This window comes from Pseudomonas bharatica (assembly GCF_048586865.1).
GTDB lineage: Bacteria > Pseudomonadota > Gammaproteobacteria > Pseudomonadales > Pseudomonadaceae > Aquipseudomonas > Aquipseudomonas bharatica.
In genome coordinates this window covers 1-57,671 of sequence record NZ_JBMAWR010000032.1, presented here as the reverse complement: position 1 = coordinate 57,671, position 57,671 = coordinate 1, and the positions used below count along the sequence as shown (strand labels likewise).

Annotated in this window: 44 protein-coding genes and 1 pseudogene (1 of these 45 running past the window's edge); 18 read left to right on the top strand and 27 right to left on the bottom strand. The window is 62.8% G+C overall.

What is annotated here, in order from left to right; all coding sequences use genetic code 11:
* The 9 genes from ACKLLE_RS25245 to ppsA form a co-directional block, all read right to left on the bottom strand.
* On the bottom strand, positions 1-920 hold the 5' portion of the coding sequence (locus tag ACKLLE_RS25245; protein WP_064303542.1) for an OmpA family protein. 121 nt of this gene lie to the left of the window's left edge; 920 of the gene's 1,041 nt are visible here — the first part of the coding sequence; the start codon lies at positions 918-920; its stop codon lies beyond the left edge, outside the window.
* Between the two features lie 111 nt (positions 921-1,031).
* The gene (gene sigX / locus ACKLLE_RS25240; RefSeq protein WP_009404511.1) at positions 1,032-1,598 is read right to left on the bottom strand and encodes an RNA polymerase sigma factor SigX; all 567 of its coding nucleotides are present in this window, start codon (positions 1,596-1,598) and stop codon (positions 1,032-1,034) included.
* A gap of 113 nt (positions 1,599-1,711) precedes the next feature.
* A complete protein-coding gene (locus ACKLLE_RS25235; RefSeq protein ID WP_279899155.1) occupies positions 1,712-2,536 on the bottom strand; it encodes a mechanosensitive ion channel family protein in 825 nt (274 codons plus the stop codon).
* A 2-nt stretch (positions 2,537-2,538) separates the two neighbouring features.
* Entirely contained in the window at positions 2,539-2,784 is a 246-nt protein-coding gene (locus ACKLLE_RS25230) for a hypothetical protein (RefSeq protein ID WP_009404506.1), read from the bottom strand.
* A 656-nt stretch (positions 2,785-3,440) separates the two neighbouring features.
* Complete coding sequence (locus tag ACKLLE_RS25225; RefSeq protein WP_420059378.1) at positions 3,441-4,436, bottom strand: zinc transporter ZntB; 996 nt, start codon at positions 4,434-4,436, stop codon at positions 3,441-3,443.
* Positions 4,437-4,463: 27 nt separating this feature from the next.
* Positions 4,464-4,952 carry a ribonuclease E activity regulator RraA gene (gene rraA, locus ACKLLE_RS25220; protein WP_009404503.1) on the bottom strand — a complete coding sequence of 163 codons (489 nt, stop codon included), beginning with the start codon at positions 4,950-4,952 and terminating at the stop codon, positions 4,464-4,466.
* Positions 4,953-5,049: 97 nt separating this feature from the next.
* Positions 5,050-5,349, bottom strand: coding sequence for a Rieske (2Fe-2S) protein (locus ACKLLE_RS25215; protein WP_037061725.1), 300 nt, complete (start codon positions 5,347-5,349; stop codon positions 5,050-5,052).
* 45 nt (positions 5,350-5,394) lie between these two features.
* Positions 5,395-6,393, bottom strand: coding sequence for an alpha/beta fold hydrolase (locus ACKLLE_RS25210; RefSeq protein WP_420059377.1), 999 nt, complete (start codon positions 6,391-6,393; stop codon positions 5,395-5,397).
* 259 nt (positions 6,394-6,652) lie between these two features.
* On the bottom strand, positions 6,653-9,028 hold the full coding sequence (ppsA, locus tag ACKLLE_RS25205; protein WP_009395493.1) for a phosphoenolpyruvate synthase: 2,376 nt from the start codon (positions 9,026-9,028) through the stop codon (positions 6,653-6,655).
* A 188-nt stretch (positions 9,029-9,216) separates the two neighbouring features.
* Here ppsA and ppsR point away from each other — a divergent pair, with 188 nt between their 5' ends.
* From ppsR to ACKLLE_RS25190, 3 genes are all read left to right on the top strand, one after another.
* Positions 9,217-10,035, top strand: a complete 819-nt coding sequence (gene ppsR, locus ACKLLE_RS25200) for a posphoenolpyruvate synthetase regulatory kinase/phosphorylase PpsR (protein WP_009395495.1) — start codon at positions 9,217-9,219, stop codon at positions 10,033-10,035.
* A gap of 76 nt (positions 10,036-10,111) precedes the next feature.
* Complete coding sequence (locus ACKLLE_RS25195; protein ID WP_420059376.1) at positions 10,112-12,091, top strand: ATP-binding protein; 1,980 nt, start codon at positions 10,112-10,114, stop codon at positions 12,089-12,091.
* Positions 12,084-13,268 (top strand): PP_RS20740 family protein, encoded by a 1,185-nt coding sequence (locus ACKLLE_RS25190; RefSeq protein ID WP_420059375.1) that lies wholly within the window; start codon positions 12,084-12,086, stop codon positions 13,266-13,268. Before ACKLLE_RS25195 ends, ACKLLE_RS25190 begins: the two co-directional genes overlap by 8 nt.
* Here the strand turns inward: ACKLLE_RS25190 and ACKLLE_RS25185 are convergent.
* Positions 13,234-14,292, bottom strand: coding sequence for a DNA cytosine methyltransferase (locus ACKLLE_RS25185; protein WP_420059374.1), 1,059 nt, complete (start codon positions 14,290-14,292; stop codon positions 13,234-13,236). The two genes, ACKLLE_RS25190 and ACKLLE_RS25185, sit on opposite strands and share 35 nt — an antisense overlap.
* A gap of 351 nt (positions 14,293-14,643) precedes the next feature.
* On the opposite strand from ACKLLE_RS25185, the gene ACKLLE_RS25180 reads away from it, so the two are divergent.
* Positions 14,644-15,441, top strand: a complete 798-nt coding sequence (locus ACKLLE_RS25180) for an HNH endonuclease (RefSeq protein WP_420059373.1) — start codon at positions 14,644-14,646, stop codon at positions 15,439-15,441.
* 120 nt (positions 15,442-15,561) lie between these two features.
* Here ACKLLE_RS25180 and ACKLLE_RS25175 read toward each other — a convergent pair whose 3' ends face one another.
* From ACKLLE_RS25175 to ACKLLE_RS25165, 3 genes are all read right to left on the bottom strand, one after another.
* On the bottom strand, positions 15,562-15,864 hold the full coding sequence (locus ACKLLE_RS25175; protein WP_420059372.1) for a DUF3077 domain-containing protein: 303 nt from the start codon (positions 15,862-15,864) through the stop codon (positions 15,562-15,564).
* Positions 15,865-16,488: 624 nt separating this feature from the next.
* Positions 16,489-17,112: a hypothetical protein gene (locus ACKLLE_RS25170; RefSeq protein ID WP_420059371.1), complete on the bottom strand. Its 624-nt coding sequence runs from the start codon at positions 17,110-17,112 to the stop codon at positions 16,489-16,491.
* Between the two features lie 417 nt (positions 17,113-17,529).
* Entirely contained in the window at positions 17,530-22,395 is a 4,866-nt protein-coding gene (locus ACKLLE_RS25165; RefSeq protein ID WP_420059370.1) for an NAD-glutamate dehydrogenase, read from the bottom strand.
* Positions 22,396-22,693: 298 nt separating this feature from the next.
* Between ACKLLE_RS25165 and ACKLLE_RS25160 the strand changes: the two genes are divergently transcribed.
* On the top strand, positions 22,694-23,059 hold the full coding sequence (locus ACKLLE_RS25160; protein ID WP_420059369.1) for a hypothetical protein: 366 nt from the start codon (positions 22,694-22,696) through the stop codon (positions 23,057-23,059).
* Here the strand turns inward: ACKLLE_RS25160 and ACKLLE_RS25155 are convergent.
* Positions 23,054-25,345 (bottom strand): RHS repeat-associated core domain-containing protein, encoded by a 2,292-nt coding sequence (locus ACKLLE_RS25155; protein WP_420059368.1) that lies wholly within the window; start codon positions 25,343-25,345, stop codon positions 23,054-23,056. The two genes, ACKLLE_RS25160 and ACKLLE_RS25155, sit on opposite strands and share 6 nt — an antisense overlap.
* Before the next feature lie 665 nt (positions 25,346-26,010).
* Here ACKLLE_RS25155 and ACKLLE_RS25150 point away from each other — a divergent pair.
* The 9 genes from ACKLLE_RS25150 (at position 26,011) to ACKLLE_RS25110 (ending at position 38,454) form a co-directional block, all read left to right on the top strand.
* Positions 26,011-26,970 (top strand): AAA family ATPase, encoded by a 960-nt coding sequence (locus ACKLLE_RS25150; RefSeq protein WP_064303528.1) that lies wholly within the window; start codon positions 26,011-26,013, stop codon positions 26,968-26,970.
* Positions 26,971-26,974: 4 nt separating this feature from the next.
* On the top strand, positions 26,975-27,919 hold the full coding sequence (locus ACKLLE_RS25145) for a DUF58 domain-containing protein (RefSeq protein WP_009403151.1): 945 nt from the start codon (positions 26,975-26,977) through the stop codon (positions 27,917-27,919).
* Entirely contained in the window at positions 27,916-28,410 is a 495-nt protein-coding gene (locus ACKLLE_RS25140) for a DUF4381 domain-containing protein (RefSeq protein ID WP_009403150.1), read from the top strand. Before ACKLLE_RS25145 ends, ACKLLE_RS25140 begins: the two co-directional genes overlap by 4 nt.
* Complete coding sequence (locus ACKLLE_RS25135; protein WP_009403149.1) at positions 28,403-29,491, top strand: vWA domain-containing protein; 1,089 nt, start codon at positions 28,403-28,405, stop codon at positions 29,489-29,491. The genes ACKLLE_RS25140 and ACKLLE_RS25135 overlap by 8 nt, the downstream gene beginning before the upstream one ends.
* Positions 29,488-31,212, top strand: coding sequence for a VWA domain-containing protein (locus ACKLLE_RS25130; protein WP_420059367.1), 1,725 nt, complete (start codon positions 29,488-29,490; stop codon positions 31,210-31,212). The genes ACKLLE_RS25135 and ACKLLE_RS25130 overlap by 4 nt, the downstream gene beginning before the upstream one ends.
* Positions 31,209-32,825: a BatD family protein gene (locus ACKLLE_RS25125; RefSeq protein ID WP_420059366.1), complete on the top strand. Its 1,617-nt coding sequence runs from the start codon at positions 31,209-31,211 to the stop codon at positions 32,823-32,825. Before ACKLLE_RS25130 ends, ACKLLE_RS25125 begins: the two co-directional genes overlap by 4 nt.
* Positions 32,826-32,984: 159 nt before the next feature.
* On the top strand, positions 32,985-34,226 hold the full coding sequence (locus ACKLLE_RS25120; RefSeq protein WP_420059365.1) for an exonuclease SbcCD subunit D C-terminal domain-containing protein: 1,242 nt from the start codon (positions 32,985-32,987) through the stop codon (positions 34,224-34,226).
* On the top strand, positions 34,223-37,870 hold the full coding sequence (locus ACKLLE_RS25115; protein ID WP_420059364.1) for an SbcC/MukB-like Walker B domain-containing protein: 3,648 nt from the start codon (positions 34,223-34,225) through the stop codon (positions 37,868-37,870). Before ACKLLE_RS25120 ends, ACKLLE_RS25115 begins: the two co-directional genes overlap by 4 nt.
* Entirely contained in the window at positions 37,867-38,454 is a 588-nt protein-coding gene (locus ACKLLE_RS25110; RefSeq protein WP_420059363.1) for a glutathione S-transferase, read from the top strand. Before ACKLLE_RS25115 ends, ACKLLE_RS25110 begins: the two co-directional genes overlap by 4 nt.
* Before the next feature lie 111 nt (positions 38,455-38,565).
* Here ACKLLE_RS25110 and ACKLLE_RS25105 read toward each other — a convergent pair whose 3' ends face one another.
* The 11 genes from ACKLLE_RS25105 to ACKLLE_RS25055 form a co-directional block, all read right to left on the bottom strand.
* Positions 38,566-38,745 carry a hypothetical protein gene (locus ACKLLE_RS25105; RefSeq protein WP_009403143.1) on the bottom strand — a complete coding sequence of 60 codons (180 nt, stop codon included), beginning with the start codon at positions 38,743-38,745 and terminating at the stop codon, positions 38,566-38,568.
* A 117-nt stretch (positions 38,746-38,862) separates the two neighbouring features.
* Positions 38,863-39,972, bottom strand: a complete 1,110-nt coding sequence (locus ACKLLE_RS25100) for a lactonase family protein (RefSeq protein ID WP_420059362.1) — start codon at positions 39,970-39,972, stop codon at positions 38,863-38,865.
* A complete protein-coding gene (locus ACKLLE_RS25095; protein WP_064303521.1) occupies positions 39,938-40,231 on the bottom strand; it encodes a DUF5629 family protein in 294 nt (97 codons plus the stop codon). Before ACKLLE_RS25095 ends, ACKLLE_RS25100 begins: the two co-directional genes overlap by 35 nt.
* A gap of 108 nt (positions 40,232-40,339) precedes the next feature.
* On the bottom strand, positions 40,340-42,715 hold the full coding sequence (locus ACKLLE_RS25090) for an efflux RND transporter permease subunit (protein ID WP_420059361.1): 2,376 nt from the start codon (positions 42,713-42,715) through the stop codon (positions 40,340-40,342).
* 20 nt (positions 42,716-42,735) lie between these two features.
* The gene (locus ACKLLE_RS25085; RefSeq protein WP_420059360.1) at positions 42,736-43,785 is read right to left on the bottom strand and encodes a WD40/YVTN/BNR-like repeat-containing protein; all 1,050 of its coding nucleotides are present in this window, start codon (positions 43,783-43,785) and stop codon (positions 42,736-42,738) included.
* Positions 43,786-44,054: 269 nt separating this feature from the next.
* Positions 44,055-46,712, bottom strand: coding sequence for an aminopeptidase N (gene pepN, locus ACKLLE_RS25080; RefSeq protein WP_420059359.1), 2,658 nt, complete (start codon positions 46,710-46,712; stop codon positions 44,055-44,057).
* A 27-nt stretch (positions 46,713-46,739) separates the two neighbouring features.
* On the bottom strand, positions 46,740-47,570 hold the full coding sequence (locus tag ACKLLE_RS25075) for a DUF2797 domain-containing protein (protein WP_420059358.1): 831 nt from the start codon (positions 47,568-47,570) through the stop codon (positions 46,740-46,742).
* A complete protein-coding gene (locus ACKLLE_RS25070) occupies positions 47,567-47,827 on the bottom strand; it encodes a YeaC family protein (RefSeq protein WP_009403136.1) in 261 nt (86 codons plus the stop codon). Before ACKLLE_RS25070 ends, ACKLLE_RS25075 begins: the two co-directional genes overlap by 4 nt.
* Before the next feature lie 13 nt (positions 47,828-47,840).
* Positions 47,841-48,716, bottom strand: a complete 876-nt coding sequence (locus tag ACKLLE_RS25065; RefSeq protein ID WP_420059357.1) for a rhomboid family intramembrane serine protease — start codon at positions 48,714-48,716, stop codon at positions 47,841-47,843.
* Positions 48,713-49,687 carry a metallophosphoesterase gene (locus ACKLLE_RS25060; RefSeq protein ID WP_420059380.1) on the bottom strand — a complete coding sequence of 325 codons (975 nt, stop codon included), beginning with the start codon at positions 49,685-49,687 and terminating at the stop codon, positions 48,713-48,715. The genes ACKLLE_RS25065 and ACKLLE_RS25060 overlap by 4 nt, the downstream gene beginning before the upstream one ends.
* Complete coding sequence (locus ACKLLE_RS25055; protein ID WP_009403133.1) at positions 49,684-50,574, bottom strand: NAD(+) kinase; 891 nt, start codon at positions 50,572-50,574, stop codon at positions 49,684-49,686. Before ACKLLE_RS25055 ends, ACKLLE_RS25060 begins: the two co-directional genes overlap by 4 nt.
* A gap of 116 nt (positions 50,575-50,690) precedes the next feature.
* Between ACKLLE_RS25055 and ACKLLE_RS25050 the strand changes: the two genes are divergently transcribed.
* Both ACKLLE_RS25050 and ACKLLE_RS25045 read left to right on the top strand, forming a co-directional pair.
* Positions 50,691-51,641: a DUF1853 family protein gene (locus ACKLLE_RS25050; protein WP_420059356.1), complete on the top strand. Its 951-nt coding sequence runs from the start codon at positions 50,691-50,693 to the stop codon at positions 51,639-51,641.
* 111 nt (positions 51,642-51,752) lie between these two features.
* A pseudogene (locus ACKLLE_RS25045) lies at positions 51,753-52,301 on the top strand (cytochrome b).
* On the opposite strand, the gene ACKLLE_RS25040 reads toward ACKLLE_RS25045, so the two are convergent.
* Entirely contained in the window at positions 52,298-53,158 is an 861-nt protein-coding gene (locus tag ACKLLE_RS25040) for a 1-aminocyclopropane-1-carboxylate deaminase/D-cysteine desulfhydrase (RefSeq protein ID WP_420059355.1), read from the bottom strand. The pseudogene ACKLLE_RS25045 and the gene ACKLLE_RS25040 overlap by 4 nt on opposite strands.
* 118 nt (positions 53,159-53,276) lie before the next feature.
* Positions 53,277-55,313, bottom strand: coding sequence for an oxidoreductase (locus ACKLLE_RS25035; RefSeq protein WP_420059354.1), 2,037 nt, complete (start codon positions 55,311-55,313; stop codon positions 53,277-53,279).
* Between the two features lie 183 nt (positions 55,314-55,496).
* Here ACKLLE_RS25035 and ACKLLE_RS25030 point away from each other — a divergent pair, with 183 nt between their 5' ends.
* Positions 55,497-56,606 carry a carbon-nitrogen hydrolase family protein gene (locus ACKLLE_RS25030; protein ID WP_420059353.1) on the top strand — a complete coding sequence of 370 codons (1,110 nt, stop codon included), beginning with the start codon at positions 55,497-55,499 and terminating at the stop codon, positions 56,604-56,606.
* Between the two features lie 4 nt (positions 56,607-56,610).
* Complete coding sequence (locus ACKLLE_RS25025) at positions 56,611-57,651, top strand: AraC family transcriptional regulator (protein ID WP_064303511.1); 1,041 nt, start codon at positions 56,611-56,613, stop codon at positions 57,649-57,651.
* Positions 57,652-57,671 lie beyond the last annotated feature (20 nt).

Sequence of the window (57,671 nt, the reverse complement as noted above, 5' to 3'; positions counted from 1 at the left end):
TCAACACCGTACTGCTGGGTCAGAACCTGCTTAACGGCGTTTGCACGACGCTCGGACAGTTTCTGGTTGTAAGCGTCAGGACCGACGGAGTCAGTGTGACCTTCAACGGTGGTGGTGGTTTGTGGGTACTGCTTCATGAAGTCAGCCAGGTTCTTGATGTCGCCGTAGCTGTTTGGCTTCACGACCGACTTGTCGAAGTCGAACTTGACGTCCAGCTCAACGCGAACGACTTCGGCAACAGCCGGGCAGCCATCGGCGTCAACGGTAACGTTGGCCGGGGTGTCAGGGCACTTGTCGACGTTGTCGCAAACGCCGTCGTTGTCGCTGTCGGAGCAGACTTCAGCAACCGGAGCCGGTGCTGGAGCAGGTTGCTTGCCGCCGCTGCCGCCGAAGTTCAGACCAACACCAACGCTCGGGCCCCACTCGGTGTAGCCGCCGTCGATGTTGTAGTTGGCTTCAACGCCGGCACGGGCGAAGAAGTTGTCGGTGATGTACCACTTGGCACCAGCGCCCAGGTTGGCGAAGGTGGAGTGATCACGGCCGTTGCGGGTAGCTTGACCCAGGCTTTCGTGGGCGAAACCGGCCGAAACGTATGGACGGATCGGGCTGCCGACTTGACCAAAGTGGTAGGTAGCGTCCAGCTTGGCTTTGGAACCCTTGATGTCCTTGTTGAAGACTTCGCCACGAGCGTTGTGAGTCTCGTTGTAGCCCAGGTCCAGGGACAGGTCGTCGGTCAGGAAGTAGCCCAGACGCACGCCAGGGTTGGTGCCGTCATTCTTGAAGTTACGCTCACTGTCGTAGTACTGCTTGGTGACGTTGCCTTCAATTTCGACTGCGCCTTGGCCTTGAGCCAGTACGCCGAAGGAAGTGGCGGCGACCAGCGAACCAATGGCCAAGCCCAAGGTGTTTTTCAATTTCATCCGTTAAATCCCCATTTGGTGATTGTTAAGTAGTCCCCACCAATATCCGGGGGACAACTCGTCGGCAAGTTTAGCAGAACTCACCGAACCGTTAGAGAATTTTCCGACAGACTAAGTTTCCATCTGCCCGGAAAATTTCTCGCGAAGCTTGTCCAGCGCGCGCTTGTAACGCATTTTCGTTGCGCTCAAGCCCATGTGCATGATGTCGGCTATTTCCTGGAACTCCAGCTCTGCGACAAATCGCAGCACCAGTATTTCTCGGTCGATGGGGTTCACATGAACCAGCCACCTGTCCAGCCCGCCCTTCTCTTCCGGCTTCGGCGACTTCTCTTCAGAGGCCTCCTCGACCGGGTCCAGGCTCAGGGCATCCATCAACCGGCGCTTGCGTCGCTCCTTGCGGTACTGGGTAATGCACTCGTTGTAAGTGATGCTGTAGAGCCAGGTCTTGAACTTGGACTTGCCCTCGAAGTTCTTCAACCCATAGAGCACCTTCAGCATCACCTCCTGACAGACATCGTCCGCATCGCGATCGTTCCCGAGATAACGTGCACATACGTTAAAAAGGGTGCGCTGATAGCGCCGCATGAGTTCTTCATAGGCGCGGGTGACATGAAAAAGCTCCTCATGCGAACGCGCCACCAACTCCTCATCGGTGAGTTCGCGGGGGTCGTAACGCATGGGCAGCGGTGAGGTTCTATTCAAAACAAATCAGGCCGACAGTCAGGTATTCATCGCCGCCTGCCCGGAGGGGGCAGTTTTGCGGCGGCATACATTAGCAGAGATTTGCCCGGTCAGCGGCTACTGACACGCTGTTCCAGCAGGGTCCGGTTGGACAGCGAGACCAGGTCGCCTTCGTCGGTCAGCACTACCGTCTTCACTGTGCCGATCTCTTCGATCTGCCCTTCGACGTCGCCAATCCGCACGTCCTGCCCTACCTGGTACAGCTCGCGCACATAGATGCCGGCGATGATCTGCCCGGCGATCTCGCGGCTGCCCAGGCCCATGGCCAGCGCAACGGCCAGACCAACGGTAATCAGGCCGATGACGATCACGTGGTTGAGCAGGTCGGTCTTGACCTCGAGCTGGCTGATGGCCACCGAGATGCTGATGATGATCACCAGGCCCTGGGCGATGCGCCCCAGGCCGGCGGCGTATTCCAGGCCGATGCCTTCGGCGGCGCCACGCACCAGGCCGTTGGCCACCTGGGCCAGCAGCAGGCCGGCGAGCAGCACCAGGGCACCGCCGAACACTTTCGGCAGGTACAGGGCGAGCATGTCGAGGGTCGCCGACACCCGCTCCAGGCCCAGGGACTCGGCGGCGGAAACCAGGAATACCAGGAGCACGAACCAATAGACAATCTTGCCGATCAGGGTCGAGATCGGCACCTGGATGCCGACCCGGCCGAGCATCTTGGTCAGGCCGGTACCGCTCATCAGGCGGTCCAGGCCCAGCTTGGCCAGGAGTTTGGACAGCAGGGTATCGAGCAGCTTGGCGACCACGAAGCCAAGCAGCACGACCACCAGGGCGCCAAACAGGTTGGGGATGAAGTTCGCGACTTTGGTCCACAACGCGGTCATTGCGGTGACCAGGCTCTGGGTCCAGAGATCAAGTTCCATATTCAATCGGCCTTATCAGCTTTTTTGGAAGCGGTGCGGCGAACCGGCGCGACATGCGCCGAGCCATTGTTGATGGCGATCATCAGCGCCTGGCCCCAGCGGCCAAGCAGGCTGAACATATCGCCGGCGCCGACCTGGCGGTTGGCGGTTTTCAGCACACGCCCAAGGCAGGCGTCGTCATCGCGCTCCAGGGCGGAGGGCGAAGCCTTGAGCATGTCGCGCAGGGATTGTTCAAACGGATCGTGCATGGGCACCTCGCGTAATGTCTGTCAGAGACGAGGTCGCGTTGTTGCGGGTCACATGAACAATTTGGCCTGAAGCAGGTTTTGCGGCCGCCTCGGACCCTGTGGGAGCGGGTTTACCCGCGATTGCGGTGGTGAGGCCACTGTTGCTATCGCTGGCAAGCCAGCTCCCACAGGTTTCTCTGTCAGCCGCGGGTTTTGTGTTCGACACGGTCACTGTGGGAGCTGGCTTGCCAGCGATTGTGGTGGTGCGGCCACTATCGTAATCGCGGGTGAACCCGCTCCCACAGGTTTCTCGGCCAACCGCGGTTTTTGTGTTCGACACGGTCATTGTGGGAGCTGGCTTGCCAGCGATTGCGGTGGTGCGGCCACTATCGTAATCGCGGGTGAACCCGCTCCCACAGGTTTCTCGGCCAGCCGCGGGTTTTGTGTGCGCCACGGTCATTGTGGGAGCTGGCTTGCCAGCGATTGCGGTGGTGTGGCCACTATCGTAATCGCGGGTGAACCCGCTCCCACAGGTTTCTCGGCCAGCCGCGGGTTTTGTGTTCGACACGGTCACTGTGGGAGCGGGTTTACCCGCGATTGCGGTGGTGGGGCCACTGTTGCTATCGCTGGCAAGCCAGCTCCCACAGGGTTCGCGGTGTGCTTTGATCAGCATGGCGTCAAACCCACCGCAACCGGCGGAACAGCCACCATTGCCCCAGGGCCAGGCCCACCACCAGCAGGCTGGCATAGAGGAAGCCATAGGGACTTTCCGACCCGGGAATCCCGCCAACATTAATGCCCAGCAGCCCGGTGACAAAACTCATCGGCAGGAAAATGCAGGTAATGATGCCGAACCGGTACATGGTCCGGTTCATCCGCTCGTTGAGCCGCCGGTCCTCGCTTTCCAGCACCAGCGCCACCCGCTCGCGGGTCAGTTCCAGCTCTTCGAGGTAGCGGATCAGGCTGTTGTTCAGCTCGTTCCAGTAGTCGGCATCATCCTCGACGAACCACGGGCATTTGTTGCGCGCCAGTTGCGCGTAGATTTCCCGCTGCGGCGCGAGAAAACGGCGCAGGCCCGCGGCGCGGCGGCGCATCTGCTGCAGGGCGCCGTGCTCCGGGGTGTAGCGTTCGTCGGCCTCGAGCTTTTCTTCCTGGTCATCGACCAGTTCCGAGAGGTCGGAAACCACCGCCTGGATCTTGTCGGTGAGCAACTGGGCCAGGCTCAGCAGCAATTCCGACGCGGTACGCGGCCCGCGTCCTTCATCCAGTTGCTGCAACAGCTCGTCGGTGGCCCGTAACGGCCGCAGGCGCAGCGAGATCACCCGCTGCGCTTCGGCGAAGATACGCACCGAGACCATGTCTTCAGGCTCGGCACCAGGATTGAGGTTGATCCCGCGCAGGAACAGGAGCATCTGCGCATCGGGCAGCGGCAGCATGCGCGGGCGGGTGTTTTCTTCCAGCAACAGGTCGCAAGAGAATTCGTTCAGCCCGCTGTCCTGGCGCAGCCAGGTCTGGGTCTGCGGGTGGCCGCGGTCCCAGTGCAGCCAGAGGCTTTCCTCCCGCTGCAGTTCCAGGCCGTCGAGCTGCGTCCGAGCGATGGAACGCGCACCGCCCCTGCCATCGAGCACCAGGGCATGAACCAGCCCCCATTGCGCGTTTTCTTCCTCGAACATCCTTACCCCATCGTCCTGTCTGCGTGATTACTCGGGCATCTTCAGCGGGCTGGGCGAGATGATCACGCCGTTGTTGTCCGCATAGACGTATTGCCCCGGGTGGAAGGTGACGCCGGCGAAGGTCACCGCGACGTTCAGGTCGCCGATGCCACGCTTGTCGGTTTTCATCGGGTGGCTGGCCAGGGCCTGCACGCCGACGTCGGTCTGCGCCAGCACGTCCACGTCGCGCACGCACCCGTAGATCACCAGGCCTTCCCAGCCGTTCTTCGCCGCTTTCTCGGCGAGCATGTCGCCCAGCAGCGCACGGCGCAGCGAACCGCCACCATCGACCACCAGGACCTTGCCCTTGCCATCCAGCTCGACCTGCTCCTTGACCAGCGAGTTGTCTTCGAAGCACTTGATGGTGACGATTTCGCCGCCGAACGAATCGCGACCGCCGAAGTTGCTGAACATCGGCTCCAGCACCTGCACCAGCTCAGGGTAGGCGTCGCACAAATCGGGCGTTACGTAATGCATGGGAAAACTCCTGTCAGTACCAAGATGAATGGATGTCGGAATTCACGATCACTGAAACGGACGAAACCTGGCAATACGGCTTTAGACCAGATCCAGCCTACAGGTCAATGCCGATACGGTCACCTTCATAGGCCAGGCTGATCAGGTTCAGCGCCGCGCAGCCCGGCTGCAAGGCGCGCCCCGAGGCCAGGCTGAAGCTCAGCCCATGACGCGGACACCTCAGCACATCGCCCTCCAGGGTTGCCGCGGCCAGCGGCGCGCCCTGGTGCGGGCAACGGTCTTCGAGCAGCACCGGCCGGTTATCCACCACCAGCAGCAACAAGGCCTGGCCGTTGACGCGGAAGGTCTTGCGATATCCGTCGTGCAGATTGATCAGACGCTCGAGGGCAACGAACATGAAAATAACCCAGAAAATGACCAGTTATCCGAAAAGCGTCACATCTTAGCCGCTAACCACTTCCTGCGAAACTTCCTCCGGCGCCGGACGCTCGACCATCGACAACGGATCGCGCAGCCAGCGCTCCACCAACGGCCAGACCTGCGCCTGCGCCGCCTTGCTCACCAGCATATCCACATGTCCGAAGTTGTCGAATCCGTGGGCCACGCCGAGGGTGACGAAGCGCTTGTCCTCGCTGCCGATCTGCTCGAACAGCTTGCGGCAGGCCCAGACCGGATCCTGGAAGTCCCCTGCCCCGCCCACGGCCAATACCGGCACACGAACCTCGGCCAGGCCGGCCCACCAGTCGCGGTCTTTCTCACCGAAACGCCCGAACAGCCCGAACCAGCGCATGCTCTCGATGGCCAGGCCGATCGGCTCGTCTTCCGGCCCACGCTTGAGCCGCGAGCCGGAAATATGCGGGAAGCGCTTGAGCAGCAGGCGACTGCCCCACTCCACCGGCGGAATCTTCAGCGGCCAATAGGTACGGCTGACCTGGGTGCCGAAGAAGGCGGCGCTGGCGATCAGCGACTCGTCCAGGTAACGCCCGCCCAAGGCTGCCGCCAGGGTGGTGCCGCCGAGGGAATGGCCGAGCCAGTGCGCCGGCTGCCCGGTCTGCTCATGAACGAAGGCGGCGATGGCCGGCAGATCGTAGCCCGCGTAGTCGGCCACGCGATTGCGCGCATAGTCGCGATTGCGCGGCGACAGGCCGTGGCCGCGCATTTCCGGAATCCACACATCGAAACCGGCCCGCGCCAGCATGGCGCCCAGGCCGATGCCCTTCGGCGAAAACCAGAAGCGCCGGTTGGAAAAACTGCCGTGTAGAAGGATCACCGGCACGCCCCGGGCCTGTTCCTGGTCGGCCAGGCCAAGGCGGGTCAGCGCCAGCTCGACACTCGGGTCAGGGCTGTTGCCGGCCTTCAGGCGGTACACGTCCTCGCTCAGGTCGCCGCAACGTTCGGCCCTGAGCAGGGCCACGGGAAATAGGGAACTGCTGCTTTGCATAGGGTTCTTTAAGAGAAAGGGCAAGTTGGGGGTTGCCAGGGGATCGCATTATGGCTGAGAGGTGCCTGGCTTGGGATATTTAGCGCCCTTGAGATCGAGCGCCGCGCGGGCGGCGCTCGATCTTCAGAACGCTGAAGATCCAAAGGCATGCACCCCGCAACCACTGCGGACTACCTGAACCATCCTGAAAACACACCCTGAATAAAAAGCAAAGCGCCGGCATCCCCAAGAGAATGCCGGCGCCGATCCAACTAGCGCATCAAGCCTGAGCCTGACCCTCGGCCAGGAAGAACCAGGTCTCCAGCACGGAGTCCGGGTTCAGGGACACGCTTTCGATGCCCTGCTCCATCAGCCACTTGGCCAGATCCGGGTGGTCCGAAGGGCCCTGGCCGCAGATGCCGATGTACTTGCCGGCCTTGTTGCACGCCTGGATGGCGTTGGCCAGCAGCTTCTTGACCGCCGGGTTACGTTCATCGAACAGGTGGGCGATGATCCCGGAGTCGCGGTCCAGGCCCAGGGTCAGCTGGGTCAGGTCGTTGGAACCGATGGAGAAGCCGTCGAAGTATTCGAGGAACTCGTCCGCCAGGATGGCGTTGGACGGCAGTTCGCACATCATGATCACGCGCAGGCCGTTGACGCCGCGGCCCAGGCCGTTCTCGGCGAGCAGGTCGACCACCTGGCTGGCTTCGCCCAGGGTACGCACGAACGGCACCATGATCTCGACGTTGGTCAGGCCCATCTCGTTGCGCACACGCTTCAGCGCACGGCATTCCAGCTCGAAGCAGTCACGGAACGACTCGCTGATGTAGCGCGACGCACCGCGGAAGCCCAGCATCGGGTTCTCTTCTTCCGGCTCGTACAGCTTGCCGCCGATCAGGTTGGCGTATTCGTTGGACTTGAAGTCCGACAGGCGCACGATGACCTTCTTCGGCCAGAACGCCGCGGCCAGGGTGCTGATGCCCTCGACCAGCTTCTCGACGTAGAAACCCACCGGATCGTTGTAGCCGGCGATGCGCTTGTCGACGCTGTCCTTCAGCTCTTGCGGCAGGCCCGCGTAGTTCAGCAGTGCCTTGGGGTGCACGCCGATCATGCGGTTGATGATGAATTCCAGACGGGCCAGGCCCACACCGGCGTTCGGCAACTGGGCGAAGTCGAAGGCGCGGTCCGGGTTGCCGACGTTCATCATGATCTTGAACGGCAGCTCGGGCATGGCGTCCACCGAGTTCTGACGCACATCGAAGCCCAGCTCGCCTTCGAAGATGAAACCGGTATCGCCTTCGGCGCAGGAAACGGTCACGCCCTGGCCGTCTTTCAGCACCTGGGTGGCGTTGCCGCAACCGACCACCGCCGGAATACCCAGCTCACGGGCGATGATCGCCGCGTGGCAGGTACGGCCGCCGCGGTTGGTAACGATGGCGCTGGCGCGCTTCATCACCGGTTCCCAGTCCGGGTCGGTCATGTCGGAAACCAGCACGTCGCCCGGCTGGACCTTGTCCATTTCCGATACGTCGTGGATCACACGGACTTTACCAGCGCCGATGCGCTGGCCAATGGCACGGCCTTCGACCAGCACGGTGCCCTTCTCTTTCAGCAGGTAGCGCTCCATCACATTGGCGCTAGCGCGGCTCTTCACGGTTTCAGGACGGGCCTGGACGATGTACAGCTTGCCGTCGTCGCCATCCTTCGCCCACTCGATGTCCATCGGACGCTGGTAGTGCTTCTCGATGATCATCGCTTGCTTGGCCAACTCGGCCACTTCGGCGTCGGTCAGGCAGAAACGCGCGCGGTCGGCGCGGTCCACATCGACCACCTTGACCGAACGACCGGCCTTGGCTTCGTCGCCGTAGACCATCTTGATCGCCTTGCTGCCCAGGTTGCGGCGCAGGATGGCCGGGCGGCCGGCTTCGAGGGTGTTTTTGTGGACGTAGAACTCGTCCGGGTTGACCGCGCCTTGCACCACGGTCTCACCCAGGCCGTAGGCACCGGTAATGAAGACTACGTCGCGGAAGCCCGATTCGGTATCCAGGGTGAACATCACGCCGGCCGTTCCGGTTTCCGAACGCACCATGCGCTGCACACCGGCAGACAGGGCCACCAGCTTATGGTCGAAACCCTGGTGCACGCGGTAGGAAATGGCGCGGTCGTTGAAGAGGGAAGCGAACACTTCCTTGGCCGCGCGGATCACGTTGTCCACGCCACGGATATTAAGGAAGGTTTCCTGCTGGCCGGCGAAGGACGCATCGGGCAGGTCTTCGGCGGTGGCGGAAGAGCGCACGGCCACGGCCATGTTCTCGTTGCCGTTGGCCATGGCGGCGAAGGCGGTACGGATTTCAGCGTCCAGGCGCGCCGGGAACTCGGCTTCCATCACCCACTGGCGGATCTGCGCACCGGTCTTGGCCAGGGCGTTCACATCATCCACATCCAGCGCATCGAGTGCGGCATGGATCTTGTCGTTCAGGCCGCTCTGCTCGAGGAAGTCACGGTACGCCTGAGCCGTAGTGGCAAAGCCGCCCGGTACCGAAACACCGGCACCTGCGAGGTTACTGATCATCTCGCCCAGGGATGCGTTCTTGCCCCCCACATGCTCCACATCATGGACGCCGAGCTTATCGAGGGAAACTACGTACTCTACCAAGGTGATCTCTCCACTAACTGTATTGGAAAAGCTCAGGACGCCGGCGAATCCCCGCTGGGGCTGGCCGGGCGCTTGTGGCCTGGACCTGGAAAATAAGTGAGAATGCCGACGATGTCGTTACGATGGCGTTCGGCAAACCGAACCTATCATATCCAAGAATCGTCACCAGCTTAAGGCCCATGGCGCAAATGAAACGATCCGCCTTCTTCATTTCCGACGGCACCGGCATCACCGCGGAGACCCTCGGGCAAAGTCTTCTAGCCCAATTCGAGAACATTCCGTTCAACAAGTTCACCCGCCCGTACATCGACAGCGTCGACAAGGCCCGGGTGATGGTCCAGCAGATCAACGCCGCGGCCGAGCGTGACGGCGTACGCCCGATCATCTTCGACACCATCGTCAACCAGGACATCCGCGAGGTGCTCGCCACCTCCAACGGCTTCATGATCGACATCTTCTCCACCTTCCTCGCCCCGCTGGAACAGGAGCTCACCGCCCACTCGTCGTATTCCGTAGGCAAATCCCACTCGATCGGCGGGAATTCCAACTACATGGAACGGATCGAGGCGGTGAACTTCGCGCTGGACAACGACGACGGCGCGCGCACGCACTACTACGACAAGGCGGACCTGATCCTGGTGGGGGTGTCGCGGTGCGGGAAGACGCCGACTTGTCTGTACATGGCTATGCAGTTTGGGATTCGGGCGGCGAACTATCCCCTCACAGAGGACGATATGGAGCGGCTGCAACTGCCGGCGGCGTTGAAGAATCATCAGCACAAGCTGTTTGGCCTGACTATCGATCCGGACCGGTTGACGGCTATTCGGCATGAGCGGAAGCCTAATAGTCGGTATGCGAGCTTTGCGCAGTGCGAGTTCGAGGTAAGGGAGGTGGAGAATCTGTTCAGGCGGGAGAATATTCCGCATATCAACTCCACGCATTTTTCGGTGGAGGAGATTTCGGCGAAGATTTTGGTGGAGAAAGGGGTGGAGCGGCGGTTTAAGTAGCAATATTTATTGGCGAGCGAAGGAATCTAGCAAAAACTACGCAGCTCAAGTAGGTAATTTAAATGGATGTTACCAAATGATCGATACAGATGATGCAACACTACTAGCGAAACAGATTAACGAGCTAAAGGAACGAGGAGGCGATCTCCCTTCTCAGCTCACAGTTGACGACCGCGTCCTAGCGAGAATCACCGACGGAATCTACCGACGCCCATCCGCAGCACTTCGCGAGCTAATTTTTAATGCTTATGATGCAGACGCCACGGAGGTTGTAATTGATACCGGAGCCCCGAGATTTGAATATATATCAGTCCGTGACAATGGCCGAGGCATGGATGAACATACACTAGCCAACTTATTCAAACATATCGGCGGCAGCTCAAAGCGAACTCACAAAGGCATTGAACTGGGCACCGTCCATAGTGAAGACCCAGACCTTACCCCAATGGGCCGTAAGCTTATTGGAAAAATAGGGATAGGCATGTTCGCGGTCACCCACCTAACTACCCACTTCAGGGTTATTACAAAAAGAAAAGGACAAAGCCATAGACTAATTGCTGAAGTCTGGATGAAGACTTGGACAGAAGAAAACCTACGCAATGCGCCGGAAGATGATGGTGAGTTTGTAACCGGTGACGTTGTGTTCTCTGTTGAGCCGGCCTCCGATCCTGACACTCACGGCACCGAAATTGTACTTTTAGAAATTCGGGAACAGACTAGAAACAATCTAAAATCATCGGATTTCTGGGAAAACCATCTTGAAACGACTCAAGCCACCGATCCTCTCGACCAGAAATCAGAGCGTTTACCCCCGCAGTTTCATATAGGTTATGTGAGGAAAAATGAAATCGAGTATACGATCCCCCCAAAGATGCCATGGGCAGATAGCGACGACGACACTCAGCGTTTTCGCGAACTCTACAGAAAAGTTGTAGAGGGAACGGGGACCACAACTAAAAACCCAGATATAGAAGAGTACCTGGACACCTACCTGGGAATGATTTGGCTCTTGAGCTTGTCCGCACCACTCGAATACCTAGACGAAAACCCTTTATTATTTCGCGGCTCTAAAACCATAGACTTTTATCAATTACAAAACAAAGCTAGAAGCCAAGCTCAGCCTTTGATCATCAGCAAAGATGAAACAATCTCAGAAGCAATGAATCTGGAATCAAACTCTCCGGATCCATGCGGCGGGTTCTCCGTTTTCGTCGACGGAATTGCATTAAAGAGACCAGTATTACTACCTGATGCATTACTCGGCAATCGAAAGAAAGTAAGAGCCGAAAACCCAATGATGTTCGTGGGAAAGGTCCAAACTTCATTAGGGACCATACCTGCAGATCGAGGCGGCGGCGGCCTCGAATTCGAAGCATATTTTTACTGGAACTCGCTCATAGTCCCCAAGCAAAACAGGGGAATATTGATCAGGATAAATAACGCCAGCGGCGTACTTTATGATGATCGCTTTATGGACTATCAAATATCCGAACTTAATAGGCTTTCCCAAATAACAGCGGAAATCTTCATCATTAAGGGACTTGACCCTGCCCTAAACATAGACCGCGAGTCGTTCAACGTAAGCCACCCCCACTACCAATACTTAACAAAGTGGGTACACGCTGCCTTAAGGCAAGTAACCAACAAGCTAAAAGATGTAGGAAAAAAATCTCGCGACGAAGAAAAAAGCAACGTTCGCGCCACAGTTCTAACGGCAATTGAAAGCCATTTGAATGACGTCTGGGAAAAAAAGGCTGACGCACTCACTAGCAAGCCAGACATAATCATTATTTCCGATCCAAAAGACGGACAAACAGATTTCACTGAGAAGACTGCCCATCAAGATTCCGAGCTTGTATTTAAACTCGACAAACAGCGACTAGAAGTTCTATCGAGACCACCTACACAGCCACCACTAACTACTATTGAACAGGCCAAAGCAGTTATGGTCGTGCTCTCAGCGTACAACTTATTGGATGAAATATCCTACATAAAACAACAAGATTTATTTACAGATATTATCAACGCATTGTCTCCGGAGCTTGACAATGACTGAAATCACACAGGATGTCGCGACTGATGATGACTTTGCTGAGTCGGTGGTCCCACCAGCCGCCCCACCACCAGGCCAGAGAGCCGTCGCGATCGTAAAACAAATTCGGCCCTGGCACAAACCTAGAAAACAATTAGTTAGACGCAGCTGGACTCATCACATTCGAGACTTGATGAGAAGACTGCATTTTCCTAAGGGGGCTATTCCCACATTCAGATATCTAACCTTGGCAGGTCCAGACATGTTAGATATCCGCCAACTGGAAGACGCAACCGTAAAATCTGGATACAAGCTAAAATATATTGGCTTCAGTCCAAAAGGGTCTAAGGATGAAGCCGAAATATTATTAGCTCAAAATCAAATACGCAGCTATGAATGGATTGATCGCAATTCCGAAACTCTTTGGCACAGACTAGAGGATATCGCTGCAGGAGAACGCTCGACCGCACTTCGAGCAGTAGAACGTCACGGCCCTTATCACGCGATAAACTTTGATCTATGCCAGAACATCACCCTCCAACGAGGAGGAGCACCAACGATAATAGATGCCTTAATTAAGGTATTTAGAATTCAGTGCCGACACAACAGCGAACCTTGGCTCTTATTTATCACAACTAAAATAGAACAGGGAAATACTCCAGACGAACACGTGGCCAATTTCTTAAAAGCAGTCAACTCTAACATAGCAGCCTCAGCAGAATTCCAAGAGGAATTCAACAAGCTTTGTGAGGCCCATGAAGTCGACAAAGAGATCGCACTTGAAAATCCTAAGAACTTACCGCTAGATGCATTTGTGCGGTTTTTCTGTCTAGGCTTTACAAAATGGCTTATAGGAAATCTTTGCACTGCTAGGCCAGCGATTGCCCTAGAAATGCAAAGCAGTCAAATTTACTCTGTGGAACAAGGGAGTAAAGATATGCTATCCCTGGTCTACAAGTGCTCCCCACAAGTCAGGACAGCGTTCGACCAAGGACCTGAAATAAACCACGAAGAGGTAGAAATAGCAGCAGGCATCACTGCCGCCCAGAAGACTACATCTCTCATTGATATAGACTTAAAGGTGGCAAATGATGCGAACTTGCTAAATGATTTGACGCAGGAGACTCACAACCTGTTGAGATCAGCCAACTATTCACAAGAGCTGATTAGCCAGGTGACAGACAATGCGCATGCTCAATAGCATTACTTAACCTACTCCGCCCCCGCATACCAGGCAGAGTCAACGATATTGACTCTGCCAAGGCCCTTCCCATAGGTGGCGGAACAGCCTCACTCACCTGTGTTATTTGGGAGGATAACGAACCCAAAAGTTCGTAACTATCAGGAAAACCCTGCAAACGCATCGCTTCAAACACACTGAGCCGCCGCTGGCAGTTCGGATGAATATGAACCTCTCTATTACCATATGCAACTGTAATACTAGGTTTTCCGAGTTCTAATGTTTTAAAGCTACGATTAGCTCTTTTTCCAGGAGCCAAGGCACCTGGAGTAGTGAATTTTTTGGATTTTGGCTGCATGCACCAGTGATTAGGATGGTAAGAGATCGCATCCTTTGAAATCCCCCGACGATAGAACGTTGGCTCCGGGAGATCACCTATCGCGTAACCTACCGTAAGCTGAGCAGGCTCAAAGTATTGCTTCGCTAGACCACACCACAACGATTGCGGGTATAGATGCGCATTAATGCCCACCATCAACAAACGTTCGCGACTTTGCGGAACTCCAAAATCAGTCGCGTTTACAATCCGCACCTGAACATTAAATCCAATCCCTTCTAAGTAACTCTTAATTTTTTCAAAATGCTCTTTATGATCTCCCTCATTGAGACCAGGAACATTCTCAAAAGCAAAAAAATGAAGCGGAGCGCGCTCATTTAGCTGCCTTATTATATCCGCATAGATAAATGGCAAGTCGTGCCGAGGATCATTTTCTTTAGGGTTTTTATTGGCTCGACTAAAGCTTTGACAAGGCGGCCCACCAATCACTCCTATAGGAGTGAAAACGCCACCGTGAAAAGCATCAAGCCTATCTAACGTCAAATCCCTAATATCTATGCAGTGTCCATTTTTCGCACCCGCAACTCTATTATGGTTGTACGAAGCAATGCTATCTGGCCGAATATCAAAAGCGAGCCCTACATCATAACCAGCTTCTTCGAAGCCAAGATCGAGCCCGCCGGCGCCACAAAACAAGCTCAGTAACATACAATCCTCAGAGTGCAAGCCATAACAATCAGGCCAATTCAAAATCTGGCACTATACTACATTTCACGACCCCCTGCCACTAAAAGAATTTAAACTTCAAGACCTGCAGAACCAATACAAACCAATCAAGACACAGCCCACCATCGCCGAAATTTGGACCGCCAACAAATATCTTGCCGAAATCCAAAGCTCTGGAAATTCAAGACATTAAAACATGACAACCCTCCCCTCAATTACCCGACAAAATATCTAAAGAGCGACAGCACTTGACTATTGCTTATGCTAAACCATTAGGCTATTTTTGCGATCGTACGAAATTTCCTACGCAGATTAGCGAAAAGGCATACCCTCGTGGCGATCAAAGCAGCATCAAAGGAATCGAAGGTCCAAGCTCTATACGAGCCTATCCAGAGATCTCAATCCAATCCTGCCTGGACTCAAGACGAACTAATCCTAGCCCTTGACCTCTACCTAAAACATCGCTACTCGCTACCCGGAAAATATCATCCGGAAGTAAAGGAACTGTCTCAGCTACTTGGCATGCTTGGTAAAGCACTCGGCCTAAACAAAGGCGGTAGCTTTCGCAATGAGAACGGCGTCTACATGAAACTCGGAAATTTCCGACGCTGGGATCCAGAGTATGTCAAGGATGGTAAGACAGGATTGGCTAAGGGCAATAAAAATGAGAAAGTGGTATGGGATCAATTTGCAGATTCCCCCATCAAACTATCTATCGCGGCTGCTGCAATTCGCGGCGCGGTGGAGACCCATGCCTTGGAGCCCGATGCATTGACTGGTTGGGAAGAAACCGAAATCATGGAAGCAGAAGAAGGAAAAGTGCTAACCCGGCTACATCGGTATAGGGAGCGTAATCGAAGCTTAGTCAATGCAAAAAAGAAGGAAGTATTGCAAAAGCAAGGGCGCCTGCAATGCGAAGTCTGTAGCTTCGATTTCGCCGAGACGTATGGCCCGGCAGGTGAGGGCATTATCGATGTCCATCACATCAAGCCGGTTCATACATTAAAACCTGGAGAAAAAACCAAACTCACTGAGCTTGTTCTCCTTTGTGCAAACTGCCATCGCCTCGTCCACTCCAAGCGTCCATGGCTGAGCATAGAGCAAGTTCGGGATATAAAAAATAACGTATAACTCATACGCTTTACTGCAAGCCTGATCAGTTGCCTAAATTAATGATGGCAACCCAAACTACTGCTACCCCACCGTCAGTAGCACCAGTTGAATAGGCCGCTTACGCGGCCCAACCCCACCTCAATCACCTCCCTCCCGCCTCCCCCCCGCCAACCCACCCAACAACGCCTCCACCAACGCCAACCCAATCTCCAACGAATGATAAGTAGCCCAGGCCAACCCACCCACCGTCCGGTCAACCTGCTCACACACCTGCGTATTCGTCTCGAACGCCGATCTCAGCGTCATGGACAGATGCACCAGCGCATCCTCTATATCCACACCCTCGCAAACCGCGAACAGCGGTTTGTGACTGTCATTACAGGCACTGAACTGCGTGTGCACCGTAGCGAGCCGAGGGGGATCTGGAACAATCTTGTTCATTGTGCAACTCCTTGATTAGTGGAGCCGGCACCGTTCGCTACCAAACGAGTGGGTGGCGGCTGTGCGCAGGTTGGTAGACCGGGAATCAAGGAACCCGGCGCGCCCAGGGGCGCCCCACGCACAGCCCCCATGACAGGCAACGGCAGGCACGTACAGCGCTGACCGTTGAGAGGGATACCGTGCGTCTTGATTTACCCGGGCTACCAAACCCGATCGCTGAAAGGCAGCGACCGACGAAGCGTAGGCACCGTTTCCCAAGAGCGCAACGGCAGAAAAGCCGCCGAAGTATGATTGGGAAATTGCCTACAAGAAAGTCGGAAACGAGGGAAGTTTTGTAGCGCTATGCAACGCCTGTTTCACCTCAAACCCTCAAGACGGCAAAACCACCTGCTCACATAACGCCAATCCCGGCCTGCGTGAAGGGACAAGCAGGTGCTGTCCGCTTTCACCAACAAAAAACTGTCAGTATTCAAGCCTCGATGCTTGAGCTTATTCAGCTTATCGAGTCGATCACGATGCCTGAGCAATTCGTTCTGAATATGGACCAAAAGTCAGCTAACGGGCGGCCAAGCGCGCAGCTTTTGTACGTCCAGCGAACGAAGTGAGCGACAGTTGAGCGACTTCTTATTTTTCTATTCTTGCGTAAAGTTCGTCAACATTCATTGCTTGATACTCCGCTAGAACCAGTTCATGAACGCCCTCACCAATGTTCCTAATTACATCATGTAGCTTCCGACATAGGTAACAAAAGTAAATGCAAAAATCCTCTGACGGCTTACTATGCTTTACGTTGAAATGGTTAACTGCCACAACAGATTTACCTAATGATTCAGGCTGAAGAACTACTACCGTACTCGATTTTTCATATTCATTTTCACCAGCGTGAGCAAAATACTCATTTCTCATACTCAAGATTGAACGATGAAACTCTACTGCTTCTTCACCAACAGCTCTGACGTGCTTCTCTTCAATTTTGATTCTACGCCCTCTGGCAGTAGCAAAACACTTTCCATAAGTAACTATGGCAGACATCCATAGCGAATAGGCGATTTCCGCACTCTCAATATCTTTAATCATGGCCATTAACTCATGAGCATGATTGAGATCATCCATAACTTGCGTCAAGCCCGATAGACGTTTTGCCAAGGCGCTGTCGGCAATAAAATAAGGATACTCCACACCATCTTTTTTCAACTTAAAAACAGGCTTGCTTTTATCACTAGATTGCAAAGCAAAAGGCAATAGCACGAATGACCCCTTAGGTTAAACTGCGGAAAAAAATAACCACAAATAGACACCAACCGATGCATTAACCTCCAGACAGGCGTGCTGTATAGCATTCCTTGCTCCTTCCGCTATTCGTGTCTAGCTTGAGGATTTCGGCGCTTCAATGAGCGTATAAGGAAGTGATACCCCATGGATAGAAAACCTCGTTTGCCCTACCAAACTCGGGAACAAATTCTCCTGCGACACTACTCGATCCGGACGGGGCATGTCTATTACACGTGGCTTATGTCGTACGGCAGGAACAGATCTGCAAAATAGTGGTTTAGCCAATCAATTCAGATCACCCCGGCGCCGCAAAGCCTCCCTACCGACTAATGTTTAAAACCCAAAAAAAGGCCCCGACATCACTGCCGGGGCCTTCTGTTTCACCTCACCAAATCAAGACGGCAAAACCGCCGCCTGCCCACTCAACGCCAGATCCACCAGTTCCCGGTTGGCCACCGCATACATGGCATAGTCAGTCCCGGTCGCCGCACGGAGGTCGTCGAGCATAGCCCGCCACCGCTCCACCATCACCCGATGCTGCTCCATCCACAACGCTACCCGCGCATCCATATCCTCCGGCGCATCCGCCATCTGCAATACGGAGATCGTGATGGCCCGCTGCTGGAGATCGATATCATCCCGGAACGCTTCCCGGGCCAGCGCCTGCCAGTTGTTCTCCACTGGCAGGTTGCTGATCTCCTGCAGATACCAGGTGAGATCCAGCGCGCTGCCTACGGCGAAGAATGCCTTGGCGACCTGAGCCGGATTCTGGCCGGTGACGTCGGAGGCTTCGATGATCGGCAGCAGGGTGTAGAGGTGCGTGGTGCCGGCGACCATCCGGGCCAGCAGTTCCGGTACGCCGGCCTCTACGAAGCCTTGATAGCGGGTTTGCCAGCGTTCGCGGGTCGGGCCTTCGAGGAGTTCGTCGAGCTTGAGGCCCAGTGCGGCAATCTGCGGCCCGAAGTGGGCGACGTCACGGCCCGCGTCCTGTTCGTTGCGACGGCTGCGCAGGAACCAGCGGGTCGCGCGGCGGCCGAGGCGCATGAGTTCGTCCATCAGGGTGAGCTGCACTTCCGCCGGTACCTGGTAGTCCAGCGCTTCGATCTGCCGGAACCAGTGCGGGAGGTGGAAGATGTCGCGCACGATGACGTAGGCGCCTGCGACGTTGGCCGGGCTCATGCCCGTGGATTCCTTGAGCCGCTGGACGAAGGTGATGCCCATGTTGTTGACCAGGTCGTTGGCGATCTGGGTGCTGACGATTTCGCGTTTCAGCCGGTGGCGGCGCATGGCGTCGGCGAATTTGTGCACCAGCGACGGCGGGAAGGCGGTTTCCATGTCGCGGGTGAGGTAGTCGTCATCCGGTACCAGGGATTTGAGCAGCGCTTCCTTGAGGTCGATCTTGCTGTAGGAGATGAGCACCGACAGCTCGGCGCGGCTGAGGCCCTGGTTGGCGGCGATGCGTTCGGCCAGTTGCTCTTCCGAGGGCAGGAATTCGATGGCGCGATCGAGCTTGCCGCGGCTTTCGAGGTCGGCCATGAGGCGCTTGTATTCGGCAATGCGCTCCTTGGCACGCCGCGCGGCCAGGGACAGGGCCTGGGTTTGCTTGTAGTTGTTGCCGAGGACGAGGGTGGAAACCTCTTCGGTCATGCTGCCAAGCAGTTGGTTGCGCTGCTTCTCGGTCATGTCGCCGGCCTGCACCACTTCGTTGAGCAGGATCTTGATGTTGACCTCGTGGTCGGAGCAGTCCACGCCACCGGCGTTGTCGATGAAGTCGGTGTTGGTGGCACCGCCATTGAGGCCGAATTCGACGCGGCCGAGCTGGGTCATGCCGAGGTTGCCGCCCTCGCCCACCACCTTGCAGCGCAGTTCGTTGCCGTTGACGCGCAGGGCGTCGTTGGCCTTGTCGCCGACGTCGGCGTGGCTTTCCTCGCTGGATTTGACGTAGGTGCCGATACCGCCGTTCCAGAGCAGGTCGACCGGGGCCTTGAGCAAGGCGTTGAGCAGTTCGGTCGGGGTGAGTTTGTCGGCTTCGATGGCGAAGCGTTCTTTCATCTGCGGGGTGATGGCGATGCTTTTCGCGCTGCGCGGGAAGATGCCGCCGCCTTCGGACATGATGCTGGTGTCGTAGTCGCTCCAGGCCGAACGCGGCAGGTCGAACAGGCGCTTGCGCTCGGCGAAGCTGGTCGCCGGGTCCGGGTTGGGGTCGATGAAGATGTGCAGGTGGTTGAAGGCCGCGACCAGTTGCAGGGTCTCGGACATGAGCAGGCCGTTGCCGAAGACGTCGCCGGCCATGTCGCCGATGCCGACCACGGTGATGACGTCCTTCTGCACGTTGATGCCGCGCTCGCGGAAGTGACGCTGTACGCCGACCCAGGCGCCACGGGCGGTGATGCCCATTTTCTTGTGGTCGTAGCCGGCCGAGCCGCCGGAGGCGAAGGCGTCGCCGAGCCAGAAGCCGTAGTCGATGGCGATGCCGTTGGCGATGTCGGAGAAGGTGGCGGTGCCTTTGTCTGCGGCGACCACCAGGTACGGGTCGTCGTCGTCATGCCGGACCACGTTGGCCGGCGGCACGACGCCGCCGTCCTTGAGGTTGTCGGTGATGTCGAGCAGGCCGGAGATGAAGATGCGGTAGCAGGCGATGCCCTCGGCGGCGATGTCGTCGCGGCTGCCGCCCAGTGGCAGGCGCCGTGGCAGGAAGCCGCCCTTGGCGCCGACCGGAACGATGACCGAGTTCTTCACCTGCTGGGCTTTGACCAGGCCGAGGACTTCGGTGCGGAAGTCTTCCTCGCGGTCCGACCAGCGCAGGCCGCCGCGGGCGACGTTGCCGAAGCGCAGGTGCACGCCTTCGACACGCGGCGAGTAGACGAAGATTTCGAACTTCGGCACCGGTTTAGGCAGTTCCGGGATCAGCCTGGGGTTGAACTTGAAGCTGAAGTACGACTTGTTCTGGCCGTTGGCGTCCGGCTGGTAGAAGTTGGTGCGCAGGGTGGCCTTGATCAGGTCGAGGTAGCGGCGCAGGATGCGGTCTTCGTTGAGCACCTGGACATCGTCGAGGGCGCTGAGGATCGCCTGTTCCAGGCGCTGTTGCTTGTCTTCGAGGTCTTCGCTGGTGAGCTTGCGCGCCAGGTAGAAGCGGGTTTTGAACAGCCGGGTCAGCTCGCGGGCGATGTCGGTGTGGTTGTTCAGGGTGCTGGCGATGTAGCCGAGGTCGAAGCCCAGGCGGATCTGCTTGAGGTAGCGGGCGTAGGCACGCAGCAGGGCGACGTCGCGCCATGGCAGGCCGGCGGTCAGCACCAGGCGGTTGAAGGCGTCGTTTTCCGCATCGCCGTTGACGATGTGGACGAAGGCGTCCTGCAGGGTGTCGTTGAGCTGCTGGATGTCGAGGTTGAGGCCTTCGCTGTAGGTGAAGGCGAAGTCGTGGATCCAGAACTCGCGGCCATTGGTGTGGCGCAGGCGGTACGGGAACTCGCCGAGCACGCGCAGGCCGAGGTTTTCCAGGATCGGCAGCACGTCGGACAGCGCCAGCGGGGTGTCGGCGTGGTACAGCTTGCAGTGCAGGATGTGCTTACCGGTCTGGGTCAGCGGCTGGTAGAAGCTCATCACCAGCGGCTTTTTCTCCGACAGGTTGAGCAGGTGCTGCATGTCGACCACCGCCGAGTGCGCAGCGAAGCGCTCGCGGTAGCCGGCCGGGAAGCCTTTCGGGAAGTCGGCGAGCACATTGGTGCCCTGGGCTTCGCCGAAGGCTTCGACGGTAAGCGCGGCGTAGTCGTCCTGCCACGAGCGGCAGGCCTGGATCACTTCGTTTTCCAGCTGTTTCGCGTCGATATCGATACGGTTCTTCGGATCTACCCGCAGGATCAACTGCACGCGGGCCAGTACCGATTCGGAGAAGAAGGTCCAGAACTCGCAGTCGCTGGCCTTGAGGCGCTCCATCAGCACCTGCTGGATCTTCTGCCGCACTTCGGTGGAATAGATGTCACGCGGCACATAGGCCAGGCAGTAGCAGAAGCGGCCGTAGGGGTCCTTGCGCAGGAACACGCGGATCTTGTTGCGTTCCTGGATCTGCACGATGGACATCACGGTGCTGAACAGCTCGTCCACCGGGGTCTGGAACAGGTCGTCGCGGGGCAGCACTTCAAGCACCTGGGCCAGTTCCTTGCCCAGGTGGGCCTTGGCGTCGAAGCCGGAACGGCGCTCGACTTCGGCAACCTTGTCGCGAATGTACGGGATCTGGTGGACACTTTCGCCATACACCGAGGAGGTGTAGAGGCCCATGAAGCGGCATTCCTTGATTACCTTGCCGTCCGCGTCGAGCTGGCGGATCGACACGTAGTCCGGGTAGGCCGGGCGGTGCACGCGGCTCGGGTGGGCGGCCTTGGCGAAGGACAGCAGCAGCGGCTCGTTCAGGTAGGCGACGGCGTAGTCTTCGATGCGCAGGTCTTCGGCGGTGAGGCCGGCGCGCAGCAGGCGGGTCAGGCCGAGGAAGGACTGCTCGTCATACACCAGCTGGCCGCCCTGGGCGTCGGCCTTGACCACGAACTCCTCATAGCCGAGGAAGGTGAAGTGGTTGCCCACCAGCCATTCGAGGAAGCTCTTGACCTCGGACTTCTCGCCGGCGACCGCTGGATACGGGGTCTGCTCGACCAGTTCCAGCAGTTGCCGGACCTTGGCCTTCATCGGCTCGAAGTCGGCCACGGCAACGCGCACTTCGGCCAGCACCTGGGTCAGTTCATGGGCCAGTACGGAGAGCTCGGCGTTGTTGGCGCAGCGGTCGATCTCCAGGTACATCAGCGATTCCTGCAGCACGCCCTCGCCCTGGGTGCCCTTGGGCAGGATTTCCAGCAGTTCGCCGTCCTTGCCGCGGCGCACGCTGAGGACGGTGGTCTGCAGGGTGTGGATGCTGTAGCCACGACGGTTCAGTTCGGTGCGCACGGAGTCCACGAGGAACGGCAGGTCATGGTGCAGGACTTCCACGGCGGTGTGGGTCGACTGCCAGCCATGACGCTCGTAATCGGGGTTGTAGACGTTGACCTTGGGCTGGGCATGGTCGAAACGCTCGATGATGCGCCAGGCAGAGAGGGTGCAGCCGACCAGGTCAGACAGGCGCCGCTGGGTGAGTTCGTCCAGAGAGATGATGCCGAAGAATTGCTCGGCGAACAGCGCCACTTGTGGCAGTGCCTGCTCGCTGATGTGCTGCGCCAGGGCGGCTTTCAGTTGGTGCTGGAAGTCGGCTTTGCTGGCTGCGGTGAAAAACGCCATCTGTGGTACTCCGCTTGGGCTTTGTTTTTGAATGAAGCGTCGCGCGTGTCCGCCATATCCCGCATCAACCATAGCCAATGGCGGGCGCGGCGGAGGGAGAAATGAGAAAGAGCGGTGCTGCTGGAACCTGGGTCGTCCGGGACCGTACGGTCATCCTTTGACAACGCAGCTTAACGACAGCCCGCCCGCCACCGCTTCCGACGCTGCGACATATTCGGACAGGCAGGTGCAGCCGGAGATTCATCCCGGGGGCAAACGCTGGCACACTTGCGTTTCATTTCCTTGATCGAGCTGCACCATGCAACTGACTTCCGCGCTGATCTTCGGCAACGCTTGCGATGACGAAGAAGACAACCTCGCTACCCTCGGCAGCAACAACACCGATGGGCGCCTGCTCATCCTTAGCCGCTACCCCGATGAAGACGAGGTCGGCCTGATGATCGAGGATGAAAGCGAAGCGTTGCGGGATATCAAGGTGACCCTCAGCGCCGCCCGCCTGCTGATCGAGACGGCGCCGGGGGCGACCGAGCTGTTCGGTGGGGATGATGTGCTGGAGATCGATATCGCGAGCGCGCTGGGGGATGATCTGGAGGAGATCGAGGCGGTGTTGAAGGTGCTTCTCAAGGGGGTCGGGACCCTGGTCGTCCAGCACTCAGCCTCATAGCCAGGTCTCACTGCGTTTCCTGTAGTGGACCCGCACGCCTGCGGCGATAGGGAAGTCGCGCCACTCATCTGCCCCTTGCCGGGAGTCGCTACGCGCCTGCTGACCAGCTTGAGTCGAGTGACCATCGCCATTGCCTGAGCGAACGAGGCGACCGGCTTCCGGCATGGCGTTGGCGACATGGACAGTAATGTACATCTGCGGCTTGAAGATGCCTGGCTGGAAATCCACCGTGACCGCGGCAGGCTCCAGCTTCATGGCCTGCATCAAATGCCGGGTAGTCTTGCCATTGGGGGTTTCGTCGAAAAACACCCGTTTCAGCTCTCCGGACTCACTTTCCAGGCCGGCAAGCGCATCCCTTGCCTCGAGGTTGACGACGTTGCTACGCACGATGGTCGAGGGCCGAGGGACCCTGTCCAGGCTACCGTAGACGAGTTCGAGTTGATGAAGCGCCACATCGCTGGCAAAGAACGAGCGGGTGTCGGTTTTCTTGTAGTTGTGCTCCATCAGCCATCGGTCGGGCTCGTAGGTGTTGCTGAACCGGCTCTCGACATAATTTTGATCGAAATAGGTGGAACGCACCGTGTGACCCTCGACTTCGTGGGTGAAATGCTGACTCACGAATTGCCGGCGCGCCGGCTCTGCAACCACGGCCTGCTTGTCGGCCCCGACCAGCCCATGCCGGTCTTCCCGCGTCACCGGGTTGTTCCGCACCATCGCATAGCGGTTCAGCCCATCCACATCCCCCGCCGGATCCGGATTGATCCAGCGCGCTAGCCACGGCGCGTAGTAGCGCAACCCATAGTGGTAAAGCCCGCTGCTGTCCCGTTCCCGCCCTGAATAGCGGCTGGTCTTGTAACCCGCCTCCAGCGCCGAACGCCCCGCCCACCAGGCCGTGCCGCCGAAGGGGGAATAGCCTTCGTGGGTGATGATCCGCGCTTCGCCGTCCAGCTCCAGTGCGCTGCTGTCGTACAGGTCGTTAACGCCGTAGCGCCATTGCGGGCCGGCAATGCCCTCGGGCTGGCCTTCGCTCCAGACCAGGCAACGGCAGGATTCGACCTGCAGCACCGCGAAGGCTTCCCCTTGCCGGGTATGCAGTTCCAGGCCGGGCAGATAACGGGTTTCGCCGTGCTGCATGCGCCCGGCCACAAGCCGCGCCGCAACCTTGCGTACGCGCAGGCCATCGCCGCCGTAGCGATACTGTTCCTCGTCGTCCTGGGCGTTCGCACGCGTCACCTGGCGCAGAGCAAGCAGTCGGTCGCGGGCACTCCATTGCAGCGGCTGGCCCGGCGCCAGTTCGAGCAGGTTGCCGTTCGGATCGAACCCGGTCGCAGGGTCTGCGGGCGCGGGCAACGCACGGTTGCTGTGCGCCGCCACCTCGAAGGTGCGGGTCCATTGCTGCTGGCCGACATGCCTCAGGGACACCAGGTTGCCGCTGGCGTCGTAGTAGTAGAACTCGCTGTAATTCAGCAACTGACTGGTATCCGGCGCCAGCTCCGGCAAGTCCGGGCCGGAAACGACGCCCGCCGCCTCGCGTCCGCTGGCCTCGATCAGTTGGCAAAGCGAGTCGTAGAGGAAGGTACAGACCGGGTCGACCCGCTGGTTGGCAAAATGCCGTACGGGCTGGCTGTGATCCTCGATCTGCAGCACATTGCCCCGCGGATCATGCGCGTAGACCAGGTCCTGGAGCATCGAGCGCCCCGGACGACTGGCACTGAAGCGCACAAGACGACCGTTGGCCGGATCGTAGTGCAACCGGCTGACCACGCCATTCCCGGCCGTGCGGGATTCGATCTGCAATTGGGCGTTGTAGCGGATATCGGCCTGCACCCGATGCTCCGTGCCCTCAGCCAGGCGCAGCGTCAGTCCGGACAACAGGCCATTCAACCCGTAGCGGAACACCTGGCGATTGCCGCGGGCATCGATCTGCTCGAGCTTTTCCGAGGCGAGCGGGCCATGTGCATGGCGGGTGGTTTCACCCTCGCCCGGCTCCAGCGACGGCGCCTGCGACCAGTCCGGCAGTTCGAGCGATTCAAGAAAACAGCGGGTTTCCCCGGATTCTTCAGCGCCCAGGCTGTAGCCGATGACCGTCCGGCTACCCGCCTCATCGTCATGCCGGAGCAGCGGGCCCCGGCGATTCACATCCTCTTCCGCTCCGTAGATAAAGCGCTCGGCCAGCCGGCCAGCCTCGCGAATCGACAGCGGCCGCAGGCGCTCGTCATAGCCGGTCTGCCAGTGTCCGCCCCGGGTATCCCAGCGCTCCAGCACCTGCCCGGCGTCGCCCGGCAACAGCAATTGCCAGCGGCATCGCCGCTTTCGTCCAGCAGCGCCCTGCCGGATAGGCTGGTCAACTGCCGCTGGCTCGCCGCGCCCTGCCCCTCGAACAGTCGCGCATCCCACTGCTCGCGCTGCCGGGCAGCGGCATCGAAACGGCTCGCCTGCAACCGCCGCTCAGCCGCCTGCCCCGCCTGCGCCCGGTGATAATCCACCCGGCGCACGTCCAGCCCGCGCCCGTCGATCACGTTCAGTACCGGGGTGTGGGTATGCACCGAAGGGTTCACCGGACGGCTCCAGCAATTCGTTGTAGCGGTTGTACTCCTGCCATTCGCCGGGGCCAACTGGCAGAAATGACAGGTCTGGCCGGCCTCATCGCCGGCAACGCCGGCTCCCACAGGGTTACGGGTCAGCCGCAGAACCTGTGCCCGGCGCGGCCCCTGTGGGAGCGGGTTTACCCGCGATTGCGATGGTGAATTCACTGACGTAATCGCGGGTGAACCCGCTCCCACAGGGGCCGCATAAGGTTCTTGACACAGTACCTTGACGCCAGGAATCCGCCCCTCCCCGGTAAAAGATTTCCCCCGTACCGTTAGTCGCCGCCCCCCTGGATGGATTAAAGTATCAGCCCCTGTCCGGGCGCTGCATGCCGCCCCGGCGTCACTCCAGGAACCGTCACGATGGAACACCGTGAAGCGCTGATCGCGCTGCGCACCTTTCTTTCCACCCAGATCCTCGGCCAGGAAAAACTCGTCGAGCGTCTGCTGATCGTGCTCCTGGCCGACGGCCATATGCTGGTCGAGGGCGCCCCCGGGCTGGCCAAGACCAAGGCCATCAAGGAACTGGCCGACGGTATCGAGGCGCAGTTCCATCGCATCCAGTTCACCCCCGACCTGCTGCCGGCCGATATCACCGGCACCGAGATCTATCGCCCGGAAACCGGCAGCTTCGTGTTCCAGCAAGGGCCGATCTTCCATAACCTGGTGCTGGCCGACGAGATCAACCGCGCCCCGGCCAAGGTCCAGTCGGCCCTGCTCGAAGCCATGGCCGAGCGCCAGGTCAGCGTGGGCCGCAGCACCTACGAGCTGTCGCCGCTGTTCCTGGTGATGGCCACGCAGAACCCGATCGAGCAGGAAGGCACCTATCCCCTGCCGGAAGCCCAGCTCGACCGTTTCCTGATGCACGTGAAGATCGGCTTCCCCGATGCAGCGGTGGAGCGACGCATCCTGTCGCAGGCCCGCGGCGAGGCGTTGAACGGCGAAACCAAGCCCGAGCGCCGGGTCAGCCAGCAGGCGATCTTCGCCGCGCGCAAGGAGATCCTCGGCCTGTACATGGCCGATGCGGTGGAGGAATACCTGGTGCAACTGGTCATGGCCACGCGCAACGGCGCCAAGTACGACGCCGAGCTGGGCGACTGGATCGCCTACGGCGCCAGCCCGCGCGGCTCCATCGCCTTGGACCGCTGCGCGCGCGCCCATGCCTGGCTGGCCGGGCGCGATTTCGTCAGCCCCGAGGATATCCAGGCGGTGCTGTTCGACGTGTTGCGCCACCGCATCATCCTGTCGTTCGAGGCCGAGGCTGCCGGGATCGACCAGGACCGGGTGATCCAGCGCATCCTCGACGTCGTCGCCGTTGCCTGAGCCCATGCCCAGTCAACTGTTGGCCGCCCCCGGCATCCGCATCGGCCTCAGCGAGCTGATCGAGATGCGCCATCGGGTGCGCGAGGTCCGGCTGTTTTCCGCTCCCGGCCAACGCAGCCCGCTGGTCGGCCTGCACCATTCGCGGCTGCGCGGGCGCGGCGTGGATTTCGACCAGGTGCGGGTGTACCAGGCCGGCGACGACGTGCGCAATATCGACTGGCGGGTGACCGCACGCACCCAGGAGCCGCACACCAAGCTGTTCCACGAGGAGCGCGAGCGGCCGATCTTCATCATGGTCGAGCAGAGCCGGCGGTTGTTCTTCGGCTCCGGGCTGATGTTCAAGTCGGTGCTCGCCGCACAGGCCGCAGCGCTGTTCGGCTGGGCTGCCCTGGGCCATAACGACCGTATCGGCGGGCTGGTGTTCGGCGACAACGAACACCACGAAATCAAGCCCCGGCGCAGCAAGCAGAGCCTGCTGCAACTGCTCAACCGCCTGGCCCGGGTCAACCAGTCGCTGCATACCGAGGCGGTGCCCCAGGGCGACAACCTCGGCACCGCGCTGCGTCGCGCCCGCGAAGTGCTACGCCCGGGCAGCCTGGCGATCATCCTGTGCGACGAGCGCGCCCTGAATCCTGGCGTGGAACAGCAACTGAGCCTGCTGTCGCGGCATTGCGACCTGCTCCTGCTGCCGCTGTCCGACCCTCTCGACCACGCCCTGCCCGCCGCCGGCCTGCTGCGCTTCGCCCAGCGCGGTGCGCAACTGGAACTCGATACCCTCGACAGCAACCTGCGCCAGAGCTATCGCCAGCAGAGCGAGGCGCGTATCGAGCGCTGGGAAATGCTCGCGCAAAAGCTGCGGGTGGTATTGATGCCCCTGAGCACCCAGAGCGAAATGATCGAGCAACTGCGCGAATACCTGGACCCACAACGGGCAGGCAAACCGCGATGAACCCACTGGCGCAACTGCAACCGCTGATCGCCCCGCCCCCTGTCAGCGCCTGGCCGCCTGCGCCGGGCTGGTGGGCCTTGCTGCTGCTCGTGCCGTTGCTGGGCTGGGGCCTGTGGCGCCTGCGTCACTGGCGGCCGCGCAAGGCCAGGGTACCGCGCGCCGAACAGCCGCTGGACCCGATCCGCATCGCCGCCCTGGCGGAACTGGCGCAACTGCCCAAGCCCTACGACGGCGCCCATGCCGGCGCCTGGCTGCAGCAGATCAACGCCCTGCTCAAGCGCCTGTGCCGCAACCACTACCCGGACAGCCACAGCCATACCCTCAACGGTCGCCAATGGCTGGCCTTTCTCGACAACCGCTGCCCGGCTGCCGGGCTGACCCGCTGGATGGTGCTGGTGGAAGGCACCTACAAGCCCGAATGCCGCCTCGACGACAAAGCCATCGCCGGCCTCAACCAGGCGGTCGAAACCTGGATCCGCAAGCATGTTTGAACTGGCCTGGCCGTGGGTCTTCGCCCTGTTGCCGCTGCCCTGGCTGGCGCGCCTGCTGCTGCCGGCGGCCGACAGCGGCGAGCCAGTGCTCAAGGTCAGCTTCCTCGACGAACTGGAAGGCCTGGCCGGCCGCCGCGCGCGCCTGAACCTGCCGACCCTGCGCCAGCAGGCGCCCTTCGTGCTGGTCTGGCTCCTGCTGCTGTGCGCCGCGGCCCGCCCGCAGTGGCTGGGCGAACCCTTGCCGGTGGCCGCCAGCGGCCGCGACCTGCTGGTGGCGGTGGACGTCTCCGGCTCCATGGATTACCCGGACATGAGCTGGGACGGCGAAGAGGTCAGCCGCCTGTCGTTGGTCAAGGACCTGCTCGGGGATTTCCTCCAGCAGCGCGAAGGCGACCGCGTCGGCCTGATCCTGTTCGGCAGCCAGGCCTACCTGCAGGCGCCGCTGACCTTCGACCGGCGCACCGTGCGCAATTTCCTCGACGACGCCCAGGTCGGCATCGCCGGCAAGAACACCGCCATCGGCGACGCCATCGGCCTGGCGGTCAAGCGCCTGCGCGCGCGCCCGACCGACAGCCGGGTGCTGATCCTGGTGACCGATGGCGCCAACAACGGCGGGCAGATCCACCCGCTCACCGCTGCGCGCCTGGCCGCCCAGGAAAGCATCCGCATCTACACCATCGGCATCGGCGCCAGTGCCGAGGAAAGCGGCACGGCCGGGCAGATCGGCCTGAACCCGAGCCTGGACCTCGACGAAGCCTCGCTGCGCGAGATCGCCCAGATCACCCATGGCGAGTATTTCCGCGCCCGCGACGGTGCCGAGCTGAAAAGCATCGGCGACACCCTCGACCTGCTCGAACCGGTCGAGCAGCAACCCACCCAGGCGCGTACCGCCGAAGCCCTGTATGCCTGGCCGCTGGCCGGGGCGATGCTGCTGAGCCTGGCCCTGGTGATCCGCGAACGCTGGCCCGACCACCTGCTGCAACGGCTGCTCCAGCGCCTGTTGCGCCGCCCGGACTTCCTCCAGCCGCACCCGGAATGGCGCCAGCGGCTCAAGCGCCTGCGTCTGCGGAGGCGTCGATGAGCGAACTCTGGCCGCACTTCATGCGCCCGCTGTGGCTGCTGGCCCTGCCGCTGCTCGGCTGGCTGCTGTGGAAACTCTGGCACCGGCAGAAGCGCGCCGGGCGCTGGCAGATGATCCTGCCGCCGGCGTTCCATGGCGTGCTGCTCGGCGGTGGCAGCGGCCACGACAGCAAGCTGCCGTGGATCGCCCTCGGCCTGGCCTGGATGCTCGGCGTGCTGGCCTTGCTCGGGCCGAGCTGGGAGCGCCTGGAAGAAACCCGCCAGCGCCCCGCCGACCCGCTGGTGATCCTGCTCGAACTGACCCCGGAAATGCTCGCCGAGGACACCCCGCCCACCCGCCTGGAACAGGCCCGGCGCAAGATCCTCGACCTGCTCGAACACCGCCGCGACAGCCAGACCGCGATTGTCGTCTACGCCGGCAGTGCGCATACCCTGGTGCCGCTGTCGGACGACCTCGGCACCAGCCGCAACCTGCTCGAAGCGCTGGAGCCGGGGATCATGCCGCTGGCCGGGCAGCGCGCCGACCTGGCCGTGGGCAAGGCCCTGGCGCTGCTCTCCCAGGCGGGCCTGGGCCAGGGCCGGCTGTTGCTGATCGCCTCGTCGCTGACCGACGCGGAACGCCAGGGCATCGCCCAGGCCCTGGGGCGCAACGGGCCGCCGCTGCTGATGCTCGGCATCGGCAGCGCCGAAGGGGCGCCGGTGCGGCAGGCCAGCGGCGAATTCCTCAAGGATGCCGACGGTGCGATCCTGGTGCCGCGGCTGGATAGCAGCAGCCTCAAGCCCTTCGTCAGCCAGCTCGGCGGCCGCTACCGGCATGCCCGCATCGACGACCTCGACCTGCGCGGCCTGGGCCTGTTCGACCAGCCCCGGGCGCTGAGCAGCGATGGCCAGACCGTGCAACTGGATACCTGGGCCGACCAGGGCTACTGGCTGCTCCTGCCGCTGTTGCTGCTGGCCGCCTGTGCCGGGCGACGCGGCTGGTTGTTCTGCCTGCCGCTGCTGCTGTGCCTGCCGCAACCCTCCTATGCCTTCGAATTCAACGAACTGTGGCGCCGCCCCGACCAGCAGGGCCAGCACCTGCTGGAACGGCAGCGCCCAGCGGAAGCGGCCAAGCACTTCCAGGACCCGCAGTGGAAAGGCTGGGCCCTGTACCAGGCCGGCGACTACGCCGCGGCCGCACGCCAGTTCGCCCTCGACGACAGCGCCGCCGGCCATTACAACCGCGGCAATGCCCTGGCCCTCGGCGGCGAGCTGGAAGCGGCGGTGGATGCCTATGAACAGGCCTTGGAGCGCCAGCCCGACCTGCAACCGGCGTTGACCAACAAGGCCCTGGTCGAGCAACTGCTGGAACAGCGCGAGCAGGAACAGACCCCGCCCGCCGAAGAGCCGCAAGCCCCGCAGGAGCAGCCGAACGCCCAGCCGCTGCCCGGCGAAAGCAGCGACAATCCGCAGCAGAGCAGCAGCGAGCAGGAAACCGCACAACCTGGCGAAGAACCCCAGGAGCAGCAGGACCCGGGCGCCGTGCAGGCGCCGCAGAACCCCGCCGGCGATGACGACGAGTCCACCACCCGGCCGCCCCAGCGCCCTACCGGCAATACGCTCGACGCCGAGCAGCGCCAGGCCCTGGAGCAATGGCTGCGGCAGATTCCGGACAATCCATCGCAACTGCTGCGACGCAAATTCTGGTACGAACAGCAACAACTTCAGGAAACCCATCGATGAGCCGCGCCTGCGCCTTCGTCTTCTGCCTTTTCTTCGCCCTGCAGGCCCAGGCCCAGGAGCTGGCCGCCAGTGTCGACCGCAGCCAGTTGAGCACCGCCGAAACCCTGGAGCTGACCCTGGAAATCCGCGATGTCACCCAGTTCGGCAAGCCGGACCTGACGCCGCTGCAAGCGGATTTCGAGGTGCGTGGCACCCGCCAGCTCAACAGCCTCAATACCCTCGACGGGCAGAACGAAGCCACCACGCGCTGGGTGGTGACCCTGATGCCGCGCCGTGCCGGCACCCTGGAAATCCCCGCGCTGAGCCTGGGCGAACTGCACAGCGCGCCGATCCAGTTGCAGGTGCAGGCTGCCGAAGACACCCCGGCGACCCTTCTCGCCCCGGTCTTCATCGAAGCCAGCCTCGACCAGGCCAGCGTCTACGTGCAGGCCCAGGCCGTGCTGACCCTGCGCATCTACCACTCGGTATCGCTGTACGACGACAGCAGCCTCAGCCCGTTGCAAATGGAAGGGGTGAAGATCGAGCCGCTGGGTGAATCGCGCACCTATGAAAAGCTGATCAACGGCATCCGCCACGGCGTGATCGAAATGCGCTACGCCCTGTACCCACAGCAGAGCGGTGCCGTGACCGTTCCCTCGCTGACCTTCAGCGCCACCAGCGCCGGGGCTGACAGCGACAGCCCGAATGCCGCCGGCAATACCCAGGTGCGGGTGGCCTCGCGGGAGCTGCCGTTGCAGGTCCGGCCGATTCCGCCCAGCTACCCGGCCGGCACGCCCTGGCTGCCGGCACGCAGCCTGACCCTGGAAGAACACTGGAGCCCGGACCCGGCGCAGAGTCCGATCCAGATCGGCGACTCCCTGACCCGCAGCGTTTTGCTCAAGGCCGAGGGGCTGTCCAGTACCCAGCTCACGCCCTTGCCGGTCAGCGAAATCGCCGGCCTGCGCCGTTACCCGGACCAGCCGCAACTGCGCAACCAGATCGACGAGCGCGGCCTGATCGGCAGCCGCGAAGAGCGCGAGGCGCTGGTTCCGACCCACAGCGGCAACCTGGAGCTGCCTGCCCTGGAAGTGACGTGGTGGAACACCCGCGAAGACCACCTGGAACACAGCAGCCTGCCAGCGCGCAGCCTCAAGGTGCAGGACAACCCGGCGCTGACCGAAACCCCGGGCCTGAGCGCAGACCAGGGCAGCCGCCTGCTCTGGCCATGGCAACTGAGCACGCTGATCCTCGCCCTGACCACCCTGGCCGGCTTCGCCCTGTGGTGGCGGGCGCGCTCGCAGCCGGCAGTGGCCCGGGTGATCCAGGCCGGCCCCAGCCCGCGGACCCTGCTCGACGACCTCAAGCGCGCCTGCCTGGCCAACGACCCCCAGGCCACTCGCCAGGCCCTCGATGCCTGGGCACGCCAGCAACCGCAGACCCTGGCCGACATGGCCGCGCGCTTCGTGCCCTTGTCCGATGCCCTGGACGGGCTGAACAGCGCGCTGTACAGCGAGGCCGGGCAGTATTGGCAAGGCGAGGACCTATGGAAGGCGATCAGTACTATTCCTGCCGCCGAACAGCCCCAGCCGCCCCAGGGCGAGAACGGCAGCTTGCCGCCGCTTTATCCCAAATAATCCCAGGCGCCACGGACCCTGTGGGAGCGGGTTCACCCGCGATTGCGATAGTGGATTCACCAACGCAATCGCGGGTGAACCCGCTCCCACAGGGTCCGCACTCCAACATTTCAGGTACCATTACCGGTTTTCCATCCTGCCCCCGTCACAGGACTATCCATGCGTCTGTTTCACACCTCCGACTGGCATCTGGGGCAAACCCTGCACGGCCAGGAGCGCGATTTCGAACATGCCTGCTTCCTCGACTGGCTGCTCGGCCAGCTGAAGCTGCGCAGCCCCGATGCCCTGCTGATCGCAGGCGACATCTTCGATACCGTGAACCCGCCGGTGAAGGCCCAGGAACAGTTGTACAACTTCATCGTCAAGGCCCACGAGCAACAACCAGCCCTGACCATCGTGATGATCGCCGGCAACCACGACTCCGGTTCGCGCATCGAACTGCCCGGCCCGCTGATGCGCAGCCTGCGCACCCATGCCCTGGGCCGCGTGCAGTGGCTCGACGAAGGCCAGCTGGACAGCGAGCGCCTGCTGGTGCCGCTGACCAACGCCAAGGGCAAGGTCGAGGCCTGGTGCCTGGCCCTGCCCTTCCTGCGCCCGGCCGAAGTCACCGGCCCGCACCTGGGCGAGGATTACTTGCGTGGCATTGGCCAGGTCCACGAGAAACTCATCGCCGCGGCCATGGAGCGGCGCCAGCCGAAGCAGGCGCTGATCGCTATCAGCCACGCCCATATGGCCGGCGGCTCGGTGTCCGAGGACTCCGAGCGCAGCCTGATCATCGGCAACGCCGAGGCCCTGCCCGCCAGCCTGTTCGGGGCGGACATCGCCTATGTCGCCCTCGGCCACCTGCACAAGCCGCAGAAGGTCAATGGCGAGGAGCGCATACGCTACAGCGGCTCGCCGTTGCCGCTGTCGTTCTCGGAAATCAAATACCCGCACCAGATCCTCGAAGTGGAGCTCAAGGGCAACAAGCTGGTCAGCGTCGAAAGCCGCAGCGTGCCGCGCGCCGTGGCGCTGCAGCGGATCGGGCCGGCGCCGCTGGCGGAGATTCTCGAACAGCTCGCCGAGTTGCCGGTGGTCGATCTGCTCGACGACCCGCACCGCCAGCCCTGGCTGGAAGTGCGGGTGCAACTGGATGAACCGCAACCCGACCTGCGCCAGCAGCTGGAAACCGCCCTGCAAGGCAAGGCCGTGCGCCTGGTGCGGATCAGCGCCGAATACGCCGGGCGCATCGGCGCCGATGGCGAGGAAGAACAGCGCTTGGTGGAACTGGGCCAGTTGCGCCCCCAGGACCTGTTCGCCCGCGCCTGGGAACAGGCCTACGGCAGCGCCGCCGATGACAGCACCCTGGCCGATTTCGCCCTGCTGTTGCAGGAAGTCCAGCAGCAGGAGGAACAGCCATGAAGATCCTCGCCATTCGCCTTAAGAACCTGGCCTCCCTGGCCGGGCCTTTCGAAATCGATTTCACCGCCGAACCCTTGGCCAGTGCCGGCCTGTTCGCCATCACCGGGCCGACCGGCGCCGGCAAGAGCACCCTGCTCGACGCGCTGTGCCTGGCCCTGTTCGGCTCGGTGCCGCGCCTGGAAAACATCGGCCGCGAAACCAAGGTGCCCGATGCCGACGGCGAAATCCTCACCAACGACCCGCGCACCCTGCTGCGTCGCGGCACCGGCAGTTGCTTCGCCGAGGTGGATTTCGTCGGCATCGACGGCCGCCGCTACCGCGCCCGCTGGGAAGCCAACCGTGCCCGCGACAAGGCCACCGGCAAGTTGCAGGGCAGCCGCCAGAGCCTGCATGACCTGGACAGCCAGCAACTGCTGAGCAACCAGAGCAAGCGCGAATACGAACAACTGATCGAGTCGCGCCTGGGCCTCAACTTCGCCCAGTTCACCCGTGCGGTGATGCTGGCGCAGAGCGAGTTCAGCGCCTTCCTCAAGGCCGACGACAAGGAACGCAGCGAGCTGCTGGAAAAGCTCACCAACACGGCGATCTATACCCAGCTCGGCCAGCGTGCCTTCATCAAGGCCCGGGACGCTGCCGAGGTCTACAGGTCGCTGGAGCATGAAGCCAGCGGCGTGCTGCCGATGAGCGAAGAAGAACGCGCGGCGCTCGACCAGCGCCTGGCCGAGGCCCAGCAAGCCCTCAAGGCCGGACAGGGCCAGTTGCGCCAGCTCGAACAGCAACGCGCCTGGCTCAACGAGCTGCTGGCCCTGCAGGACCAGCAGCAAGCCGCCGCCCAGGCCCTTGCCAGCGCCCGCCAGGAGTGGGACGGCCTGGCCGCCGAACGCCTGGACCTGAAGCGCCTGGAACAACTGGCGCCGCAGCGTCACCAGTTCGCCCGCCGCCAGGAGGTACTCAACCAGCTCTCCCCGTTGGCCGCCGCGCTGGAACAGCAACGCCGGCAACAAGCGGAACTGGGCGAGCGCCAACTGCGTCTGGAGCAGGAACTCGGCGGCGCCAAGGAGGCGCTGGCACACGCCCTCGCCGTGCAGAGCGAGAGCGCCCCGAACCTGCGCCAGGCCTTCGAGATCCAGCACAACCTGACCCGTCTGGAACAGGACCTGGCCCGTGAACGCGAGCAGGGCCAACAGGCGCAACACGCCTTCAGTGAAGGCCGCAACCAGCTCGACACCCTGGTCGAACACCAGCAGCGCCACGAGCAGAGTCTCGCCAGCATCGCCGCCCGGCTTGAGCAGACTGCCGGCCTTGCCGACCTTGGCAGCGCCTGGAATGCCTATCGCGGGCAATTGCAGCAGGTAATGCTCACCGCCAACCGCCTGGGCAAGGGTCGCGAAGAGCTGCCGGCCCTGCGCCAGGCCGCCGAGGCCCGGGCGCAGGAGTGCGCGCAGCTGCGCCAGTCGCTGGATCTGTTGTTCCAGGAAAGTGCCGCCGAGCCGCAAGCCCTCGCCGAACAGATCGCCCTGCTCGGCACCCTGTTGCAGGACAACCGCAAGCTGCAACGCGGCTTCGAGGACCTGGCCCGGCTGTGGAGCCGCCAGCAGGAAATCGAACAGCGCCTGAATGCCCTGCGTGAGCGCCAGACCACAGCCCAGCAGCAGCGCCAGCAACTGATCGCCACCGGCCTGCAGGGCAAGCAGGAACTGGAGCAAGCGCAAAAGGCCCTGACCCTGACCCGCCAGTTGCTGGAACGCCAGCGCCTGGCGCGCAATGCCAGCGTCGAGGAACTGCGCACGCAGTTGCAGGACGACCAGCCCTGCCCGGTCTGCGGCAGCCTGGAGCATCCGTATCACCAGCCGGAAGCCCTGTTGGAAAACCTCGCCCGCCATGACGAAAGCGAGGAAGCCGCCGCGCAGAAGGTGGTCGACGACCTGTCCCGCAAGCTCGAAGACCTGCGCGTCGAAGTGGGCGGCATCAACATCCAGCTCAAGGACTCCGTGGTTCAGCAGGAAGAGCTGAACAACCAGCTCCAGGCCCTGGACGCGGACCTGCAGGCCCAGGCCCTGTGGCCGCAACTGTCCGAGCACGACAGCGCCGCCCGCAGCCCCTGGCTGGACCTGCAACTGCGACGCCTCAACGACGATATCGAGCGCGACCAGCAGCGCCAGCAGACCCTGCTGACCCTGCAACAGGACGCCGCGCGTCTTCAGCAGCAGCTGCAAGACGCCAACGAAGCCCACCGCCAGGCCACCCTGCAACTGAACCAGCAGCAGGACGGCTTGAATGCCGACCAGCAGCGCCTGGACCAGGATCTGGCCCGCTTCGAAACCCTGCTGCCGGCGGACGTCTTCGCGGCCCTGCGGGAAACCCCGTCGGAAACCTTCCTCAGCCTCGACCAGCAACTCAGCGACCGCCTGCAACTGCTTGACCAGCAAAAGGACGAGCAGCAGGAACTGGCCGAACGCCTCAAGCAGCGGGAAAGCCTCGAGGCCAAGCAGCAGGAACGCCAGCAGGCGCTGGAGCAGCGCAGCCAGCAACTGTCCGCGCTGGAAACCCAGCAGCAACAGGCACGCCAGGCCCTGACCGGGCTGATCGGCGAGCATGCCGACGCCGATCACTGGCAGCGCGCCCTGGAGCAGGCGGTGGAACAGGCCCGCGCCAGCGAGGCGGGCCTGGCCCAGCAGATGCAGGATGCCCGCACCCAGGCCGCCGCCCTGGCCAGCGAACTCAAGGCCCGGGAAGAGCAGCACCAGGCGCTGGACCAGGAACGCCAGCAATTGGACGCCGCCATCGACCAGTGGCGCCAGGCCCATCCCGAACTGGACGAACAGGGCCTCGACGCCCTGCTCGGCATGGACGACGAACAGGTCGCGCTTTTGCGCCAGCGCCTGCAGTCGGCCGAGAAAGCCGTCGAGCAATGCAGCGTGCGTCTCCAGGAACGTGACGAGCGCCTGCAACAGCACCAGAAGCAGCAGCTCACCGAACAAAGCGTCGAAGAGCTGGACCAGACCCTGCTTGCCAGCCAGCAGCAACTCGACCAGCAAGAGCACCAGTGCGCCGAGCTACGCGCACAGCAAGCCGAGGACCAGCGCCGCCAGCAGGCCAGCCAGAGCCTGGCCGAGCGCATCGCCCAGGCCCGCGAGGAATGGCAGCGCTGGGCGCGACTGAGCGACTTGATCGGTTCGTCCAGCGGCGATACCTTCCGCAAGATCGCCCAGAGCTACAACCTCGACCTGCTGGTGCACCATGCCAACCAGCAACTGCGCCAGCTGGTAAAGCGCTACCGCCTCAAGCGCGGCGGCAGCCAGCTCGGCCTGCTGGTGCTGGACACCGAGATGGGCGACGAACTGCGCTCGGTGCATTCGCTGTCCGGTGGCGAAACCTTCCTGGTTTCCCTGGCGTTGGCGCTGGGCCTGGCGTCGATGGCGTCCAGCACCCTGCGTATCGAATCGCTGTTCATCGACGAAGGCTTCGGCAGCCTCGATCCCGAATCCCTGCAACTGGCCATGGACGCCCTCGACGGCCTGCAGGCCCAGGGGCGCAAGGTCGGCGTGATTTCCCACGTGCAGGAGATGCATGAACGGATCGGCGTGCAGATCCAGGTGCGCCGCCAGGGCAATGGCCTGAGCCATCTTGAGGTGGCGGGATGATCCTCTATTCGTTCCGCCGCTGCCCCTACGCCATGCGCGCACGCCTGGCGCTGCGCTACGCCGGGGTGCCGGTGCAGATCGAGGAAGTCAGCCTGAAGGCCAAGCCGGCGCAGATGCTGGCGCTGTCGCCCAAGGGCACGGTGCCGGTGCTCAGCGTCGAAGGTCGGGTGCTGGAGGAAAGCCTGGATATCATGCGCTGGGCGTTGGCGCAGCATGATCCGCAGAACTGGCGACTCGATGGCGATCCGCGGATCGATGCGCTGATCGCGCGCAATGACAGCGAGTTCAAGCTTCACCTGAACCACTACAAATATGCCGAGCGCTACCCCGAGCACTCCCGGGAGCATTATCGGCAGCAAGCGCAGGTGATCCTCGCGGACTTGGAAGGGCTGCTCGGCGAGCAGCCTTACCTGCTCGCCGACCACCCAAGCCTGGCCGATGCCGCCCTGTTGCCGTTTATCCGCCAGTTCGCCGGGGTCGAACCGCAATGGTTCGCCGAGGCGCCCTACCCGAGGCTCAGGGCCTGGTTGCAAGGCTGGCTGGAATCGGAGCTGTTCAAGGCGATCATGGCCAAACAACCCTAGCGGGCTTTACGCGGACCCTGTGGGAGCGGGTTTACCCGCGATTACGTCGGTGAATCCACTACCGCAATCGCGGGTGAACCCGCTCCCACAGGGTCCGTGTACACCGAAAATTCAGTGCGAAGCCTTGTGATCCAGCGCCGCATAGAAGTTGGCACTCTGGCGCAGGTACTCGCTGGTATAGCTGGGCGTCGCGGCCTTGCGCTGGCTGATCTCGACATGGGCATTGGCAGCCTGCACAACGGACGCGGAAATGGCGGATGCGGCGATTACGGGAAAGAGATTGAAGTTCATCGGTCTGGCCTCGGAGTCGTTGAGTTGAGAAGCCGTCTGGCTTGGTTCAAAACTACGCCCCGGGGCCTTCCGGGAAAAATTCATTGCGGCACTAACGATTATCGAGGCCGTCGATAGTCAGTCGAGGAACTTCACGTCCGACGGCGCCGGCTGGGCAAACCTCTGCACCACGTCGCCCAGCAGCCCGGTTGCCGGATCGCGGCGGATCACCACGATTTCATTGCTCTTCTGGTTGGTGACCAAAACGAAACCCTGCTGCGGATCCAGCGCGAATTCCCGCGGGTGATCCCCTTCCACCGAACGCCGTTGCACCAGGCTCAGCCCAGCATCGAGCGGATCGATGGCGAACACCACCAGTTCGTTGGCCGTGCCGCGATTGCTGACGTAGAGAAAGCGCCCGTCCGCCGAAGCATGCAGGGCGCCGCCGGCCCTGGCCGCGGGATCAGTATTGTCGGTAAGGGGCTGGGTGCCGCGCAGGGTCAGGTGCCCATCCTCATGATCGAATACCGCTACCGCCGCGCCCATCTCCAGGGTCAGCCAGGCATGCCGGCCATCAGCGCTGAACAGCAGATGCCGCGGGCCGCTGCCGGGCGGCAAGGCTACCGCGCCCAGGGCCTGGAGCGGTTCGGCCTGCTCAGGTACATAGCGGTAGGCGAAGACCTTGTCCGCGCCCAGATCGCTGGCGAAGACGAAACGCCCGTCCGGCGACGACACCACCGAATGCACATGGGGCGTGGCCTGGCGCTCGGGATCGACCTTGCTGGCGGCATGCCGCAGGTGCTGCAACGGCTGGCCGAGCCTGCCGTCGGCGAGTACCGGCAGTACGCTGAGGCTGCCGCCTTCGGCATTGGAGCCACCATAGTTGGCGACGAACAGGAACCGCCCGTCCCGGCTCAGGCTGCTATGGGTCGGCTCGGCGCCGTCGCTGCCGACCTGGTTCAACGCTGTCAGCACATGCCCGGCATCCAGGCTGAACGCCGACACCTGCCCCGCCGCCGCCTCGTTGACCGCGAACAGCCAGCGTCCGTCGGCAGAGAGGGTCAGCCACGACGGATTGCCCGTTGCCATGACCTGCAGCGGCGCGGCCTCGATGCGGCCATCGCTGAAACGGTAGCGGTAAATGCCCTGGCTGGCGCCGTCGGTGTAGCTGCCGACCAGCAATTCGTGAGCGTGCGCCGTCATCCCCAGGCCACTAGCGAGCAGCAGGCTCATGGCTGTCTTCTTCATCGTCTTCATCATCCTCCGGGGCCCGCAGGGCACCCATGCACACCAGGCGGTGCTCGCCGCTGTCGCTGTCGATCAGCCAGTCGCCGCCCTCGGCGCGAGCCGCCGCGACCTGCGCCGGGCTGAACACCCAGCGCTTGAGCGCACGGCCATCCATGCATTCGGCACGCAGGCCGCTGTCGTCGTGGACGAAGTCGAAACAATGCAGGCCGTCGATCAGCAGCATGTCGCAGGATTGCAGGGCATTGGCAAGGGTGGTCATCGGATGGCAGCCATGGTCTGGGGAAAGGGCGCAAATGATAGCCCAAATGCACCGGGGGCCAGACGTTGTGACGTCTGGCCCCCGGTGAGGTTCCTTCCAGCGATCGGGTCAGTGGGCGAAGATCGAGTTGCCCTTCTGCCCGGCGAGTTTCTCCGGCTTGATCAGGAAGCGCGCCAGGGCCGGCAGCAGCCACAGGGCGCCGAACATGTTCCACAGGAGCATGAAGGTCAGCATCAGGCCCATGTCGGCCTGGAACTTGATGGCCGAGAAGATCCAGGTGCACACGCCGATGGCCAGGCACAGGCCGGTGAACAGCACGGCCTTGCCGGTGGAGCGCAGGGTCTGGTAATAGGCTTCCTGCAGCGGCAGGCCGGCACGCAGGAAACTTTCCAGGCGGCTGTAGATGTAAATCCCGTAGTCCACGCCGATGCCCACGCCCAGCGCCACCACCGGCAAGGTGGCGACCTTGACGCCGATACCCATGAAGGCCATCAGGGCGTTGCCCAGCACCGAGGTCAGCACCAGCGGCAGGACGATGCACAGGGTCGCGGCGAAGGAACGGAAGGTGATCATGCACATCACGGCCACGCAGATGTACACCAGGACCAGGATGGTCAGCTCGGCCGACTTGATCACGTCGTTGGTGGCCGCCTCGATCCCGGCATTGCCCGCCGCCAGGAGGAATTCCAGGCCCTCGCGGTTATGCTCGTCGGCAAAGGCCTTGACCGCCTTGACCACGCCATCCAGGGTTTCCGCCTTGTGGTCGTTGAGGAACACCAGCACCGGCGCCAGCGAGCAGTCACCGTTGTACAGGCCGTCGGCACGGGACACCGAGGAGTTCAGCACTTCAGGGTTGCGCGACAGGCTTTCCCATTTCAGGTTGCCCTCGTTCATGCCCTTGATCATCTGCTTGGACACGGTCACCAGGGAAATCGCCGACTGCACGCCGGGGGTGTTCTCCATGGTCCACATCAGCTCGTCGATCGGCGCCATGGTGCCGTACACCGAGCAGCCTTCGGTCGGGGTCTTGACCATCACTACCAGCACGTCGGAACTGGTCGAGTAGTTGTCGATGATGAAGGCGTTGTCGTTGTTGTAGCGCGAATCCGGACGCAACTCCGGGGCGCCCTGGTCGAGGTCGCCGATCTTCAGGTTCTGGCTGTACCAGAGGCCGCCGCCGAAGGCCAGCAGGGCCAGGACGATGGACACCGGCGCTACCTTGGCGCTGGCGAAGGACGACAGCAGGCGCCAGAACGGGTGCTCGCGGGTCGCGTCCTTCTTGCTGCGCTCGATGGCCTTCTTGCTGATGCCGACATAGGAAATCGCTACCGGCAGCAGGATCAGGTTGGTGAAGACGATCACCGCCACACCGATGGATGCACCGATGGCCAGCTCGCGGATCACCCCGATATCGATGATCAGCAGGGTGATGAAGCCCACGGCGTCGGCCAGGATGGCGATCATCCCCGGCAGGAACAGCTGGCGGAAGGTCCGCCGCGCGGCGGTCAGGGCGTTGTCGGCATCGCTGGATTGCAGGGCGATGCCGTTGATCTTCTGTACCCCGTGGGAGATGCCGATGGCGAAGATCAGGAACGGCACCAGCATCGAATACGGATCGATACCGAAGCCCACCACATGCATCAGGCCGAGCTGCCAGACCACCGCCACCAGCGTGGTGATCAACACCGCGATGGTGCTGCGGATGCACCAGGTGAACCAGTACAGCAGGACCCAGGTGATAACGAAGGCGATGCCGAAGAAGCCCACCACCATCATCAGCCCGTCGATCAGGTCGCCGACCTTCTTGGCGAAGCCGACGATATGGATCTTCACGTTGGGGTTCTGCGCCTGGTACTTGTCGCGGATCTTCTCTTCCAGCTGGTGGGAGAACTGCTGGTAGTCGAGCTTGATCTGCTTGCCCGGGTCCTGCGGGTCCGGGTAGGACTCCTGCAGGGGCACATCGACGATGCTGGACTTGAAGTTGTTCGCCACCAGGCGGCCGATCTGCCCGGACTTGAGCACGTTGTCGCGCAGGGTATCGAGGCTCTGCGGCGAGCCGTCGTAGGTGTTGGGGATCACCTCGCCGCCGGAGAAGCCTTCCTCGGTCACTTCGGTCCAGCGCACCGCCGGGCTCCACAGCGACTTGAGCCCGGAGCGATCGACGCCGGGAATGTAGAAGACCTCGTCATGGATCTGCCGCAGCGTTTCCATGTAGTCCTTGTCGAAGATATCGCCGTTGACCGCTTCGACCGAGATGCGCACGGTGTTGCCGAGGTTGGCCAGGTCATTGCGGTGCTCGAGCATGTTCTGGATGAACGGGTGCTCCAGCGGGATCATCTTTTCGAAACTGGTGGACGGGCGGATCAGCGTGGCCTGCCAGAACAGGAACACGCTCACCAGCAGGCAGATGGCGATCACTGCCGGGCGGTTGTTGAAAATCAGGCGCTCGAGGGTGGTCGGCTTGTCCTGATGGTGCTGATTCATGCTGAACGACTCCCGAACGGTCATGGTTGCGCCCTCTCGGCACCGGTGGCGGTGGCATAGTGCGCGCCACCCTGCCCCACCAGGATCAGATTGCCGTCGGACAGGCCGCTGGCTCCAGCCAGGGCCAGGCGGTCGGGACGGTTGAAGACGCTGAAGGTCTGGCCATCGTCGCTGCTGCGCAGGACGGTGCCGCCATTGCCCACCAATACCAGACTGCCATCATCGAGAAGCGTAGCGCTTGCCAGGCCGAATTGAAGCGGACCGCGGGCAGCCTGCAAGCTGATCGGCTGCCAGGTGCTGCCGAAATCGGTGGAACGGTACAGGTTGGCGCGCAGGCCATAGGCCAACAGGGTATTGGCCTGGGCGGTGCCGATCACGCCGAAGAACGAGCCTTCATAGGGGCTTTCGAGCTTTTCCCAGGTCTGGCCGTCATCGCTGGAACGGTACAGGCTGCCCTGCTCGCCGACGATGACCAGGCCGGCGTCCTTGACCCGGGCGATGCCGTTCAGGTGCAGGCCGTCGGGGTTGTCCAGGCGGTCGCCGACGTCTTGCCAGTGCTGGCCGCCATCGGTGGTTTCGAGCATGGCGCCATAGGCACCGATGGCCAGGCCGTGCTGCGGGTTCTCGAACCACACATCGAGCAGCGGCGCTTCGCGGGAAAGGTCTTCGTATTGCTTGCTCCAGGTCGCGCCGCCGTCGCTGCTGGCGAGGATCTGCGCGTCATGGCCGACGGCCCAGCCATGCTTGTCATCGACGAAGGTGACGGCGGTGAGCAACTGGCGGGTCGGTACCTTGGCCTGGGTCCAGGTCTTGCCCTGGTCGTCGGAGAAAAGGATATGACCGCGTTCGCCGACCATCACCAGTCGTGCGCCGGCGCGGGTCACGTCCAGCAAAAGGCCCTTGTCGGACTTGGCGGAAAGCGTGGACCAGACCTCCGCCTCCGGCGAGGCTGCGGCCTCGACCCTGTCTGCCTGGAAGCCCATGGCCAGCAGCACGGCCATGCCGGCTGCCAATGCCCATGGTCGAGCACGCGCCGTTGCGTGCTGCGGCGCTAGAAGAGGCTCGGTCATCGATCTGTCCCCCGGTTCTTGTTATGTGGGTGAATCCAGATGCAGGTACTGCGAAAAGCGTGTTCCAGAGCCCTGCAATAGCTGATGGCCATCCTAAGGGGGATTGCGAAGGGCTGACAACGAACGAGACGTTATCTTTTGTTATCGGAAGGTTTTGGTGTTGCTGATGGCCTCATCGCCGGCAACGCCGGCTCCCACAAGGTTCTGCGGTGTACGCGATACCTGTGGGAGCCGGCGTTGCCGGCGATGAGGCCCGAGAGGCTGGCAAATCAGGCGAGGCTCTTGCTCACCACTTCGAACACATCACTGGACAACTGCCCCGAATCGCGGATGCGCTGCAGCTCGCCCTTCATCAGGGCCTGGCGCGCGGCGTCGTACTTGCGCCAGCGGGTCAGCGGCGCCAGTTGCCGCGAGGCGATCTGCGGGTTGAGGGCGTTGAGCTCGATGACGATATCCGCCAGGAAGCGATAACCCGAGCCGTCCGCCGCGTGGAAGTTGACCAGGTTCTGCCCGGCGAAGGCACCGATCAGGGCACGCACCTTGTTCGGGTTCTTCATCGTGAACGCCGGATGCTCCATCAGCTTGCGGACCCGCGCCAGCCCGCCCGGCAGGGTGCTGGCGGCCTGGACACTGAACCATTGGTCCATGACCAGCGGGTTGTCCTTGAAGTGCTCGGCGAAAGCTTCCAGCGCCTTGGCCCGCTCGGCCTCGAACGGCGAGTTGACCAGCACCGCCAGGGCGGTCAGGCGTTCGGTCATGTTGTCGCAGGCGTCGAACTGCTCCAGTGTCGCCGCCAGCACTTCGGGCTTGCCGCTGAGCATCAGGTAGGACAGCACGATGTTCTGCAGGCTGCGCCGGGCGAAGTGCTCGGCCTCGGCCACATAGGCGGTGTTGCGCGAGATCTCGCGGTTGGCCTGGTAGCGCGCCAGCAGCTTGTCGAACAGTTGCTCCGCCAGTTGCCTGCGGGCGAACTCGCGGGCGGCGTGGATGGCATCGACATCCGCCACTTCGCTGATCTCGGTGAGGTAGGCCTCGCTCGGCAGCGAGAGCATCTCGGCAACCATGGCCTGGTCCAGGCTGTCGTTGCCCAGCACGCTGTCCAGGGCGCTGACCAATCGCTGGTCCAGCACCAGGGCCTGGCCCTGCTGCTGCTGGCCGATCAGTTCCTGCAGCACCTGTACCGAGAGTTGCTGGCCGGCTTCCCAACGGTTGAAGCCATCGCTGTCGTGCTGCATGAGGAACATCAGCTGGTCGCGGTCGTAGGGGAACGACAGCTTGACCGGCGCACTGAAACCGCGCAGCAGCGACGGCAGCGGTTTGGCCGCGATATCGACGAAGGTGAAGGTCTGCTCGGCCTCGGTCACCGAGAGCACGCGGCTGGTGCCAACGGCAGCGTCTTCGCCTTGCAGGCGCAGCGGCAGGTCGTTGCCCTGGGCGTCGAGCAGGCCCAGTTCGACCGGGATCACGAACGGCAGCTTCTCGACCTTGTCCGGGGTTTGCGGGCAGCTCTGGCGGAAGGTCAGGCTGTAGGTGCCGGCAGCGCCATCCCACGACTCGCTGACCGCCAGGCGCGGCGTGCCGGCCTGGCTGTACCAGCGCTTGAACTGGGTCAGGTCGACGCCGTTGGCGTCTTCCATGGCCTTGATGAAGTCGTCGCAGGTTACCGCCTGGCCGTCATGCCGTTCGAAGTACAGGTCGCTGCCCTTGCGGAAGCCCTCGGCGCCGAGCAGGGTACGGACCATGCGCACCACTTCCGAGCCCTTCTCGTAGACGGTCAGGGTGTAGAAGTTGGAGATCTCGATGAAGCTGTCCGGCCGCACCGCGTGGGCCATCGGGCCGGCATCCTCGGCGAACTGGTGGGTACGCAGGTAGGCGACGTCCTCGATGCGCTTGACCGTGCGCGAGTTCACGTCGGCGCTGAATTCGGCATCGCGGAACACGGTGAAGCCTTCCTTGAGCGACAACTGGAACCAGTCGCGGCAGGTCACGCGGTTGCCCGACCAGTTGTGGAAGTATTCGTGGGCCACCACCGCCTCGACCCGCTGGTGCGCGGCGTCGGTGGCGGTTTCGGCGCGGGCCAGCACGCAACTGGAGTTGAAGATGTTCAGGCCCTTGTTTTCCATGGCGCCCATGTTGAAGTCGTTGACCGCGACGATCATGAAGATGTCCAGGTCGTACTCGCGGCCGTAGACCTCTTCGTCCCAGCGCATGGACTTCTTCAGGCTGGTCATGGCGTGCTGGCACTTGTCGATGTTTTCCGGCTCGACATAGATGCGCAGGGTCACGTCGCGGCCGGACTGGCGGGTGAACCTATCTTCCACGCACCACAGGTCGCCGGCCACCAGGGCGAACAGGTAGGCGGGTTTCTTGAACGGATCTTCCCAGGTCGCCCAGTGCCGGCCATCTTCCTGCGGGCCGCTGCCCACCGGGTTGCCGTTGGACAGCAGGACCGGGTAGCGGTGCTGTTCGGCGATCACCGTGGTGGTGAACGCGCTCATCACGTCCGGGCGGTCGAGGTAGTAGGTGATCTTGCGGAAGCCCTCGGCCTCGCACTGGGTGCAGAACATGCCGCCGGACTTGTACAGGCCTTCCAGCGCGGTGTTGCTTTCCGGATGGATGCGCACGCTGGTGTCGAGGGTGAAGCGCTCGCTTTTCGGCTGCAGGGTCAGGTGGCTGTCGTCGAGCTGGTAGTCGCCTGCCGCCAGGGCCTGGTCGTCGAGGGCGACGCTCAGCAGTTCGAGCTGCTGGCCGTCCAGCACCAGCGGCGGCAGGCCGGCGCCACGTGCCGGGTTGCGGCGCATGACCAACTGCGCGTGGACCAGGCTGTGGTCCTCGAACAGCTCGAAGGTCAGGTGGGTTTCGTCGATCAGGTACTCGGGCGCCTGATAGTCCTTGAGGTAGATCACTTGCGGCTGTTCGGTGCGCATGTGGCGGTCCTTTTTACTGATTCACGCTTACTGATGCACGGCCAACTGGTAGGCCGTGTACTTGCGAATGTTGATCACGCCGGTGTCGAAGATCAGGTACTGGCCCTTGATCCCCAGCAGCGTGCCTTCGGCCACCGGGTTCTTGTCCAGGTTGAAGCTGACGATCTTGCCCGGATAGGCCTCGACCGGGTAGCGAATCTCCAGGACCTCGGCATCGACCAGCGGCTGGATCGCCTGCAGGCCGAAGCGCTCCTGCAAACCGCGGATGCCATCGGCGCAACTGTCGAACAACTGGTCGCGCACGGCCACCAGGTCCAGCGCCTCGGCGTCGCCCTTGAGCAGCGTGCGCCAGTTGGTGCGGTCGGGCACCTGGCTGCGCAGCAGGTCTTCCACCAGGCCGGACTGCTGGCGGGTGGCGACCCGCAGGATCGGCAGGGCCTGGCTGGCGCCCTGGTCGAGCCAGCGGGTCGGCAACTGGCTGGCGCGGGTGATGCCGACCTTGATCCCCGAGGAGTTGGCCAGGTAGACCACATGGTCGGTCATGCAGAACTGCTCGCCCCAGGACGGCTCGCGGCAGGTGCCTGCGTCGTAATGGCAGCGCTCGGGGCTCATGATGCACAGGTCGCACTGGGCGAGCCTGGTCATGCAGGGGTAGCAGTAGCCCTGGCTGAAGCTGGTCTTGGTGCGCTTGCCGCAGTGGCTGCAATGGATGGCGCCCAGGTATTCGAGGCGCACGGTCTGGCCGATCAGCGGGTTGACCGGTACTTCCAGTTCACCCAGGCGGAAGGCGTATTGCACGACCGGCGTCTCGAGACGCGCGGCCATCTTGCGAGTGGAACCACGGCCGAGTTCGATCAATGGATCGCATCCGACTTGAACAGGATGTTCGGCACGCTGATGGACTTCGAAGCGCACTCCTGCGGGCCCATGTAGCCGGTGCGCTGGTCTTCCGGAAGGTTCTGCATCTCCCAGGCGATCACCGCCTGCAGCGACAGCTCGCGCTGCTCGGCGGTGAGCTTGCGGCCATCGGCCCATTTGCCGATTTCCACGGCCAGCTTGAGGCTCTGGTAGATTTCCGGGGTGATGTTTTCGATCATTTGCGCAAAAGTGGACATAGCGTCTCCCAAGTCAAGCCGTCAGTTTACGCCGGGCCAGCGCCCCGCCCAAGAGCCCGCTCAGGCATCCGACCAACAGACCGCCGACATGGGCACCGTTGGCGATGGCGCCGAAACCGATCACGGACATTACGCCGGTCAGGCACAGCACCAGCCAGGCCAGCATCATCACCAGCACGCCACGGGGCATGCGGTACAGCGGATGGGGGGCCAGGCGCTGGTAGATCCACAGGTGCCCGAGCAAGCCGTAGAGCACGCCGGACAGGCCACCGAACAGGGTCGGGCCGCTGAACAGGTATTGCACGACGTTGGACACCAGGGCGAACACCAGGGTCAGGCCGAGCAGGCTGAACGGGCCCTGGCGCCATTCGATGCGCCGCCCCAGTTCCCAGTACCACACGCCGTTCATGGCCAGGTGCAGCACGCTGAAGTGCAGGAGCATCGGGGTGAACAGGCGCCACCATTGGTGGGCCTGGAGGCTGGTGTCCAGCGGGGTGAAGTAGAGGTAGTCGCCCGCCACGCGGAAATCGAGGAAGGTCAGCCAACGCATGGTCGCGAGGTTTTCGCCAAGGCTGGTGAGGCCGGCGACGATCAGGCAGGCCAGCAGCACGAAGGCGGTAACCTTGCTGGTGCGCAACTGCTCGCCGAGGCCCGGACGGACCATGGCATCGGGCTGCGCGGTCAGGGGCAGGTCCTGGGTGTCGGCGTCGCCTTCCGGGTGCGCCTCGTACAGGCGACGGATTTCCTCGGCCCGCGCCTGATCGACCCAGAGCACCTGCTCGCCGTGCTCCTCGGTCACCCGGTGCGCCACCTGCAGGCGCCGGAGCATCTGGACGAAGCCGCTGAGGTCGACATTCAACGGCAGTTGCAGGATTGGAACCCCATTCATTGGCTGGCCTCCGGCCGTTCCACATCGACCCAGACGAACTTGTGCGGGTCGATCCGGGTTTCATCGTCGAGCCGGTAGGCCACCAGCTTGCCGTAAAGCACTGCACTGTAGTCCAGGCAGGCCAGGTTGGCGCGGATCGGCGCCGGCCTGCCGCTGCGCCAGTAATGCCCGACGAACAGCAGCGGCTCGTCCTCGCCGTAGCGCAGCAGGGCATTCTTCTGGCTATGGGACAAGGGCGCGCGAGCCACCGATTCGGGCAAGGCATCGGGCTGGAACACGATATCGCCGTAGGTCTGCGGGTCTTCTTCCCAGAACTTGGTGCGGAAGAACGCCCGGGTCAGGCCGTCGCCGCCGGTCAGGGTCAGGCCGTCCGGCAGGCGCATGTCGGTGCCGCGCAGCAGGCGGTTGCAGGCCAGGTGGGCGAAGCTGTCGGGTTCGGCCGAGGCCTGGACGAATGCCTGGTCGATGCAGCCGTCGGGGTACTGCTGGCGCAGTGAATCGATCACCCGCCCGTCCCAGCAGGCATGCACCAGGCGGAAGCGCCCGGCATCGGCGAACAGCGGCAACTGGTAGAACCAGCCGAGGAAATCGTGCCAGTCGCCGGGGTGCTCGGCGAACTGGGTCAGGGTCTCGTCGATCAGCCGGGCATGCCGTGGCGTGTGCTCGCGCACGAAGGTCTTGCCGCTGCCGGGTGGCGCCGGGGTGGTCCAGCCGAGGGCGTTGTACTCGTGGTTGCCCATGATGCAATGGGCCTGGCCGGCCTCGACCATGTCATGGACGATATGCAGGGCCTCGCGGATGCGCGGGCCACGGTCGATGATGTCGCCCAGGAACAGGGCCTGGCGCTGGGCGTGCCGCCACACCCCGCCGTGGCGCTTGTAGCCGAGGGCATCGAGCAGGCGTTCGAGGGTGTGGGCACAGCCATGAACATCGCCGATCAGGTCGAAACTGCGCGCGGGATCGAGCATCAGTCGCCTCCACCACCCAGGCGGCTGCCCCAGCCGAGCTTGGTCCGGCAGACCTCGTAATAGTTGTGGTCCAGCGGATGGATCAGGCGCAGTTTCTGCGGTTTCTTGTTCACCGTGATGGTATCGCCGGGCGCGCAGGTGAAGTGGTTCTGGCCGTCGCAGGAGACTTGCGGATAGATGGTCATGTCCTGGGACACGACGATCTTCAGTTCGCTGTTGCCGTCGACCACGATCGGCCGGCCGGACAGGGTATGCGGGTACATCGGCACGATGACGATGGCGTCCAGCTTGGGATGCATGATCGGCCCGCCGGCGGACAGGGCATAGGCGGTGGAGCCGGTCGGGGTGGCGACGATCAGGCCGTCGGCCTTCTGGCTGCAGACGAACTGGCCATCGATGTAGATCTCGAACTCGATCATCCGCGTGGATTTGCCCGGGTGCAGGACCACATCGTTGAGGGCATCGCCCTGGCCGATGGCCTCGCCGTGGCGACGCACTTCGGCCTGCAGCAGGAAGCGGTTTTCCACCAGGTAATGGCCGTCCAGCACGTCGGCGACCTTCACTTCCAGTTCGTCCGGGCGGATGTCGGTGAGGAAGCCCAGGCTGCCGCGGTTGATCCCCAGCACCGGGATATTGTGCCGGGCCAAGGCGCGGGCGGCGCCGAGCAGGCTGCCGTCGCCGCCGACCACGATCACCAGGTCGCAGACTTCGCCGAGCAGCTTGCGCGAGGAGGTCTGCAGGCCGTGGCCGGGCAGGACCTCGGCGATGGTGTCCTCGAGGATGACGTGCAGATGCCGTTCCAGCAGGAATTTTTTCAGGCGGCGGATGGTATCGAGCACCTGGGAGCTGCCGAGGCGGCCGATGATACCGATATTGCGAAATTGCTCCATGGGGTTCCTGCTTGGGCTAACGACGGTCAAAAGTACGCACGGTCAAAGGCCCGATTATGGGCCAGTGCCCTGCCCTGCGGCAAACGACGCCGGGCAAACGCGGCTATGCTCGCAGGATGAATCCGTTCGCTGCCCTCAATGCCCTGCCCCGTCACCTGCGCCAGCCCGCGGTCCGCGACCTGGCCTGGGCGCTGTCGTCCGCCCCGTTGCTGCACCGCGCGCCATGGCCGCAACGCCATCCGTTGAGTGGCAGTGGCTGGGTGGATGACCCCGACAAGCTGCGCCACTGGCTGCTGGGCCTGGAGCGCGATCCGGCGCTGCTGCTGGACTGGCTGGCGCGTTCGGCGAGCCGGCGCCTGGGCCTGTATTACGAACGGCTCTGGCAGTTCGCCCTGCACCAGGCGCCGGGCGTTGAACTGCTGGCCGCCAACCTGCCGATCCGCCAGGGCGGGCACACCCTTGGCGAGCTGGATATCGTCCTGCGCGACCGCGAAGGCGTGCATCACCTGGAACTGGCGATCAAGTTCTATCTCGGACCGGAACACGGCGACGGTGCCGACCCGGCGCACTGGCTGGGGCCCGGTTGCCATGACCGGCTGGATCGCAAGCTGGCGCACCTGGCCGAGCACCAGTTGCCCATCTCCGCGCGCCCGGAAAGCCGCGAGGCCCTGCAAGGCCTGGGGCTCGATCAGGTGCGGGCGCGGTTGTGGCTCGGCGGTTACCTGTTCTACCCCTGGCATGCCTCGGCCGGCTCGCCGCTGGGCGCAGATCCACAGCATCTGCGCGGCCACTGGCTGCATCAGCGTGACTGGCGCGACTTTCATAGCGCCCACGGGCAAGGCCGCTGGCAACCGCTGCCACGCCAGGCCTGGCTCGGCCCGGCGCGGGTTGCAGCGGCGCAGGTGTGGAGCACGGGGCAACTGCGCGACTGGCTGGCCGCCCTCGACCCGCGCGCCCAGGCCCAACTGATGGTGCGCCTGGAACCCGGGGAAGACGGCGACTGGCAGGAAGCCGAACGGGCCTTTCTGGTTGCCGAACAGTGGCCACACTTGACGCAGCCGGCTTGACCCGGGCTTTTTTTCCTCGTTGTATCTGCCGTAGTAGCTCCAAGCTATCTACCCTCTAGGACAGCGCCACCAAGAGCGCCCATTCCGTGACCTGACGAGGAAGTGTTCTGTATGAGTCTGACCAATACCCGGGAGCGCTACGGCAGCCTGTCCGTGGCCTTGCACTGGTTGATGCTGGTATTGCTGGCGGCGGTATACGCCTGCATCGAGTTTCGCGGGATCTTTCCCAAGGACAGCCCGGAACGGGAACTGATGAAGACCCTGCACTTCATGCTCGGCCTGACCGTGTTCCTGCTGGTCTGGCTGCGCCTGTTCCTCAAGGTGACGCGGCCGACGCCACGCATCGTCCCTGCACCGGCCGCCTGGCAGACCGGCCTGGCGCACCTGGTGCACTGGGCGCTGTATGCCCTGATGATCGGCCTGCCGCTGGCCGGCTGGGTGATCCTCAGCGCCGCCGACAAGCCGATTCCCTTCTACGGTTTCGACCTGCCGGCACTGGTGCAGCCGGACAAGGACCTGGCGCGCACGGTCAAGGGCTGGCACGAATGGTTCGCCACCCTCGGCTACTGACTGATCGGCCTGCATGCCGTGGCCGGGCTGTATCACCACTATGTGCGCAAGGACAACACCCTGGTGCGGATGCTGCCCGGCAAGGATTAAGCGAAACCGCGTCGGCCCTGGAGGCCGCCGGTGTGGACGAATATCAGCCGGGTGCCTGGTTCGAAGCACCCGGCTTTTTCTTTCAAGGCCATCAGGGCCTTGCCGGTGTAAAGCGGCTCCAGCGGAATGCCGGATTCCCGCTCGCAGGCGTCGATGAAGGCCAAGAGTTCGGGATCGACCTTGGCGAAGCCGCCGCGGCTGGCGTCGTGAAGGTGATGGGATAGCACTTGCTCCACGCCGTAACCCTTTGGTACCGCCATGGCAGCGTGTACCGGACGGGCGCCCGCTTCCGCCGCAATCAATCCCGCAGCGGTGGTACCGGTTCCGGCGGCCAGCCACCAGGCGTCGTAGTCGTCCCAGCCGATGTTCGCCAACTGCGCCCGCGCCTGTTCGACGATCAGCGCGCAGCCCTTCTCGCCCAATTCGCCGCCGCCACCTTCCGGGATGCAGTGCCAGCCGGGGTACCGTGCTTGCCAGGGCGCCCAGAACCCGGGCTCGTTGCGCGCACGATAGCCGCCGTAGCCGAGCCAGTGCAGGTGCATGCCGAAGGCCTGGAGATCGCGGATGGTCGGGGTGTCCTGGGGATTGCCGCGCAGCAGGCCGGCGGTCTTGAAGCCGAAGCGCTGGCCGGCGGCGGCCAGGGCGTGGAGGTGGTTGGAATGGTTGCCGCCCAGGCTGATCAAGCCCGGGGCCTGGTGTTGCCGGGCGAGGCGCAGGTGTTCGAGGAGCTTGAACCACTTGTTGCCGCTGACCAGGGGGTCGATCTGGTCGAGGCGGAGGATGGCCAGTTCGATACCGGCTTCGGTGAGCCAGGAAAAGGAGACACGCTGCAAAGGCGCTTGAGGAAGATTGAGCATGCCGCCGATTCTACAAGCGACCGCGCCCCCTGTGGGAGCGGGTTCACCCGCGATTGCAGTGGTGGGTCCAGTACCGCAATCGCGGGTGAACCCGCTCCCACAGGAGACGCAGTGCTATTTAGAGTTCAGCAGCCAGCCGCGAACCCTGGTTGATCGCCCGCTTGGCATCCAGTTCGGCCGCGACGTCCGCGCCACCGATCAGGTGCACCGACTGCCCCGCGGCCACCAGCGCACCCTGCAACTCGCGCAGCGGATCCTGCCCGGCACAGATCACCACGTTGTCCACCGCCAGCACCTGCGGTTCGCCCTCGCCGATGCGGATATGCAGCCCGGCATCGTCGATCCCCAGGTATTCGACGCTGTTGAGCATCTGCACGCGCTTGTTCTTCAGCCCGGTGCGGTGAATCCAGCCAGTGGTCTTGCCCAGGCCGTCGCCGACCTTGGTTTTCTTGCGCTGCAACAGGTACACCTCGCGCGCCGGCGCATGAGGCTCGGCCTTGATGCCGGCGACGCCACCACGGGCCTCGAGCGCCGCGTCGATGCCCCATTCCTTCCAGAACGCCGCACGGTCCTGGCTGGTGGCGACCCCTTCGTGCACGAGGAACTCGGACACGTCGAAGCCGATCCCGCCCGCGCCCACCACCGCCACCTTGCGGCCCACCGGCTTGCGCTCCAGCAGTACGTCCAGGTAGGTCAGCACCTTGGCGTGGTCAATGCCCGGGATCGCCGGCAGACGCGGCACGATACCGGTGGCCAGGATGATCTCGTCATAACCGCCGGCCACCAGTTGCTCGGCATCCACGCGGCTGTTCAGGCACAGCTCGACGCCGGTGGTTTCCAGCTTGCGACCGAAGTAGCGCAGGGTCTCGTAGAACTCTTCCTTGCCTGGCACGCGCTTGGCGACATTGAACTGCCCGCCGATCTGCCCGGCGGCATCGAACAGCACCACCTGGTGCCCGCGCTCGGCCGCCACGGTTGCCGCCGCCAGGCCGGCAGGGCCGGCGCCGACCACGGCGATGCGCTTGGCCTTGGTCACCGGGATGTAGTTGAGCTCGGTTTCATGGCAGGCGCGCGGGTTGACCAGGCAACTGGTGAGCTTGCCGCCGAAGGTGTGGTCCAGGCAGGCCTGGTTGCAGCCGATGCAGGTATTGATTTCGTCGGCGCGGCCCTCGGCCGCCTTGTTGACGAACTCCGGGTCGGCAAGGAACGGCCGGGCCATCGAGACCATGTCGGCATCGCCCTCGGCCAGCACCTGCTCGGCGACTTCCGGGGTATTGATGCGGTTGGTGGTGATCAGCGGGATCTTTACCGCGCCGCGCAGCTTGGCAGTGACCTTGCTGAACGCCGCCCGCGGCACCTTGGTGGCGATGGTCGGGATGCGCGCCTCGTGCCAGCCGATCCCGGTGTTGATCAGGGTCGCCCCGGCCTTTTCGATGGCCTGGGCCAGTTGCACGATTTCCTCCCAATTGCTGCCGCCTTCCACCAGGTCGAGCATCGACAGGCGGAAGATGATGATGAAGTTCGGCCCGACCGCCTCACGCACACGGCGGACGATCTCTACCGCCAGGCGCATGCGGTTCTCGTAGCTGCCACCCCAGCGGTCGGTGCGCTGGTTGGTGTGGGCGGCGAGGAACTGGTTGATGAAGTAGCCTTCCGAACCCATGATCTCGACGCCGTCGTAGCCGGCACTTTGCGCGAGTTGCGCGCAGGTGACGAAATCGGCGATCTGCTTCTCGATGCCCTCCTCGTCCAGTTCCTTGGGCTTGAACGGGTTGATCGGCGCCTGGATGGCGCTTGGCGCCACCTGCTTCGGGCTGTAGGCATAGCGCCCGGCGTGGAGGATCTGCAGGCAGATCTTGCCGCCGGCCTCGTGCACGGCACGGGTAACGATCCGGTGTTTTTCCGCCTCTTCAGGCGTGGTCAGCTTGGCCGCGCCGGAGTACACCCCGCCCTCCACGTTCGGGCCGATGCCGCCGGTCACCATCAGGCCCACGCCGCCCCGGGCACGCTCGGCGAAATAGGCAGCCATGCGCTCGAAGCCATCGGGGCGCTCTTCCAGGCCGGTGTGCATCGAGCCCATCAGGGTACGGTTGCGCAGGGTGGTGAAGCCAAGGTCCAGGGGGGCGAGCAGGTGCGGGTACTGGGCGGCGGTCATAGTGATCTCCACGGCGAATCACGGAATGCGGGAACCTCGCAAGCGGGCCCCGTCGATTGGTCTGGAGCCGACATTAAAGCGCCCCCCGCCGTCGCTCAATGACCGAAAATGACAAGTTATTGATCCAAACGCACCAGGGCGATTACCCTTGGTGGCGAATTCCTTGTCGGCCTTGTCCGCTTCATGCGCAAACTTCTTTCAGGCGCCCTGGCGCTTGTCCTCCTGGCCGCCTTCGGTGGCTACATGCTCTGGGCCGAGCAGCGCCCGGAGGGTCATTACCTGTCCGACCTGCGCGTCGAACTGGCCCTGGACCAGGGCATCCCCAGCGGCCAGGGCAACCTGCTCGGCATCGAGCCGACCCTCTACCCCGGCGACTACCAGAACCTCACCCGCCTGCACCGCAAGCTTGCCGCGTACCTCGAGCAGGCGCGGGTCAAGGGCCTGGTCAACGAACGTACCGTGGTCATCCTGCCGGAACATATCGGCACCTGGCTCTGGGCCCGTGGCGAAAAGCGCGAGATGTACCAGGTCACCCGCCTGCGCGAAGCGTACCAGTGGCTGGAACTGAGCAACCCGCTGCGCTACGGCCTGGCGATGTACAGCGCCACCGGTGACGACCGCCGCAGCGACGCGCACCTGCGCATGAAGGCCGGGCAGATGGCGGCGGATTACCAGAAGCTGTTCGGCGACCTGGCCCGGGAGTTCGGCGTGACCCTGGTGGCGGGGTCCATCGTCCTGCCCGAGCCCTGGCTCGATCACGGCGTGCTGCGCACCGGCTCCGGCGCCCTGTACAACGCCAGCCTGGTGTTTTCCGGCACGGGGGCGGTGCTCGGCCAGGTCCATCGCCAGCAATATCCGGACAGCAACGTACGGCGCTTCATCGACCCGGGCGAAGGCCAGGCGCCGCAGGTGGTGGATACCCCGGCGGGACGCCTTGGCGTGCTGATCGGCAGCGATGCCTGGTACCCGTCGAACTACCAGCGCCTGGCCGTGCAGAACGCGCAGATCATCGCCAACCCGGCCTTCGTCGGCAGTTGGGAAGGGCCGTGGCGCGGTAACCGGCACCAGGAACGGGCCTCGGAACTGGATCTGCAACCCGGCGAAACCAGCGAGGAACAGGCCTGGTATCACCTCAGCGAAACCGCGGTACCGGCCGGTATCGCCAGCATGAGCGTGTTCCTGCGCGGGCAGTTCTGGGAGGTTCGTGGCGAAGGCCTGGGCTTCGCCAACCTCAATGCCCTCTACCACGCCAGCGCCAGCCACGGCGCACGTCTGCTCAACCTGTGGCTGTAGGCCGATGAACCGGCCACGGGTGCGGCTCGGGGATCTGTCGGTGGGTTTCATCCAGAGCCTGGAACGGGCGCTGGACGAGCTCGGCCATGACCCGCGCCCCCTGCTCGAGCGCTATGGCCTCACCCCGGCGCGGCTGGCCGAGGCCGGCGGGCGCTTGTCGATCCCGCGCTTCATGCACCTGGGCCATGCCGCCATCGAGCAAAGCCGGGAGCCGGCGTTGGGCCTGTGCATGGGGCGCCATAGCCGCCTGGGCCAGCTCGGGCTGGCCGGGATTACCGCCGCCCAGGCGCCGACCCTGGGCGAAGCGGCGCGCACGCTGCTGCGCTTCGAGCCCTTGTACGCCGCCAATTACCGCGGCCAGTCCAGCTTCGAGGAAGACAGCCAGGGCGCCTGGCTGCGTTTCTATTCCATCAGCCCGTACAACGCCTACAACCGCTTCGTGGTCGATTCGGTGCTGTCCGGCTGGCTGGCGCAACTGTCGGACCTGGCGGGCCAGGCAGTGCAGGCCGAGCGCATGGAAATCGAATTCGACAGCCCGCCCTACGCCGAGCGCTACCAGGCGCTGAGCCTGGCCCCGGTGCAGTTCGGCGCGCAGAACAACCAGCTGCGTCTTGCCCGAGCGACGCTCGGGCTGCACAACCCGGCGCATTGCCCCAGCACCTGGCAGCACCTGTTGCAGCTGTGCGAACAGGAACTGCTGGAGCGCACCCGTATTCGCAGCCTGGGCGAACGCATCGCCCATCTGCTCGGCCCATTGCTCAATGGCGGCCGCGAGCCGGACCTGGAGGAAGTCGCGCGACGCCTGCAGCTGCCGACCTGGACCCTGCGCCGCAAGCTGGCCGAGGAAGGCACGCAGTTTCGCGCCATCCTCAACGACACCCGGCGGGACCTGGCGATGAGTTACATCCGCGATACAGAGCTGGCGTTCGGCGAGATCGCGTATTTGCTGGGGTTCGCTTCGGCGGAGGCATTCCAGCGGGCGTTCAAGCGCTGGAGCGGGGTGACACCGGGGGAGTTCAGGCGCAGCCAACGAAGAGGCGAATAACTCAACCGCGACGCGGACCC

Excerpts from the sequence above, each read along its gene's own strand:
- ACKLLE_RS25070 (WP_009403136.1), bottom strand. The coding sequence starts at position 47,827 with ATGTCCACTTTTGCGCAAATGATCGAAAACATCACCCCGGAAATCTAC.
- ACKLLE_RS25065 (WP_420059357.1), bottom strand. The coding sequence starts at position 48,716 with ATGAATGGGGTTCCAATCCTGCAACTGCCGTTGAATGTCGACCTCAGC.
- ACKLLE_RS25115 (WP_420059364.1), top strand. The coding sequence starts at position 34,223 with ATGAAGATCCTCGCCATTCGCCTTAAGAACCTGGCCTCCCTGGCCGGG.
- ACKLLE_RS25165 (WP_420059370.1), bottom strand. The coding sequence starts at position 22,395 with ATGGCGTTTTTCACCGCAGCCAGCAAAGCCGACTTCCAGCACCAACTG.
- ACKLLE_RS25150 (WP_064303528.1), top strand. The coding sequence starts at position 26,011 with ATGGAACACCGTGAAGCGCTGATCGCGCTGCGCACCTTTCTTTCCACC.
- ACKLLE_RS25100 (WP_420059362.1), bottom strand. The coding sequence starts at position 39,972 with ATGAAGAAGACAGCCATGAGCCTGCTGCTCGCTAGTGGCCTGGGGATG.
- sigX (WP_009404511.1), bottom strand. The coding sequence starts at position 1,598 with ATGCGTTACGACCCCCGCGAACTCACCGATGAGGAGTTGGTGGCGCGT.
- ACKLLE_RS25025 (WP_064303511.1), top strand. The coding sequence starts at position 56,611 with ATGAACCGGCCACGGGTGCGGCTCGGGGATCTGTCGGTGGGTTTCATC.
- ACKLLE_RS25225 (WP_420059378.1), bottom strand. The coding sequence starts at position 4,436 with ATGTTCGAGGAAGAAAACGCGCAATGGGGGCTGGTTCATGCCCTGGTG.
- ACKLLE_RS25085 (WP_420059360.1), bottom strand. The coding sequence starts at position 43,785 with ATGACCGAGCCTCTTCTAGCGCCGCAGCACGCAACGGCGCGTGCTCGA.
- ACKLLE_RS25190 (WP_420059375.1), top strand. The coding sequence starts at position 12,084 with ATGACTGAAATCACACAGGATGTCGCGACTGATGATGACTTTGCTGAG.
- ACKLLE_RS25040 (WP_420059355.1), bottom strand. The coding sequence starts at position 53,158 with ATGCTCAATCTTCCTCAAGCGCCTTTGCAGCGTGTCTCCTTTTCCTGG.
- rraA (WP_009404503.1), bottom strand. The coding sequence starts at position 4,952 with ATGCATTACGTAACGCCCGATTTGTGCGACGCCTACCCTGAGCTGGTG.
- ACKLLE_RS25235 (WP_279899155.1), bottom strand. The coding sequence starts at position 2,536 with ATGGAACTTGATCTCTGGACCCAGAGCCTGGTCACCGCAATGACCGCG.
- ACKLLE_RS25090 (WP_420059361.1), bottom strand. The coding sequence starts at position 42,715 with ATGAATCAGCACCATCAGGACAAGCCGACCACCCTCGAGCGCCTGATT.
- ACKLLE_RS25095 (WP_064303521.1), bottom strand. The coding sequence starts at position 40,231 with ATGACCACCCTTGCCAATGCCCTGCAATCCTGCGACATGCTGCTGATC.
- pepN (WP_420059359.1), bottom strand. The coding sequence starts at position 46,712 with ATGCGCACCGAACAGCCGCAAGTGATCTACCTCAAGGACTATCAGGCG.
- ACKLLE_RS25125 (WP_420059366.1), top strand. The coding sequence starts at position 31,209 with ATGAGCCGCGCCTGCGCCTTCGTCTTCTGCCTTTTCTTCGCCCTGCAG.
- ACKLLE_RS25185 (WP_420059374.1), bottom strand. The coding sequence starts at position 14,292 with ATGTTACTGAGCTTGTTTTGTGGCGCCGGCGGGCTCGATCTTGGCTTC.
- ACKLLE_RS25145 (WP_009403151.1), top strand. The coding sequence starts at position 26,975 with ATGCCCAGTCAACTGTTGGCCGCCCCCGGCATCCGCATCGGCCTCAGC.
- ppsR (WP_009395495.1), top strand. The coding sequence starts at position 9,217 with ATGAAACGATCCGCCTTCTTCATTTCCGACGGCACCGGCATCACCGCG.
- ACKLLE_RS25160 (WP_420059369.1), top strand. The coding sequence starts at position 22,694 with ATGCAACTGACTTCCGCGCTGATCTTCGGCAACGCTTGCGATGACGAA.
- ACKLLE_RS25135 (WP_009403149.1), top strand. The coding sequence starts at position 28,403 with ATGTTTGAACTGGCCTGGCCGTGGGTCTTCGCCCTGTTGCCGCTGCCC.
- ACKLLE_RS25140 (WP_009403150.1), top strand. The coding sequence starts at position 27,916 with ATGAACCCACTGGCGCAACTGCAACCGCTGATCGCCCCGCCCCCTGTC.
- ACKLLE_RS25130 (WP_420059367.1), top strand. The coding sequence starts at position 29,488 with ATGAGCGAACTCTGGCCGCACTTCATGCGCCCGCTGTGGCTGCTGGCC.
- ACKLLE_RS25055 (WP_009403133.1), bottom strand. The coding sequence starts at position 50,574 with ATGGAGCAATTTCGCAATATCGGTATCATCGGCCGCCTCGGCAGCTCC.
- ACKLLE_RS25210 (WP_420059377.1), bottom strand. The coding sequence starts at position 6,393 with ATGCAAAGCAGCAGTTCCCTATTTCCCGTGGCCCTGCTCAGGGCCGAA.
- ACKLLE_RS25195 (WP_420059376.1), top strand. The coding sequence starts at position 10,112 with ATGATCGATACAGATGATGCAACACTACTAGCGAAACAGATTAACGAG.
- ACKLLE_RS25035 (WP_420059354.1), bottom strand. The coding sequence starts at position 55,313 with ATGACCGCCGCCCAGTACCCGCACCTGCTCGCCCCCCTGGACCTTGGC.
- ACKLLE_RS25230 (WP_009404506.1), bottom strand. The coding sequence starts at position 2,784 with ATGCACGATCCGTTTGAACAATCCCTGCGCGACATGCTCAAGGCTTCG.
- ACKLLE_RS25120 (WP_420059365.1), top strand. The coding sequence starts at position 32,985 with ATGCGTCTGTTTCACACCTCCGACTGGCATCTGGGGCAAACCCTGCAC.
- ACKLLE_RS25030 (WP_420059353.1), top strand. The coding sequence starts at position 55,497 with ATGCGCAAACTTCTTTCAGGCGCCCTGGCGCTTGTCCTCCTGGCCGCC.
- ACKLLE_RS25175 (WP_420059372.1), bottom strand. The coding sequence starts at position 15,864 with ATGAACAAGATTGTTCCAGATCCCCCTCGGCTCGCTACGGTGCACACG.
- ACKLLE_RS25215 (WP_037061725.1), bottom strand. The coding sequence starts at position 5,349 with ATGTTCGTTGCCCTCGAGCGTCTGATCAATCTGCACGACGGATATCGC.
- ACKLLE_RS25110 (WP_420059363.1), top strand. The coding sequence starts at position 37,867 with ATGATCCTCTATTCGTTCCGCCGCTGCCCCTACGCCATGCGCGCACGC.
- ACKLLE_RS25050 (WP_420059356.1), top strand. The coding sequence starts at position 50,691 with ATGAATCCGTTCGCTGCCCTCAATGCCCTGCCCCGTCACCTGCGCCAG.
- ACKLLE_RS25105 (WP_009403143.1), bottom strand. The coding sequence starts at position 38,745 with ATGAACTTCAATCTCTTTCCCGTAATCGCCGCATCCGCCATTTCCGCG.